The sequence below is a fragment of the Gardnerella lacydonensis genome, from assembly GCF_048545055.1.
In the GTDB taxonomy this organism is placed as follows: domain Bacteria; phylum Actinomycetota; class Actinomycetes; order Actinomycetales; family Bifidobacteriaceae; genus Bifidobacterium; species Bifidobacterium vaginale_C.
In genome coordinates this window covers 115,344-173,014 of record NZ_JBKQXT010000002.1, presented here as the reverse complement: position 1 = coordinate 173,014, position 57,671 = coordinate 115,344, and the positions used below count along the sequence as shown (strand labels likewise).

General features: G+C 39.6%; 44 protein-coding genes (2 of these 44 cut by a window edge). 9 read left to right on the top strand and 35 right to left on the bottom strand.

The genetic code is table 11. From position 1 onward, the window contains the following. The 8 genes from purK to lepA form a co-directional block, all read right to left on the bottom strand. Positions 1–760: the 5' portion of a 5-(carboxyamino)imidazole ribonucleotide synthase gene (gene purK, locus ACJV45_RS02735; RefSeq protein WP_004120730.1), read on the bottom strand. It extends 413 nt beyond the left edge of the window; only the first 760 of its 1,173 coding nucleotides appear in the window; the start codon lies at positions 758–760; the stop codon falls past the left edge of the window. After that, complete coding sequence (purE, locus tag ACJV45_RS02730) at positions 744–1,208, bottom strand: 5-(carboxyamino)imidazole ribonucleotide mutase (RefSeq protein ID WP_217430555.1); 465 nt, start codon at positions 1,206–1,208, stop codon at positions 744–746. Before purE ends, purK begins: the two co-directional genes overlap by 17 nt. 150 nt (positions 1,209–1,358) lie before the next feature. Further along, positions 1,359–1,997: an ABC transporter ATP-binding protein gene (locus ACJV45_RS02725; protein WP_004120734.1), complete on the bottom strand. Its 639-nt coding sequence runs from the start codon at positions 1,995–1,997 to the stop codon at positions 1,359–1,361. 158 nt (positions 1,998–2,155) lie between these two features. Next, positions 2,156–3,496 carry an ABC transporter permease gene (locus tag ACJV45_RS02720; protein ID WP_419397596.1) on the bottom strand — a complete coding sequence of 447 codons (1,341 nt, stop codon included), beginning with the start codon at positions 3,494–3,496 and terminating at the stop codon, positions 2,156–2,158. A 24-nt stretch (positions 3,497–3,520) separates the two neighbouring features. Next, entirely contained in the window at positions 3,521–4,891 is a 1,371-nt protein-coding gene (locus tag ACJV45_RS02715) for an ABC transporter permease (RefSeq protein WP_004126031.1), read from the bottom strand. A 461-nt stretch (positions 4,892–5,352) separates the two neighbouring features. Beyond that, positions 5,353–5,808 carry a tripartite tricarboxylate transporter TctB family protein gene (locus ACJV45_RS02710; protein WP_004120751.1) on the bottom strand — a complete coding sequence of 152 codons (456 nt, stop codon included), beginning with the start codon at positions 5,806–5,808 and terminating at the stop codon, positions 5,353–5,355. 45 nt (positions 5,809–5,853) lie between these two features. Continuing rightward, positions 5,854–7,119: a radical SAM family heme chaperone HemW gene (hemW, locus tag ACJV45_RS02705; RefSeq protein WP_419397688.1), complete on the bottom strand. Its 1,266-nt coding sequence runs from the start codon at positions 7,117–7,119 to the stop codon at positions 5,854–5,856. Positions 7,120–7,172: 53 nt separating this feature from the next. Further along, positions 7,173–9,053: a translation elongation factor 4 gene (gene lepA, locus ACJV45_RS02700; protein WP_004120758.1), complete on the bottom strand. Its 1,881-nt coding sequence runs from the start codon at positions 9,051–9,053 to the stop codon at positions 7,173–7,175. 250 nt (positions 9,054–9,303) lie between these two features. On the opposite strand from lepA, the gene rpsT reads away from it, so the two are divergent. Further along, complete coding sequence (gene rpsT, locus ACJV45_RS02695; RefSeq protein WP_004113577.1) at positions 9,304–9,564, top strand: 30S ribosomal protein S20; 261 nt, start codon at positions 9,304–9,306, stop codon at positions 9,562–9,564. Between the two features lie 144 nt (positions 9,565–9,708). On the opposite strand, the gene ACJV45_RS02690 is transcribed toward rpsT, so the two are convergent. From ACJV45_RS02690 to ACJV45_RS02680, 3 genes are all read right to left on the bottom strand, one after another. Then, positions 9,709–10,437, bottom strand: a complete 729-nt coding sequence (locus tag ACJV45_RS02690; protein ID WP_353582812.1) for a GntR family transcriptional regulator — start codon at positions 10,435–10,437, stop codon at positions 9,709–9,711. Positions 10,438–10,738: 301 nt separating this feature from the next. Beyond that, positions 10,739–12,124, bottom strand: coding sequence for a PTS ascorbate transporter subunit IIC (locus ACJV45_RS02685; RefSeq protein WP_004120773.1), 1,386 nt, complete (start codon positions 12,122–12,124; stop codon positions 10,739–10,741). Between the two features lie 391 nt (positions 12,125–12,515). Then, positions 12,516–13,709, bottom strand: coding sequence for an SLC13 family permease (locus ACJV45_RS02680; RefSeq protein WP_004120774.1), 1,194 nt, complete (start codon positions 13,707–13,709; stop codon positions 12,516–12,518). Positions 13,710–13,986: 277 nt separating this feature from the next. Here ACJV45_RS02680 and ACJV45_RS02675 point away from each other — a divergent pair, with 277 nt between their 5' ends. Beyond that, positions 13,987–15,702 (top strand): acetolactate synthase large subunit, encoded by a 1,716-nt coding sequence (locus ACJV45_RS02675; protein ID WP_419397595.1) that lies wholly within the window; start codon positions 13,987–13,989, stop codon positions 15,700–15,702. A 161-nt stretch (positions 15,703–15,863) separates the two neighbouring features. Here the strand turns inward: ACJV45_RS02675 and ACJV45_RS02670 are convergent, their stop codons facing one another. Further along, a complete protein-coding gene (locus tag ACJV45_RS02670; protein WP_419397594.1) occupies positions 15,864–16,820 on the bottom strand; it encodes an ROK family protein in 957 nt (318 codons plus the stop codon). A 277-nt stretch (positions 16,821–17,097) separates the two neighbouring features. On the opposite strand from ACJV45_RS02670, the gene ACJV45_RS02665 reads away from it, so the two are divergent. Together ACJV45_RS02665 and ACJV45_RS02660 are read left to right on the top strand one after the other, a co-directional pair. Continuing rightward, a complete protein-coding gene (locus ACJV45_RS02665; protein WP_016813891.1) occupies positions 17,098–18,237 on the top strand; it encodes an ROK family protein in 1,140 nt (379 codons plus the stop codon). 66 nt (positions 18,238–18,303) lie between these two features. Further along, positions 18,304–20,262, top strand: a complete 1,959-nt coding sequence (locus ACJV45_RS02660) for a beta-N-acetylhexosaminidase (RefSeq protein ID WP_419397593.1) — start codon at positions 18,304–18,306, stop codon at positions 20,260–20,262. Positions 20,263–20,350: 88 nt separating this feature from the next. Here the strand turns inward: ACJV45_RS02660 and ACJV45_RS02655 are convergent, their stop codons facing one another. The 6 genes from ACJV45_RS02655 to ACJV45_RS02630 form a co-directional block, all read right to left on the bottom strand. Further along, on the bottom strand, positions 20,351–21,448 hold the full coding sequence (locus ACJV45_RS02655; protein ID WP_004126066.1) for a LacI family DNA-binding transcriptional regulator: 1,098 nt from the start codon (positions 21,446–21,448) through the stop codon (positions 20,351–20,353). A gap of 172 nt (positions 21,449–21,620) precedes the next feature. Then, positions 21,621–22,910, bottom strand: coding sequence for a glycoside hydrolase 5 family protein (locus ACJV45_RS02650; RefSeq protein ID WP_004120785.1), 1,290 nt, complete (start codon positions 22,908–22,910; stop codon positions 21,621–21,623). A 90-nt stretch (positions 22,911–23,000) separates the two neighbouring features. Then, positions 23,001–23,843 (bottom strand): carbohydrate ABC transporter permease, encoded by an 843-nt coding sequence (locus tag ACJV45_RS02645; protein ID WP_004120788.1) that lies wholly within the window; start codon positions 23,841–23,843, stop codon positions 23,001–23,003. Further along, positions 23,843–24,859, bottom strand: a complete 1,017-nt coding sequence (locus ACJV45_RS02640; protein ID WP_004120791.1) for a carbohydrate ABC transporter permease — start codon at positions 24,857–24,859, stop codon at positions 23,843–23,845. The genes ACJV45_RS02645 and ACJV45_RS02640 overlap by 1 nt, the downstream gene beginning before the upstream one ends. Next, positions 24,856–26,139, bottom strand: a complete 1,284-nt coding sequence (locus tag ACJV45_RS02635; RefSeq protein ID WP_004120793.1) for an ABC transporter substrate-binding protein — start codon at positions 26,137–26,139, stop codon at positions 24,856–24,858. The genes ACJV45_RS02640 and ACJV45_RS02635 overlap by 4 nt, the downstream gene beginning before the upstream one ends. A gap of 355 nt (positions 26,140–26,494) precedes the next feature. Next, positions 26,495–29,620 carry an alpha-mannosidase gene (locus tag ACJV45_RS02630; RefSeq protein ID WP_419397592.1) on the bottom strand — a complete coding sequence of 1,042 codons (3,126 nt, stop codon included), beginning with the start codon at positions 29,618–29,620 and terminating at the stop codon, positions 26,495–26,497. A gap of 323 nt (positions 29,621–29,943) precedes the next feature. On the opposite strand from ACJV45_RS02630, the gene ACJV45_RS02625 reads away from it, so the two are divergent. Together ACJV45_RS02625 and ACJV45_RS02620 are read left to right on the top strand one after the other, a co-directional pair. Further along, a complete protein-coding gene (locus tag ACJV45_RS02625; RefSeq protein ID WP_419397591.1) occupies positions 29,944–31,263 on the top strand; it encodes a glycoside hydrolase family 125 protein in 1,320 nt (439 codons plus the stop codon). An 85-nt stretch (positions 31,264–31,348) separates the two neighbouring features. Continuing rightward, on the top strand, positions 31,349–32,599 hold the full coding sequence (locus tag ACJV45_RS02620) for an AGE family epimerase/isomerase (RefSeq protein ID WP_419397590.1): 1,251 nt from the start codon (positions 31,349–31,351) through the stop codon (positions 32,597–32,599). Between the two features lie 178 nt (positions 32,600–32,777). Here ACJV45_RS02620 and dnaG read toward each other — a convergent pair whose 3' ends face one another. The 9 genes from dnaG to ACJV45_RS02575 form a co-directional block, all read right to left on the bottom strand. Beyond that, entirely contained in the window at positions 32,778–34,880 is a 2,103-nt protein-coding gene (gene dnaG / locus ACJV45_RS02615; RefSeq protein ID WP_419397589.1) for a DNA primase, read from the bottom strand. 58 nt (positions 34,881–34,938) lie between these two features. Further along, positions 34,939–36,222 carry a deoxyguanosinetriphosphate triphosphohydrolase gene (locus ACJV45_RS02610; protein WP_004120812.1) on the bottom strand — a complete coding sequence of 428 codons (1,284 nt, stop codon included), beginning with the start codon at positions 36,220–36,222 and terminating at the stop codon, positions 34,939–34,941. Between the two features lie 45 nt (positions 36,223–36,267). Next, positions 36,268–37,623: an alanine racemase gene (alr, locus tag ACJV45_RS02605; protein ID WP_419397588.1), complete on the bottom strand. Its 1,356-nt coding sequence runs from the start codon at positions 37,621–37,623 to the stop codon at positions 36,268–36,270. A gap of 97 nt (positions 37,624–37,720) precedes the next feature. Next, complete coding sequence (locus tag ACJV45_RS02600; protein WP_004120817.1) at positions 37,721–38,266, bottom strand: histone acetyltransferase; 546 nt, start codon at positions 38,264–38,266, stop codon at positions 37,721–37,723. Between the two features lie 76 nt (positions 38,267–38,342). After that, entirely contained in the window at positions 38,343–38,843 is a 501-nt protein-coding gene (locus ACJV45_RS02595) for an S-ribosylhomocysteine lyase (RefSeq protein WP_004126097.1), read from the bottom strand. A gap of 163 nt (positions 38,844–39,006) precedes the next feature. Beyond that, positions 39,007–40,716 carry an ABC transporter ATP-binding protein gene (locus ACJV45_RS02590; RefSeq protein ID WP_419397587.1) on the bottom strand — a complete coding sequence of 570 codons (1,710 nt, stop codon included), beginning with the start codon at positions 40,714–40,716 and terminating at the stop codon, positions 39,007–39,009. Then, entirely contained in the window at positions 40,706–41,551 is an 846-nt protein-coding gene (locus tag ACJV45_RS02585; RefSeq protein WP_004120825.1) for an ABC transporter permease, read from the bottom strand. Before ACJV45_RS02585 ends, ACJV45_RS02590 begins: the two co-directional genes overlap by 11 nt. Positions 41,552–41,587: 36 nt before the next feature. Beyond that, positions 41,588–42,556, bottom strand: coding sequence for an ABC transporter permease (locus tag ACJV45_RS02580; RefSeq protein ID WP_004120828.1), 969 nt, complete (start codon positions 42,554–42,556; stop codon positions 41,588–41,590). A gap of 182 nt (positions 42,557–42,738) precedes the next feature. Beyond that, complete coding sequence (locus ACJV45_RS02575) at positions 42,739–44,421, bottom strand: ABC transporter substrate-binding protein (RefSeq protein WP_004120831.1); 1,683 nt, start codon at positions 44,419–44,421, stop codon at positions 42,739–42,741. Positions 44,422–44,866: 445 nt separating this feature from the next. Here ACJV45_RS02575 and pdxS point away from each other — a divergent pair, with 445 nt between their 5' ends. After that, positions 44,867–45,802, top strand: a complete 936-nt coding sequence (pdxS, locus tag ACJV45_RS02570; RefSeq protein WP_004126122.1) for a pyridoxal 5'-phosphate synthase lyase subunit PdxS — start codon at positions 44,867–44,869, stop codon at positions 45,800–45,802. Positions 45,803–45,811: 9 nt separating this feature from the next. After that, entirely contained in the window at positions 45,812–46,411 is a 600-nt protein-coding gene (pdxT, locus tag ACJV45_RS02565) for a pyridoxal 5'-phosphate synthase glutaminase subunit PdxT (RefSeq protein WP_004126125.1), read from the top strand. A gap of 92 nt (positions 46,412–46,503) precedes the next feature. On the opposite strand, the gene ACJV45_RS02560 is transcribed toward pdxT, so the two are convergent. Next, entirely contained in the window at positions 46,504–48,267 is a 1,764-nt protein-coding gene (locus ACJV45_RS02560) for a glycoside hydrolase family 13 protein (protein WP_419397586.1), read from the bottom strand. A 201-nt stretch (positions 48,268–48,468) separates the two neighbouring features. Between ACJV45_RS02560 and ACJV45_RS02555 the strand changes: the two genes are divergently transcribed. Then, positions 48,469–49,239, top strand: a complete 771-nt coding sequence (locus ACJV45_RS02555; RefSeq protein ID WP_019261249.1) for a type III pantothenate kinase — start codon at positions 48,469–48,471, stop codon at positions 49,237–49,239. Positions 49,240–49,278: 39 nt separating this feature from the next. On the opposite strand, the gene ACJV45_RS02550 is transcribed toward ACJV45_RS02555, so the two are convergent. The 7 genes from ACJV45_RS02550 to ACJV45_RS02520 form a co-directional block, all read right to left on the bottom strand. Next, positions 49,279–50,769, bottom strand: a complete 1,491-nt coding sequence (locus ACJV45_RS02550; protein ID WP_419397585.1) for an ABC transporter substrate-binding protein — start codon at positions 50,767–50,769, stop codon at positions 49,279–49,281. An 11-nt stretch (positions 50,770–50,780) separates the two neighbouring features. Next, complete coding sequence (glmS, locus tag ACJV45_RS02545) at positions 50,781–52,688, bottom strand: glutamine--fructose-6-phosphate transaminase (isomerizing) (protein ID WP_419397584.1); 1,908 nt, start codon at positions 52,686–52,688, stop codon at positions 50,781–50,783. 108 nt (positions 52,689–52,796) lie between these two features. After that, on the bottom strand, positions 52,797–53,618 hold the full coding sequence (locus ACJV45_RS02540) for an amino acid ABC transporter ATP-binding protein (RefSeq protein WP_016816803.1): 822 nt from the start codon (positions 53,616–53,618) through the stop codon (positions 52,797–52,799). A gap of 66 nt (positions 53,619–53,684) precedes the next feature. Then, positions 53,685–54,677 carry an amino acid ABC transporter permease gene (locus tag ACJV45_RS02535; protein WP_419397583.1) on the bottom strand — a complete coding sequence of 331 codons (993 nt, stop codon included), beginning with the start codon at positions 54,675–54,677 and terminating at the stop codon, positions 53,685–53,687. A gap of 160 nt (positions 54,678–54,837) precedes the next feature. Beyond that, positions 54,838–55,764, bottom strand: a complete 927-nt coding sequence (locus ACJV45_RS02530) for an ABC transporter substrate-binding protein (RefSeq protein WP_004120854.1) — start codon at positions 55,762–55,764, stop codon at positions 54,838–54,840. Positions 55,765–56,621: 857 nt separating this feature from the next. After that, on the bottom strand, positions 56,622–57,110 hold the full coding sequence (gene smpB / locus ACJV45_RS02525; RefSeq protein WP_004113499.1) for an SsrA-binding protein SmpB: 489 nt from the start codon (positions 57,108–57,110) through the stop codon (positions 56,622–56,624). Between the two features lie 37 nt (positions 57,111–57,147). After that, a protein-coding gene (locus ACJV45_RS02520; protein WP_004126147.1) for a CHAP domain-containing protein crosses the window boundary here: on the bottom strand, positions 57,148–57,671 show its end. The gene runs 871 nt beyond the window's last position; the window shows 524 of its 1,395 coding nt (coding positions 872–1,395); its start codon lies off the right edge, out of view — the gene reads right to left on this strand; the stop codon is at positions 57,148–57,150.

Below are 57,671 nucleotides of genomic sequence, written 5' to 3'. Positions count from 1 at the left end.
GAAGCGCTAAATCGTGTGCGGTCTCTTCTACTATAGAATCCACCACTGCAGGTGCGAGAGTCATATGAAGAATGCTATTATGATGAACGTTTTTTACAAGAGGATAAGTCACAAAATCATTACCATTGCCAGAAACAAGAATTGAGGCTTCAAAAGCAAAATCTACAAAACCTTCAAGAATTGACGGAGGGAATTTTCCTCCCCTATCGGAACGGTGATGAATATTAGCAACATCTTCTTCAGTGCGAAGAACATCCTGACCATGACCATCATAACCACCACGACGAGTCTTAAGAATAGCAGGCAAACCAATTTCTTCGATTGCTGCATCTAAATCGTCAAGATTATTGACTTCACGCCATTTAGCAGTCTCAATACCATGTTTATTAATAAACTCTTTTTCACAAACACGATCTTGCGTAACACGCAATAAATCTGTGCCCTGAGGAATAGCAGTTAAATGACGAACTTTATCTAACGCATCGGCGTTAACATTTTCAAACTCGTATGTAAGAACATCACAACGTTCAGCAAGCTCGCGCAAACCTTCAGGATCATCATAATTTGCCTCAACCTGCAAATCTGCAACCTGAAATACTGGGCAATCAAGCGTTGGATCTAAAACTCCTATGCGGAATCCCATATGTCTGGCTGCAATAGCCATCATGCGTCCCAATTGACCGCCGCCAATAATTCCAATAGTGGCTCCTGGCATCAAACGCTCTACAGCACCATTAGTGACTTCAGATAAGCTCGGCATTAGATTCCTCAACCTTCTCTTTTAATTCTTGACGGTAATCTTCAAGTTCGTCTGCAAGACGATTATCTGTTGTGCTCAACATGCTTACTGCAAGCAAACCAGCATTTGTAGCACCCGAGTTACCCACAGCTGTTGTAGCAACAGGAATACCACCAGGCATTTGCACTATAGAAAGCAAAGAATCCCAGCCCGAAAGAGCATGGGATTTTACAGGAACACCAACAACTGGAAGAGTTGTTTGAGCAGCAATCATACCTGGTAAGTGTGCCGCTCCACCAGCGCCAGCAATAATTACGCGAAAACCATTTTTTCTAGCACTGTGAGCAAAATCTGCCATAAGTTCTGGAGTGCGATGTGCAGAAATAACTTTTTTCATATACGGCACTCTGAATCTTTCTAGGATTTCGCAGGCATGACGCATGGTTTCCCAATCACTTGAAGACCCCATAACAACCGCCACAATAGGCTTAGAATCTGACACTTCAGCCACAACAACCTCCCCGTGTATGCACTAATACGCAACTTCTGCGCAAAGGTTACGCACAGGTTTTACTTTACGCAGAAGCACGGAAAAATTGTTGATAATTAGTCTTTTATATTATTTTTTTGTTAACTGTTTGTTTTTGAGAACATATTTTATGTCTGCAGCAGCAGCCACATCGCTCGAATGCGTTACAACAATTACACATTTTCCATGTTTATGAGCTGCGTCTTTTAAGATTGATATAACTTCTTGTGTTGTATTTGGATCCAAGCTACCTGTTGGCTCATCGGCAAGAATAACAGGAGCAGAAGATACAAGCGCTCGCGCAATAGCCACTCGCTGCTGCTGTCCGCCAGAAAGCTTTGTTATATTTCTAGTTGACTCGTCTTCGCTAAGTCCCAGTTCTTTAAGAATCTTGGAATCAGCATTTGAATTAACAAGACGCAAGTTTTCTACAGGAGTCAAATAGTCGATTAAATTGAAATTCTGAAAAACTAAAGACACATGATTCTTGCGATGATTAGAATATCCACCATTCTTGGAAATATCTTGTCCATCAAACAATACTGTTCCTTTTGTTGGAGTATCTAATCCTGCTAGAAGAGATAGCATAGTTGATTTTCCAGCTCCAGATTGACCTGTAATACTGTATATTTTTCCAGATTCAAAATCAACATTAACGTTTTTAAGAACAGGAATATTAGTTGCACCATAAGAATAATCAACGTTGTTAAGTTTTAATAAAGTAGTCATAATAAAACTCCAATATTTTCTAAATTTAATATTTAATACTTAATATTTGATACTTGTAAATTTTTAATTTTCTATCAGAATCCGAATCTTATTCTTAATAAAATCCAGTTAAATCCAATCTTCTAATTGATTCATCTTAATTATCTAAGAAAATCACCTCAGCTCATTGAGTTCAATACAAAACGAGGCTTTTTAAACATTATTGGCGCAAGAGCAATGCATAGAGATACAAACGCTATAGCAAATCCTATAAGAATAGCAAAAAATGTTTGTTTATTTGGAATCCAAGAAATGCTTAAGTCAGAAATTGTACTATTTGAGACATTAGCCAATAGCATTGATCCTACACTTGAAGATATTGCAGACCCAATTAGAATTGATGCAACTGAGCAGAAGGCTGTTATTATAAAAACTTCTATAATCATTTGCAAAGCTATTACAGACTTGTTCATACCAATTGACATTAGAACGCCAACTTCGTGAATCCTTCCTCGTACCCAAAATACAAGAACTAAACCAAGCAGTATGATTCCAACTGCTGCAAGACACATTAAAATCATTGTTACTAGTTGCTTAACTGTTTTTACAGATTGAAGAACAGAGGCAAATCTTTGCGCATTATTTTCTACAGAAAGCATGCCATCGCCATCGTTTTTAGCTATTTTATTGGCTTCTTCTAAAGCTTTTTCTAGATTATTTGAATTTTGCATAACACACTTTATAGAACTGCGATTTTTACTTCCAGACAAGTAAAGAGCGGATTCTAAATCAGTTATTACGTGATTTTCGGTAGAGTCCGACGGCAACGCACCCTTTGTTTGCATCTTTCCAGAAAAAATTCCAACAATCTTAAGATTAATGCTTTTGCCACCCTGTTTTAGTTTTAAAACAGATCCGAGTTTAAGATTATTTTGCTTAGCAAAAGACTTGTGAATTATTGCAGATTTTGAACGCTTAAAGTCGCCAGCTGCAGAAGAATCAATATGATTGCCTTCCTCAAGCTTATATAATCCTTCTTGAAAACCTTGTGATAACTGTGATTTAGTTGTTCCCGTTATTGAAACAAGCGAAAACATTCCATCATTGTCTAAACGCGGACCATTTATTGGCGCTACAATCTTAGCGTTAACAGGATTTGCTAAAACATCTTTTTCTTCTGCAATAGTTTTTATTCCACTAATCTTTTTAAATTTTGCAATAAGACTTTCGGAAATTCCTTCGTTTTTTTGCAAATCTTGAGGAATATCTTGCTGTGATTGATTAGCAGAATCACTGGAAGAATCAGACTCTGGCAAAGTCTCTCCCTGCGTTTTTGCATAAACGCTAAAACCTAAGCCAATATTAGAAGCTATTTGATTCTCAAGATTTTTTACAGAAGCAATAACTCCACTCTGGCAAATAAGCGCACTAAGAACAACCGTAATAATCAAAGCTAAAATAGCACTGCGCCTTGGTTTTCTAACTATAGCTAGCCAAGCTCTTTTTATAATTTGAGTCATTTTACCACCTACTTTTGCAGCCAACTACTTTTGCATGCCAAGCAAATCCCTAGGAGACTTTCGCAAAATAGGAAGATAAGACAACGCAACTGCCACAATAATAACCATCAGAACAATTAATGACGATTGAATTAAACATTCTGTGTTAACTTGAACAGCAATCTTATCTAATGTTCTCGTTGCCATGCTCGATTCTAGATTTCCTCCAGCTTGACCCATCGAACTAAGCTGCTGCGCGGCAGAATTTTTTACTGAGCCTAATGCGCAATCACTAATCCAAGGAGATATTGCGCTCGCAAAACCGTAACCTATTGCAATGGCTGGAATAGCAAGTATCACAAGCTCAGAAATCTGCTGCAATACAAGTGACGCCTTTCCAACACCAATTGAAGTTAGAACACCAATTTCTCTTCTACGCTCATTAATCCAAAGAATAAGCACTAATCCTAAAGCAATTACAGCAAACGCGCTTACTGCAATAACTGTTATGTTCATCATGGATTTTACGCCTTTTGCTGCTCCAATCATGCCTTGTACGAATTGATCATCTCGAGTAATCTGATAATTTTGCAAATCAATCGGCAGCTTAGACGCTTCTTCAATCACAGAATCTGCGTCCGATCCTTTTTTAACCTTAAAACTTGCGTCCTGGTATATTTCTTTTCCAGGCTTATATTTGTAAAGTTCTCTAGTTGTTTTTAAATCTGTATACACAGTGTTTGCAGTTAATTCCGCGCGCGTTGCAACTGGGCGATTGTTAGCTCCGCCATAAATTCCAACTATGCGTGTTTTTACTTGCTCCGTAGAATGGTTAAGATTATCAGCGTCAAACGGGTTTGCTTTAAGTGTTAATGAATCGCCTAATTTTAAGCCATTTAGTTTTGCTAAATCTTCGTGAATTAAGGAAGCATGCTCATCTGATTCTTGCAAAGCTCTTCCTTTAACCATGTGGATTGATTTTGTTTTAAACGCATTTAAGCCCTTAGAAGAGTTTGTTCCCTCTAGGTTTACAGCGTTGCCGAATTGCTTTTCTCTACGAGCATCGTAATCTTGAACACCTTTGATTCTAGCTGCTTTTGCGTCAACTAAATCAGCAGTAACATTTTGACGCAAAACATAAGAATCAACGTTTTTTAGTGACGCGATTTTTTTAACATCACTTGGCTTAACAGTTCCTGCTCCCCTAGGAGTTCCAGGATTTACTTGCGGATTATTTGCTAAAACAAAACTAGATTCTGCCTGTTCTTCTACCTTTTTGCCTTCTTTTTCTGCAGCAATCGCAACTGCAGAAGATGACAGCAGAAGCGTTGAAATTAATGCTAATATTACAAACACTATTGCTGATTTCACTCTTTTTCTCAAAACGTAGCGTATTGCGCGAGAAATAAATGTCATCGACTACCTTCCTCATTGAACACTTGTCATTATGAAATTGTCTGTTACAAAATAGGTACAATAAGTACAATCTCGTAGCTTATATGATTTACCCTTATAAAAAGCTAAGAAAGAACTGTTGATTTTCTTTAAATATCTTAGAAAATTTTATGAAAATTACTGATTTAATCTAAAAAACATGCGCAATATTGTTATAATCATTTTAAATATTTTTAGTTGTCGAATGATTATAGAAGAAAATTACTCAAACAAACTATAAGTTTTACTAATTAATACTTACTAGTCAAAAAAATTTATTCTGCATGATTTAACTAGAATTTGCATGATCATTTTGCAGGATTTGCATAGATAAAAGCGTGTAAAACAACTAGGCGAGCACATTGTATTAACAAAGTACTCGCCTTGATTATTGAAAACAGTTTTATTTATTTATAAACAAACCTAAATCGACCCAAATCTAACTAAAGCGCTGTGCCGTGCTGATCGAGTCGCGGATTTTGCTTAGAGTTGCTAAAGCTAAAGAACAGACCAAACACGCCCAAAGCAAACAACACTGCAACAGTTATAACAAGCACCATTGGTTGGCTCGGAAGCCACATAATCACCAAGAATGCGAATGCAGAAAGCAAAAGAACAGCCCAAGAGCACACACCAATAACCTTGCGAACAGTATTCCAAGTATCATCTCCAGCCTTAGCTCGCTTAATATTACGAGTTAACTGTTCCTCTTGTTCTGTAACGCTAGAAGATGGCTTCCAACCGTCAACGCCATTTTCTTGAAGTCTTCTTGAATGTTCTTGCAAATTGTATTCGTCAATCATTCCACCGCGACCGCGGCCATTCGTTTGATCGTATTGAGACGGAATTCCCCTACGATTCTGCCTGGCTTTTGCACGACGTTCTTTGCGGTTTGCCATGATTGATTCCTTTCTGCATTGAATTTTCACACAATATGAATCATTTTAACGCATAACTAAGCCATTTTGGCACGCGTCAACAATTCTTTCGACTAATAAATCGTTTAATAAACGCCCTTTTCGAGTGGCAATAATACGATTTTCATGCAACACTGCCAAACCTTCCTTACACACTTCGATTAACACTTTTTGCAAATAAGAATCGTCAAATTCGCGATTGGCTTTACGCATCTTTGTGCACAATTCATCAATACTAAGACCTTCCTTAATGCGCAACCCAAGCATTACTTCTTCAATCAACGCATCTTCACTATTTATGCACTCGTAGTTTTGCCAAGGCACATTTCCTACATTAATCGCCTGCGCCCAACGTTTTGGATGCAAAATATCCCAAGATCTAAGATTATAAAACTTGCTTGAATCCGCCAAAACAGCACAATCATCCATGCTTTGTTTGCTAAGGCCACTCGCCGAATTGTAGTGAGAATGAGCACCTGGGCCAATTCCTGCCCAATCAATGTTCTTCCAATATCCAAGATTATGTTGAGACTCAAAACCAGGGCGCGACCAATTAGAAATCTCATACCATTCTAAGCCAGCAGAACTAAAAAGACTATCTGCCAACTCGTATTTCGCGGCTTCATCATCGTCATCTGGCGCTTGAATTGTGCCAGCAGCAATCTGGCGACCCATTTTTGTACGCGGCTCTACCGTTAGCGCGTATGCAGAAATATGGTTAACTCCTAGGCTTAAAGCCATTTCTACCGACTTTCGCCAATCGTCTAAACTCTCCCATGGAGCTCCATAAATCAAGTCAACACTTGAGCGCAAGCCACAAGCATTCGCCGCATTTACTCCGCGCTCTACGTTTTCTGGAGTATGCGTTCGGTCAAGCGTTTTTAACACATGCGGCACAGCAGATTGCATTCCAAAAGATATTCGTGTAAATCCGCCTTCTGCAAGCGTCTCAATATAAGACTCATCTGCAGTGTCTGGGTTTGCTTCCGTAGTGACTTCCGCCCCAGACATAATGCCCCACAAATTACGTATTTCTTGCAAAATTCGCACTAAATCTTGCGCTTTAAGAACAGTCGGAGTTCCGCCGCCGAAGAAAACAGATTGCGCTTTAGGCTCAAAAATCCCGTGATACTCCTGCCACTTTTTTACAAGACGCATCTCGCGAATCGCAACATCCGCATACCCTTCACGACTCGCGCCTTCGCCCAAATCGCGAGCAGTATAGGTATTAAAATCGCAATAACCGCATCGACGCAAGCAAAATGGCACGTGCACATACACTTCAAAAGGCATGAATGAACGCGAATCTTCACTAGGCTTGTTCGATTCAAAATTCAATATAATCCTCAGCCTTCAGACTTTTGCGCTGCACGAATCTTATCTTTAGTGTCTCTATCATTTGCGCCATCATCCGTAGCCAAAGCCGCAACAAAGGCTTCTTGTGGAACTTCAACATGTCCAAGCATCTTCATGCGCTTCTTACCAGCCTTCTGCTTTTCAAGAAGCTTACGCTTACGCGTAATATCGCCGCCGTAGCATTTAGCAAGCACGTCTTTTCTAAGCGCACTAATAGTTTCGCGCGCAATAATTCTAGAACCGATTGCAGCCTGAATTGGAATCTCAAACTGTTGGCGAGGAATAAGTCCGCGAAGCTTCTTAGTCATCATAACGCCGTAAGAATAAGCCTTATCGCGATGCACGATTGCACTAAAGGCATCAACCTTATCTCCCTGAATAAGAATATCAACCTTCACTAAATCTGCAGCTTGCTCGCCATCTTCGTGGTAGTCAAGAGAAGCATAACCCTTTGTGCGGCTTTTAAGCTGATCGAAGAAGTCAAAAACGATTTCCGCAAGAGGAATCCGGTAATGCATTTCCACGCGGTCTGCACTAATGTATTCCATTGTGCCCATTTCCCCACGATGATCTTGGCACAAGTCCATAATCGCGCCAATAAAATCTTTAGGCGCAATAATGTCGGCAGCAACCATTGGCTCAATAATGCGCTTGATTTTGCCTTCTGGAAACTCGCTAGGATTAGTCACATGATGCTCTGTGCCGTCTTCGCTTGTAACATCGTAAGTTACGTTTGGAGCAGTTGAAATAAGATCCAAGCCAAACTCGCGACTTAAGCGCTCGGAAACAATCTCCATATGCAACAGTCCCAAGAATCCGCAACGGAAACCAAATCCCAATGCAACAGACGTTTCTGGCTCGTAAATAAGAGCAGCATCGTTAAGTTTTAACTTGTCGAGAGCATCTCGAAGCTCTGGGAATTGCGCGTTATCAATTGGGAATAAGCCTGCGTAAACCATAGGCTTAGGGTCTCTGTAGCCCTCCAAAGGCTCGGATGCAGGATTTACGGCGCTAGTAATAGTGTCGCCAACTTTAGATTGGCTAACATCTTTTGCACCCGTAATTACATAACCAACTTCTCCAGCTCCAAGCGCCTTAGTTGGAGTCATATCTGGGCTAATAACGCCGATTTCAATAGGATCGTGCGTCATGCCAATACCCATCATATGCAATTTTTCACGCGACTTAAGCTCGCCATCAACCATACGAATATAGGTTACGATTCCGCGATAAGAATCGTAGACGGAGTCAAAAATAAGCGCGCGAGCGGCACCATTAGGATTTCCACTAGGAGCTGGCACTTCCAACACGATTTGGTCGAGAAGATCTTTTACACCTTCGCCAGTTTTTCCAGAAACACGTAAAACTTCGTTAGGTTTGCAACCAATTAATCCAGCTATTTCTTCAGCATGCTTGTCTGGCTCCGCACTAGGCAAATCGATTTTGTTTAATACAGGAATAATCGTTAAATCGTGTTCGATTGCCATATAAAGATTGGAAAGCGTCTGCGCTTCAATACCTTGAGTGGCGTCCACAAGCAAAACCGCGCCTTCGCACGCTGCGAGCGCACGCGAAACTTCGTAAGTAAAATCGACGTGACCAGGAGTATCAATCATGCCAAGCGAGTACTCTTTGCCGTCAAAAACCCACGGCACGCGAACAGCCTGCGATTTAATAGTAATTCCGCGCTCTTGCTCAATATCCATGCGGTCCAAGAATCGGTCTCGCATCTCGCGTTCTGGCACAATTCCTGAAAGCTGCAAAATGCGATCCGCTACAGTAGACTTGCCGTGATCTATATGCGCAATAATGCAGAAATTGCGTATCAACGATTGATCCGTAAATCCTGGCTGGTTATGCGGTGTAATCAAAGCAAATATCTCCTTTTAAGACACAATGAATATATAATGTGCATCAAGCACTGTAACTCATTAATGGTAGCAACTTGACTACCCTAGTCCAAGAAGATAAGAACAGCAAGTTATGCACTTAATTACATTTAATACATACAGTAAGCATTATGGTGGTTAATATTCGTGAAAATTAGTGGTTTTATCCAAGAATCATGCTATGCTTACCCTTTGTATGTCCTTGATATAGCAAACGTCGTTTGGAGTAATAGTGGCAAACATTAAGTCGCAGAAAAAGCGCGTGCTCACCAATGAGAAGGCACACAAGCGTAACGTGGCAGTGAAGTCTGCTTTGAAGACTGCTATCCGCGCTACTCGTGAAGCCATCGCTGCTGGTGATAAGGCTGCAGCTGAAGCTGCATTCGCAGTGGCTGCTAAGAAGCTTGACAAGGCTGCAGGTCGTGGTGTGATTCATAAGAATCAGGCTGCAAACCGTAAGTCTGGTCTTGCTTTGGCAATCAACGCTCTTTAAAATAATCGCATTAGATTGCGATCTTAATTAGAGTTTGAAAAATCTCCGTTATCATTTGTGTACATTTGGTAACGGAGATTTTCTGTATACTAGAACATTTTTATATAGAAAAACAAGAATAGTTCAAGAATAAATAAAGTAATATCAAACGTTAATATGCATTTTGAATTGAATATCTCCATACTTTGGTGTATAAACAGCAGCACCAAAGGCTATTATTGAACCAAAAGAGTCCTTAACAATGGATTCAACTGCGAGAGCTGGAGTTTGATCTTCAACCTGTAAAACTTTTGCCATGGTTCCACATAGTTGCTCAACATGAACAGACAAATCATTTTCACAAAGCTTTACAGCGTAATCGCTTTCTAGAAACTCTGCTAAAGATTTCTTCGTAAAATCATGAGTCAAAACTTTTGGAAATCTTGAAGCTTCAAGATAAACTACACTGTAATTAGACAAAACGTCATCAACATACTTTAATCGTTTAACACAAATCAGATCAATTGACTCATCTAGACCAAGCTTATAAGCAGCAGATTCATCTTTAACTACATCGTTTTGGATAACTTTGATTCGTATATGTTCTTTGCTTTCAGAATAATTCTGGTAAAAGCCTTGAACCTGGTCTGATATAACTTCACGGTTAACACTGTGAATAACATCTCTTGCTCTAAAAGTTCCTTTGCCTTGTATTCTTATAAGCAGACCTTCCAAGATCAGATTGTCAACTGCATGTCTAAGAGTAATTCGACTAACGTTGTATTGCTTACACAATTCTACTTCTGGAGGAAGCTGTTCGTCTGGCTCCATTAAGTCAATGCGTTTCCTAAGATTGTCTCGCACGGCAATATATTTAGGTACACCTTCGGTCACAATCCACTCTCCAAATAGTAAATTTCCTTTAAAAGCTATTAAAAAAAAAATCTTAAAAAAAATGAAGCTTTTAAGAAAATTTTTACAAATCTGCTTTCAAATACACAACAATTACATAGTATCAGTATATTATGCCAATATACGTTTAGGGCGTGCCTATACTGAAAAAGGCTACAATCTTAAATTATTGATTAAAGTTGCTATTTAATCGCAAATTCAAGATTATAACCTTTTAGACTTATCGTTTCTATTTTTAATTGTGATTTAAGTTTAATTTCTACGATAACTCTTCACAATTGTATTAGTTTTCAATTGCATATTTGACTTTACTATTTTCTCTGCGAGTCAACAATATTGAAGACGCGTAGAAAAGAACATAAGATATTACAACTGCAATAATACTTACGATTTTGCCTCCTGCAATATTCGTGTAACCAAGAAAAACTCCAGTTACACCAAAATCAGCGTCTGAATAAGTGGAGTTTGCAGAACCAAGATTACCCAAAACAGGCAAAAGAAGTAACGGCAAGAATGTAATAACAATACCATTAACAAAACCGCCTATAACGCAGCCTCTTCTACCAGCCTGACCGTTACTAAACACGCCAGTAACACCGCCAGCCATAAAGTGCGCCACAATTCCTGGAATAACAACTGTTGTTCCAGCCAAAGCCATAATAACCATTCCAACGATTCCGCCCGTAAAGCTTGCCAAGAATCCAATAAGAACAGCATTTGGAGCAAATCCAAAAGTCATAGGAGCATCTAATGCAGGCTTAGCATTTTTAACAAGTTTTTCAGATATTCCTTTAAATGCTGGAACAATCTCATCCAAAACAACCTGTACGCCTGCAAGAATAATGAAAACGCCTGCAGAGAACATTGCAGCCTTAAGAATAACAAACACAATAAAGTTTTGCCCATTAGATAAATGCGATTCAATATATTGCGGACCAGCAAAAAGTGCTACAACAGCGTAGATAATTGCCATTGAAAGTGCAATGAGAACAGTCGTATCTTTTAAGAATCCAAGAGCAGCTGGGAACTTAATATCTTCCGTAGACTTAGACGGATGCTTTTTAGAAACTGTAAGTTTTGCAATCAAAGTTCCAATAAGAACTCCACTACTCGTAGGGTGTCCAAGTGCAACATCATCTTTGCCGGAAGCAGTGCGCATAAATGACTGAACCAATGCTGGAGAAATCGTAATAAGTAAGCCTTGAGCGAATGATCCGAGAATAATAACGGTTAGAGTATTAAAACCTGCGACATTGAAGATTACTGCAAGCATACTTGCCATATAGAATGCAACGTGACCAGTTAAGTAAATGAACTTAAATCTAGATGTTATTGATAAAACAATGTTAACAATCATTCCAAAGAAGAAGATTAATGCTGCTTCTGACCCATACTTCATAAGAACTGTACCGATTATAGCTTCATTATTTGGTACTACGCCTTGAACATGGAACGCATATTGGAACATGCTCCCAAAAGGATTTAGTGCTTCAGTGACCACTCCAGATCCGGCTGCCAATACTAAGAAACCAATCATTGTACGAATAGAGCCTTGTACTATGTCGGAAATCTTTTTGCCTTGTACTGCAAGACCAATTAGAGAAATCATTGCAACTATTACAGATGGTTGTCTAAAAACATCTAGCAGTATAGACAGAACACCGTTCATAGTTCTCTCCTTATATGTTATTTATTAATATGTGAGCTGATTTTGGCATGCATAATTTACAAAATTACAAGAGAGAAAATGTAATTAATGCCAAAAGTCTTTTGCCCAAACTTAACTTAGTGCAAGAAGACATAATAATGGATAAGCCAAGACATAAATTTGTTATAATGTTATATTCAATTTTTGATGATTTTCGTATATATTTTAAATAAAATGAAAATTATTAAGCATAATTGCAATTTAATAGAAAATAATACAACAAAATCGCAAACAATCCGAAATTTACTAGCATTTCATTGCAGAATAACATAAAAATATGTGAAAATAATCACAATAATTGCAATAAAAGACACGCCCACAATGCAAAAACCACGCAAAAACCAGAAAGACGCTACTCAATAATCCAAGCTAAACCAATCAAAACAGCCAAGAAAAGAAGATTCACAATTGTGTACATAAGCAGATAACGACCCTTATGGTGAGGGTACTTATGCGTAATACTCTTGTATGAAATCAAAGATGCCATAGACGCAATAAGCGTTCCCATACCGCCAAGATTAGTACCAATAATAAGCATCTTCCACTGATCACAGAAGCCTGAAAGTAAGATAGTAGTTGGAACGTTGCTAATCACCTGACTAGATACAACAGAAACTTCCATAGGATGAGAACCAACCCACATTTGCGCGATCTCAGTAAATCCTGGAACCCTACGCATGTTCCCGATAAAAATAAAGAACATTATAAACGTAAGAGGCAAAGCCCAATCTAGAGCGCGAAATACGTGAGAATCACAAATAATAAAGGCAATAACAACTGCCAAAACCATAATCCAGTCTGGAATCCAGCCAGCTACTCCACACAAGCACAAAACGAATAAAAGACTATAAACAATAACTCGCCATTGAGTAAAGCCAACACCATAACCCATAACGCGAATCTCATCTGGCTTAGGTGATTTAGAGTGCGGAGCCAAAACACTTTGTTCAATGTCATCACCATGCAAGCCTTCAAATTGATCGACTTTTCTAGAGCTAAAGAACACAAACGCAAACGCAATCATAAGAATCGCAGCAGTAAGCGTGTACGGAGCCATAATGGAAAGAAAATCGCCCGTAGACATTTTAGTAAGCGCTTTAAGATACAAATTGTGCGCGTTGCCAATAGGAGTTAGCATACTTCCAACGTTTGCACCAATCGTCATTAAAGTCACAACAAGAATTGCATGCTTTTCTGCATTTGCCATCATCAAAACAGAAATCGCAAAAGGAACAAAAGTTACAAGAGCAACATCATTAGTTATAAGCATCGCCGAGAAAAACGTTAAAGACATAAGAACCAGAACTAATCCGCGCTCAGTCCTAACTCTTCTAAGAAGATTCGCGCCAATACTTCTAAAAACGCCTATTCGCTGGAATCCGCAAACAACCATCATTAAGCAAACAAGCTGAGAAATAGTGTTTACATGAATGTAGCCAAAATATTGTGCGTCTGGTGGAACAAAAAAGCAAGAAATAACAGCTAAAACGGCAGCCACAATAAGGATGGTTTCACACTTGACCAAATTCAGAAGCCAACGCCTCATCGTTCCTCCGTGACAAAAATACACAACTTGTTCAATTGTATAAGAAACCCAATCCAAAGGGGCAAAAATTTCCGACAAAATCGTTGAAATAACAAGGCATATTGTCTTAAAAGAGCTTTAGTTTTGCCACAAAGCGAATAGGCAAAAATCCGCCCATTTTTATGACACGCGCAAAATGGTCGCATGTCGTAGAAGACTATACTATAAATGGAAAAGAAGTCTTGAAGTTTAAGCTTAAAGGCTGAAACAACTTAAAGCAAAAGCGAGAAGCGCAATTATGGCAAACGAAGAATTGCAGAAAACAAAACAAAACAATCATAAAAGAAACACAGCAGATTTGATTGTAGAATGCCTTGTAAATGAAGGCGTTGAAGTTGTTTTTGGAATCCCAGGCGAAGAAAATATTCCGCTTTTAGAAGCAATTGAACGAAATGGAAACATACGCTTTGTGCTTACTCGCCACGAGCAAGGTGCAGGTTTTATGGCCGCAACTTATGCTCATATTACGGGAAAGCCAGGCGTGTGCTTAGCAACGCTTGGACCTGGAGCATTAAATCTTACTCTTCCAGTGGCTCAGGCAAACGCAAGCACAACCCCGCTTGTTGCAATATGCGCTCAAGGAAACGTATCTCGTCTTTATAAAGAATCTCACCAAATCATTGATTTGGTGTCATTATTCCAACCGATCACTCAGTGGTCTTCGATGATGTTAGCTCCAAGCACTGCTCCAGAAATGGTTCGTAAAGCTTTCTCAATCGCTCAAAGAAAGCGTCCAGGAGCCACCTGCCTTGTAATTCCAGAAGACATTAGCGAAATGAGCGTTCCAGAAGACGCAAAGCCACTTCCACTTCCAAGACCTCTGCACATCCTTCCCGCTCCAGATACTATTGACGAAGCTGCTAAAATCATTAGCCAGTCAAAAACGCCGATTATTCTTGCAGGAAACGGTGTTGCACGAAGCCATGCTCAAGACCAGCTACGCGCTTTTGCAGAACAGCTTAATGTTCCAGTTGCAACAACATTTGAAGGCAAAGGCGTATTCCCAGACAATCACCCTAATGCTCTTGGCGTGGTCGGATTCATGCATAGGGATTATGAGAATTTTGCTTTCGATACAGCAGATTTGATTATTGCTGTTGGATTCTCTATACAACAGTTTGACCCTAAGAAGATTAATCCAAATATTGACAAGACGATTATTCACATAAACACATTTGTTGAAGATACAGACGCTCACTACCCTACTGCACTAAACATTATGGCAGATATTGGTCAGACTCTTAAAACTCTTACAAATGTTCTTAAAGATAGAAATATTACTTTTGATGTAACTCACCCAAAGATTCGTCAAATGATTACAGACGAGCTGCATTCGTTTGAAAACGATAACAGCATTCCTATGAAGCCACAGCGTGTTGTATACGACACTAGGCGCGCTGTTCCAGAAGGAACCAAGGTTCTTGTAGACACAGGCGCTTTAAAAATGTGGATGGCAAGGCTTTACCCTACAATGCACCCAAATACTTGCATTATAGACAACAGCCTTTCTACAATGGCTTGGACTTTGCCTGGAGCTGTTGGAGCATCGTTTATTAAAGATAGTAGTGGAAAAATCAACACAAAGCCTGTTCTTGCTGTTATGGGCGACGGCAGTTTTATGATGAATGTTCAAGAGATTGAAACTGCTGTTCGCGTGGGTTCTAGAATGGTTGTTCTCGTTTGGGAAGACAACGCTTATGGATTGATTAAGTGGAAGATGGACTTACATGCTGGAGAACACGAATACGTTGATTTTACTAATCCAAATGTTCCAAAATTGGCAGAAAGCTTTGGCGCTAGAGGACATGTTGTACAAAAGCCAGAAGACTTGTACAACATGCTTAAAGAAGCTTTGGAACAAGAAAGCGGCGTTGATGTTATAACCTGCCCAGTGGATTATAGCGAAAACATGAAGCTTATTGAAAAGCTTGGCGACATTGATTTTGGCAACTAGGTTGATTTTGGCAACTAGAGTGCTAATCGCATAAGAAGAATCTCCGCACTTGCATTAATTCAGTTATTATCTGCCAATTTAAAGATAGTTAAAGGTAGTTTTCTGAAGCATGAATGCAATGCGGAGATTTTTATAATACTTTTACGCCACGGTTTAAATATTTAATTTTCCTCCTTTGCTTTATCGTCGTAGCGCCTGCCAATAAGAGCTGCTCCTAACGCACCAAAGAACACTTCTTGATCTGCAATCACTACACGATCGGATATTTTTAGTGAGGACAAAAATGACGATTTTTGTTCAAGTCTACAAATATATTCTTTTACGCTTTTTAATAAAATTGCTCCTGTTTTACTCACTCCTCCGCCAATAACAATAATCTCTGGATCAAAAGTAACTGTAATAATCTGTAGTGCACTAACTAAGGTGGAAATGAACTTATTCCATACTTTTTCAGCTTCGTTATTTTTAGTAGAAACATTGCGCAGCAAAGACGCAATAGGATACTCATTCTTTGCTGGCCAAAGTTTGGATAAACCAGTGCCAGAGATTATTGTTTCTACACATCCACGCTGTCCACATGGGCAATCCCTGCCCTGTGTATCAGCTACTATATGACCTATTTCTCCAGCCACACCAGTGGAGCCATGGAAAATAGAGCCATTAATGATAATTCCCGCAGAAACTCCAGTACCTAAATTCAAAAACACTAAACTACTAGAATCAGAACCATAATAATGATATGCACCGAATGCTGCGGCATTAACATCATTATCTATTACAGAATTCAATCCAAAACGTTTACGTATTTCAGTCTTAAAATCTATACTATGAGATCCCAAATTTACTGATTCAGATACTTGCCCAGTATTTTGATTAACTAAACCAGGCACACCAATTCCTATAGCGAATTTAGTATCATTGCCATATTTTAGGATAATTTGATTAATCACTTCAGCAATAAGTTTGCACACTTCATCGACGATCTCTACTTCACCTTGCTTGGTAGAAACTTGAGAATGCGCAATCAGTTCATTATTAGCATTGAAAGCTGCACATAATACTTTTGTTCCACCTACATCTACCCCTATGCTTATACGCGACGGTGTGCTGGGCGTCATAATAAACTCCTTAGAAAAATACTTCTGCTTTGAAGTTGAACCCTATTAAACCAATTAAGTACAATTATTGCACTAAAAGATAAAAATGCAAGACTATCTAATATATTTAATAAAAACATTGAAAAATAAAGGAATCTATAGCTCTAATATTTCATACATAAAAAATAAAATTAGAAAATATTTTACAAAAACATGTTTTAGTATATATTCCAAACTATATATTTATCTGATAGAATACCATGTATAAAACAATGGGAATTAAAAGCGGAATGATGACATGAGCATAAAAACAATATCGAAACCAATGATTAATCAATTAATGACAGTGTCTCAAAAAACCATACCTGCCGACGCAAGAATAAATAACAGAATGCTAATATTCAACTATTTATTCCCAAAACAAATACTTTCTAGAGCTATGCTCGTAAGAAAAACAAAATTATCAAAAGCATCTATTTCAACCGTTGTGTACGAAATGCTTGAAGACCACATATTAGTAGAAAGTGGTCAAGAGTCAAAAATAGAAAGAGGTAAAAAAGGTACACTACTCGAAGTAGACGCAAACTATTGGAACATTATAACTATAGATCTTTCACAGCCTTGTCTCATACAAGGAGCTGTTGTTAATCTGTGCGGAGATATATTAAAAAGATCGGAAATATCGTTATATAAAAGCACAGATGCGAACTGTGAAAAAATTATAGAAGTTTGCAAAACTCTAATAAATAATTCAAATAATCACATACTCGGAATAGGAATTGCTGTACCTGGAATCGTAGATAATGAAGGAAAAGTAGTTCGCTCATCGAATCTTCAGTGGGAAAATATAAACATTAAAGAAGAGTTGATTAAGCATTTTAATTGTCCAATTATCGTTGATCATGACACGAATAGCGCATTACTAGCCGAAAGATTCTTCGGCAACGGCGTACCAAATACAATATTTATACAGTTATCGTTAGGTGTTGGCGCATCAATATTAATAAACGATGCTATTATCACTGGAATAAATAATTCTGCAGGAGAAATTGGTCATATTACAGTAGATCCACAAGGACCAGATTGTTCATGCGGCAAAAAAGGTTGTTTAGAAACATATATTTCCGCGGAAACACTGCATAGAAAAATGTTTACATCAAACAGAAAACCAGAAGATATATTAGCGGAGGCAGGTAATTATTTAGGAAAAGCTCTCACAACAACAATTAATCTTTTAGACCTAACAGACGTGGTAATTTATGGACCATCCGACATTGTAAATAAGGTATTTATAAGCTCTACAGAAAAAGCAATACAAGAATATGGTCCATACAGTCCAAAACATCCTTGCACAGTAAGAAGATGCACTTGCAACAATGACATAACTCTTATAGGAGAATGTATATCAGTAATTCAAAATAGAATCATGCATCTCTAAAATATAAAAAGCAAAGAAGCAATAAACAAAAAATTAATGTAAAAACTAGTAGCAAAGAAGCACAAAATGAAAATCGACAATTCAAATATCGAAATAATACCTTCACCACAAAATATATCAATATACGCAAAAGATACTATTACGCTTCCACAATCAAGTCATATTAGTTTCATAAATATTAAACCAGACTTAAGAATAACTACAGCAGCAAAACAGCTATGTGAAGATTTGAAAAACAATCACAATTGCAACTGGAGCATTAGCTACGGAGAAGGATATAAAAGCGCCATATCGGCAGCTATTAACAAAAATCTACGCATTCAAGAATATAAAATTTCATCTAAAATCTCGACCAATCAAACACTTGTAAATATAGAAGCTGGGAGCATAGCGAGTATATGCTTTGCAATACAAACTATAAGACAACTAATTATGCAATATGGTCTAATACTGCCATCATTACAAATTCAAGACTTTCCAGAAATACCTGTAAGAGCATATTCTTATGATGTTTCAAGAGGAAGAGTGCCAAAACTTTCATGGTTAAAAACTTTAGTAGACCAGTTAAGCCTATACAAATATAATCAACTTCAACTATACGTAGAACATGTTATCGATTTAGATGACACAATTGAATCCTGGATTGGACATTCACCATTAACTTGTAATGAGATTATCGATCTAGATGAATACTGCTATGCAAGAGGAATAGAACTAGTTCCAACACTTGCAACTTTTGGACACATGTATGAAATACTAAGAAGCAATTCGTATAAACACCTTGGCGAATTCCCAGAACAAGCAGAAAGACCCTTCAGTTTTGTTGAAAGAATGATGCATCATACTCTAAATCCTACTAATCCTAACACTATACCGTTTATATCTAAAAGGATTAAAGATTATGCATCACTATTTAAATCTAATAAGTTTAATATTGGCGCCGATGAGACCTTTGACCTTGGGTGCGGTGAAAGTAAAAATGTTGCTGAAAAAATAGGAGTGGCAAATCTTTATTCATCCTATATTAAAAAGCTATGTGAAAAATTACACGAATTGGGTTTGCAGCCAATAATGTATGCTGATATTGCAATAAAACACCCAGAGTTATTAGCTGATATTCCAAAAAATGTTATTTTTGCAAATTGGGATTACTCAGCAAACGTGAACGAATACAATACAAAACTAATAAACAGTCAGAATCGCGATCAATACGTATGCCCTGGCACACAATCTTGGAATAGGCTTATACCAGATTTTGACTCTGCTATAAGTAACATATCCAAAACATGTGAATATGGGCACAAAAATCATGTATTAGGATTTTTGCTAACTGATTGGGGAGATTATGGACATATAAACGATCCCATACTCTCACTTCCGTATGTAATAATATCATCGGAATATGCTTGGAAATCTAATAATATTACAAAAAAAGATTTAATAAACAAGGTAAGTAATGTATTTACTAACGGAACAAACTCAAACTTACTTAACATTATTAAACAAGCATCTCATGCACAAGCATTCAGCTGGTCTGACGCTGTGCAATTCAAAGAACTTGAATACAACAACGAAAATATAGCAAACGAAGATGTACTATTTTCATTAGGATATCCAAAAAACACTTCCCTAGAACAAGCAAGAAGACGATTCTTAAATGAAAGAGAAGCACAAATATTAAATGCTAAAGAACATAATCGCACTCTATCAGAATGCTCAAAGAGCATCTACGATATAAATGCTTGCAGCGAAAATATAAAATGTGAAAATACAAACTGTGAAAATATAAACAAAAATTTTATACGCACTAGCATTTTAAACATTCAAGGTCAACAACTGCTCAACCAATTAGGGTTGTACATACTAAACCAGAGATTTACTATAGCTGAAGCAAAATCTTTTAAAACAAATTTGAACGAATGGTTCATACAATATCAAAATCGTTGGGAATCAATAGGTAAAACGGCGGACTTGTACAGGATACGAGAAGTATTGGATTGGTATATAAAAAGACTAGGACTGTGAGAAAAAGTATATTTAGAAAGAATATTGAGACAATAGTTACTTTACTCTGTAGATTACGCAATTGTTCCAAAATCAACGTGTTGTAGAATTACCTTTTATACAACAACGTACTATCTCGCAAAACTAAACGTGGCGTGAGAATCTTTCTATCACCTTTAACATTTTCACCATCTATAACTTTTAACAACAAATTTGCCACTTTTGAACCATATTCACTAGCATCTCGCTGAACAGAAGTTATAGAAGGATATGAAGATTCGCATATAAAACTATCTTCAAAGCTTACTATAGCGGGCAATTTATATGGATAATATCTATGAGTGTTCTCTTCATAATCTCGCTTTATTAAATACTCTGTCATAGCTTTCAAACTTGCTATAGCTAAAATCTCGGTCTCATAAATAAATGCAGTAGGAGGATCTTCTTGAGTCAATAAATCCATAGTTATCCTAGCCGCATTTTCTGGCTTAAACCCAGTATATTCAACGCATATCTTATCAAGATTTTTTTCTGCAGCAAACATTTGGAACGACTTCTGCCTATATTTACTGTACATAAGTGAGGAGTCTCCAGATATATAAGCTATACGTTTATGCCCTGACTCTAATAAATTATCGAGGATACACCCCATAACTTGCGAATCATCAATCGAAAGCGACAACAACCAATCACTGTCTACTGGACCTCCAGCAAGCACTGCAAAAAGACCAAGTTCTTTCAATCTAGCTGGACGAGGATCATTATCTTGCAGATTTACAAGAATAACACCATCCACACGTTTTCTAGACGCCCAATCCTCATATGTTGCCAATTCTTCCTTCATAGAAGAGCATGGCTGATACAATAATCCATACCGTCTTTTACTTAATGAGGCTTGTGCACCTGCCATAAAATGAAGCATAAAAGATTCATCTTTTAACTCATCATAAGATCTAGTCGGGGCAAATCCAATAGTCATTGTGCGAGAAGAACCCAAAGCTTGAGCAGCATAAACTGGTCTCCAACCCAACTTCATTGCAGCTTCATTAACTTTCTTTTTAGTCTCAGCAGACACACCAGGCTTGTCATTAATCGCAAAAGACACAGCCGTCTGCGAAATGCCAAGCTCAGAAGCAATATCTTTCAAACTAATGCGAAGCTGTTTCTGCTTTGAATGCTCACAACAACAGTTGGAATCAGAGTCCATAACTTATCTCCAATTATTTAACTACAATGATGCAGTAATACATAAATCACATGCACGCAAAGTATACAAAAATAAGCAGAACCGAAATTTTATGGGCTCTAGCCTTATTCTATAGTATTTACACTAAAGGACAGTAATATACTAGTCAAAATGCAGCTGAAATAAATAAAGCTTACAAATTTTCTTCAATAGATGAATCTGATACAGCAGTATAGAATCTACAAGAATATGTTTTATCCTCTTTAAGTAACGTATCTATACCTAAAGCAGACAGCTTATCTTTATCCTCAGAAATCTTTGACGTAATAATCGTTGGTCTTAAACCTTGCATCTGATATTTCATCCACAAATCGCAGATTGAACCTCCTGGACCACAAGAACTACGATTCGTTGGATTACCATCGCAATCAACTGGAACAACAATGGCAACATTCTTACTCTTAACATTGTCAATACAAGAATAATTCTTATATTCAGCAGCAAATTCCGAAATTATATTTCCAGCTGGTTTTATCTTCCCGCTTTCATCAAATAGACCGAGAGAATGTTCAAACTCAGGAAAATCAGACATACTCTTAGGAACATCATGCGAACACCACCATGTTATTCCCCACATACTTCGGCAATCTAAAGCATATTCTATACTCTTTCTGCAAAAATCAGGTACAGAATCATGGTCTAACACGTTTTCTGGAGCTCCTATTTCTTGCAACCAAACCCTTCTATTCTCGTTCATCGCAAAAGCTTGAGCAAGCTCCGACAAATACAGACTATAAGATGCACATTCTTCGCTAGTAGATCCATAACCCTGCGCCATTCCATTAAAAATCCATGAATGAACAACAGTCATATCTCCCTTATTAGCTAACTGCATAGGAGTAAATGGATGATTATTAATAAACCAAGTACCATCATTAACACTGCATAATGATATTCTTCCATTTTGCTTAGCAGAAAAAAGCAATGTATCAAGCCAAGTATCAATCTGAGCAGAAGTTGCATTCATTTTTGTAGGATGAGGATCATCAGATAACTGATTAACTTCATTACCAAGCGTCAAACCTTTAAACGCACTCTCCTCTGCAAGCTCATCATTTACTGCGCGAATAAGGTTACATTCAGCATTTACCGCATCGGGATCTACAAACATATTCCCAGAATGCCAAGTAACTATCCAAGAAGGCAAAAAATCAAAGCTAGATAAATGACCTTGCAAAATATCAACATAAACATCTAAACCATTATCGCCAGCTATATGCACCATTTTGCGTAAATCGTCAAGAGCTTTACGATTAATCCACGTTCGATTAGGCTGCATATATGGCCATATTGGAAAAATTCTCACATGATCTAAGCCGAGAGAACTAATTTGCTTAAAATCACTACTAATAGATTCCCAATTCGGATTAAGCCAAGCATGAAACCAATCATGTGAAGGCGTGTAATTTACTCCAAATCTCATTGCCAATTATCCTTTTTTACAAACAACAACATTGTTGTAAGTCATTACTAACTTAAACTGATGTTATAAATTGATTCAATAACGAACAAATTATCCTTTAATTCCACCCTGTTCAAGACCACGGAAGAAGTACTTCTGGAAGCAGCAGAACATTATTATTATTGGAATAAGTGAAACTAATGCACCAGCTGCAATAAGTCGTGGATCTTGAATAAACATACCTTTTAATCTGTTCATTCCCAGAGTAAGTGTGTACTGCTTCTCATCCGAAATCACTATTAACGGCCACAAGAAGTCATTCCAAGATCCAACGAATGCAAAAATACCAATAACTGTCATAGTTCCTTTAACTTGAGGAACACAAATATATAAGAATCTCTGCCACAAATTAGCACCATCTACCATAGCTGATTCTTCTAATTCTTTAGGAATTGATTTAAATGCATTAGTCATCAACAAAATATTTATTGCACCACACAACCCTGGTAGAGCAACAGCAAGCAACGTATTCTGCAAATTCATATTACGTATAATGATGAACTGCGAAATCATAACACCTTCAAGAGGTATAACCATAGTTCCAATAAATATGGAATATACCAGACTACGCCCTTTCCACTTAAGACGTCCAAGTGCATATCCTGCCATTGTGGAAAAAATTACGTTACCTGCGATAGATATAACAGCAACAATCAAGGTATTAATAATATACCTAAAAACTGGTACTTGCTTAAACACAGACCGATAATTATCCAATGTTGGCGTCTTTGGTATTAAATACGGAGGAACAGCATAAACGTTATCTCCCCTTCCTTTAAAAGAAAGAGATAATTCCCAAACAAATGGACCAACAAGAAGCAAGAACATCAAAATCAATACAAGGTATTGAAACGTTTTAACAATAGTTACCCTTGTAGAATGTCTTTGTTTCATTAACGTTCGCCTCGCTTTTCAACAAACCTTTGAATAATTAGGAAGGTACTAACAATTACAAGAACAACTAGAGATATAGCGCTTGCATAACCAGTACGAGCATATATTCCAGTACCTTCGCGCTTAATTAACATGGACATTGTTATATCCATTCCACCAGGACCAGCTGTTCCATTGGTCAACACATAGACTTCATTGAACACGCGAAATGCGGAAATCGTTGAAAGCATAGTAATTAACCACATCGTTCCACGTACTCCTGGCATAGTAACTGAAATAAATTTACGTATTGCTCCAGCACCATCAAGATCTGCAGCTTCATACAAAGATTTATTAATATTTGCCAGCGCGGTCAAATAAATTACCATGTAATAGCCTAAACCTAACCATATAGTAACAAACATTGAGCTAAATAAAATTCCCCAACGATCAGTCAAAAATGGTATTGAGCTATCTATTATATGTGCTGCTTTCAAAACAGAGTTCACTAATCCACTAGAATCTAAGAGATTCGTCCAAATCATACCAACTACTACAGCAGACATTACAACTGGCATGTAGAATGATGTTCTGAAAAATCCCATAATACGTGAATTTCCTTTTACCAGATTCGCAAGAATCAAAGGAAGAATAACCATAAAAGGAACCACGCATACTACATATAACGATGAGTTAATTAATGCAGTCACGAAATATTCGTCCTTAAATAATCTGACGAAATTATCTAAACCCACAAAATGCCCATCGCTTAATAAAGTAGCGTTAGTAAAAGCAAGCTTAAAAGTATGCAACGCCGCAATTATTATGAACACAAAAACAATACAAAATGCTGGAAGAACAAACAAATATGGAGCTAAAATCTTAAAAATACTTCTCTTTCTACCAGCATTGCTAGTTTTATTTATTTTATGACATTGCTTTTTTACTAATTCGCCTAATTTCTGCAATGTCCTAGGTGAGTCAGAGTTGAAATTCGACTCTGACTCACCATTGGCGAAGAGTTTCTTATTACTCAACGCTGTAGCCTTTCGGTAGCGAACTTAGCAGCCTTGTCAAGCGCTTCTTTTGCGGTTTGCTTGCCTTGCATAGCTAAAGCTGCCTGAGCTTGAAGGTTGCCGTAACCATTAGCATCTGTAAATTCTGCTGGTCGAGAAGAATATCCTCTTCTAACCTGATCAAGAGTAATCTTAAGAGCTTTACCTTCAAGAGTGTGGTCATCTAAGCTGCTGAAGTATGGATCATCAAGTCCGCCCTTTGCAGATGGGAACACAGCAGCCTTCTTATCGAAATCAACCTGATTCTTAACGTTGGTAACGAAACGAGCAAAATCAATAGCCTCATCTGGATACTTAGACTTTGAACTAATTCCAAGGAGCTCGAAAGAAAGCGAAGCAGAAATACCATCGTTAGTGATACGAGGACCAACGTCCAACTTAGGATACAAGTCAGGAGCATTCTTCTTAAATCCATCAGCAGAGTATGCAGAACCACCCATAGTAACTAAGTTACCTCTCTGGAAGAAATCAGCTTGCTGACTCCAAGAAGAGTTCAAAGCCTCAGGTGGGATAGCACCTTCTTTGTACAAATCAACAAAGTTCTGCAATTGCTTCACGCCAGCTTTACTGTTGAAAATATACTTGGTGTGATCTTTATTCAAAATTTGTGCACCAGCAGTGACATAATCTTCAGTATTGCTGCCCATTGTTGTACCAAGATAAACACCTTTGCAAGTGGCTGCAACTTTCTTTCCTGCAGCAAAGTATTCATCCCAAGTAGTAGGAATCTTCTTAGAATCTAGACCACATTTTTGCATTAACTCAGTATTCCAATATGTTGGACCATCGTTAACGTACCATGGGACTCCGTAAGAACCTTCTTCAATACCATTTCCTTTAAGTACTGAGGATTTCCATGCACCTTCATAATACTTTTTCTTCAATTCAGGTGCTTTCTTGGAAAGATTAATTAAAGCACCTGCTTTTGCTAAGCCATAAAGAATAGAGCTTGGACCGTCAACAATGTCTGGAAGTTCTCCTGCTGCAGCCTGAGTTGAAAGTTTATCCTCATAACCATCAGATGGCTGATCAGCCCACTTAATCTTTACATTAGGATGAGATTTCTCATACTCGGAAATAAGAGAGGTAAAGTATGGAGTATACTTTTCGTTTTTAAGATTCCAAGTTTGGAAAGTAATCTCTTTTACTCCATTGGCATTATTCGCGCTTCCACATGCTGTTGCAGCAAGCGCCATTGAGACACAGCCTACAATGGCAGCGATTTTCTTCATTGAAAACATACATTTTTCCTTTCTATGAATAAACTCAATCTTCAAGTAAAAGACACTAAGATACGCCTTAAAAAGGGATATCCACACCTCAGCTTCGAGATTTTAATTAGAAGCACTTTATTCAAGACTTAGCGTAAACCAAATTATCACCAGCTTAACTAAAGCGCTTTAGTTGTTAGAATAACACACCTCCTTTAACAATTCAATATTTTTATAAAAGATTTATATATTAATTAGAGTCATATGATTGTGTGACAAACAGAATCCACCATTTGCCACACAATCATAATCACAAAATAATTACATAGACATGTAATTATCCACCTATACCACCAATCTCAATAAATACGAACTACTATAAGTACTAATCACGATGAATACGAATAGTACACAGCTGGAACGGCTTAAGTGACACATGCCATGAATTGTTCTCAAAATACAAACCATGATTCATACCATGCATTTTAGGCTCTTCCATAAGGTCAACCTCCTGCAACTGACAGTTAGAAATATCTTTCGAGAGACTTATATCACCATATGCATATCCACCAGATGCTTCATAAAGCCGAACAATAATATCTCCAGAACAATCATCAGCCAGTTTAATCCAATCGATTACAATAGAGCCACTGACATTCAACAACGAAATAATAGATGAAATATCAGGCAACTCATGTATAACAGGCGAATTAAGTCTAGAAGATTGCTCAAGAACACTATCAATATCAGCATCTGCAACCACAGACCAAGCGAATTCATGTGAACCCTGATCAGTATGCGGATCTGGATACAAAGGAGACGAGAGCAGAGATAAACGAACCATAGTTCCATTGGATGATAGCATATCATCTTTGCAGATTGGACTCACATCAGAACCATAAGTTGACGCATTCACAACAGCCAAAGAATAGGACGAGTCAGAAACACGTACGAAACGGTGAGTGCAACTTTCAAATTTCGCATCATCACTACGAGTATTTTTTGCTATTGGTCGTTCAACCAAGCCATACTGGCACTCATACTGGGCTTTCATACTACACACAGATAATGGAACATCAACTTTCAGGAACTGCTCAGACGTACACCATTCAACATTTGCCTTAAAATCAACATTCTTCGAATCTGGTTGCAAAGTAATAACAGTATGAATCACAACAGAACCATGACGAGCAACCGTTTGCACAATAGCTCCACCAGTTTCCAGATGACTTACAGATTCAATTGACGAGTCATCAATAGGAGAACTAGTCAAAAATGCATCACGCTGAATATCCCACGCATCCCAATGGAACGGTTGATCCTTCAAAAGCTCATAACGTCCCATTCTAGAGCCGCTAGGAATAAGTTCGCGGTTTAACGCAATATCCTTAATAGAAGTTATAGTCCCATCAGGCTGAACAGTAATATGCAATCTGTTATTAACTAATTCTACAATCCCATCATCACCCTGATGAATTTCCGTCTCTTTCGCTTTTAATTGTTCATGCGATTCAGCACTAGAAAGTGACCATGAACCTTTTCTAGAACTATCATACGTAAGTATTTTCGCATTTCGAAGCAACTTTATCGTAGGATTAACATCATGTATTGCATTGACTAAACCATCTATAAGCTCATGTAACCTAGCAATATCTCTCTGATATTCCTCTCTAGCTTGACGACAAACCCATGCAATAGCAGAACCCGGAAGAATATCATGGAACTGGTTCAATAATAAAGTCTTCCAAATTCTAGTAAGCTCATCGTTATTGAAACGATATTCTGGCGCATACACTCGAGCTAAAACAACAAGATATTCAGCCACGCGCAACAATGATTCCTCCATGCGGCAATAACGCTTCATATCTTGCTGAGAAGTAAGAGTTTTCCTGTGCAACTCTAAATACAGCTCACCCTTGAATACTGGTGTATCACCATTTGAATCATCAACAATATCTTCGCGTATTTTTTCAAACAACTCATCAGGAGTGCCGAAATCAACTCTAGGAGCACCCTCTAAATTGCGATCACGCCTAATGCGAGCAGTCATTTCACGAGTAGGTCCGCCACCGCCGTCACCAAAACCGTACAACAATATTGCATGATCAGATAAATCTTTATCCAAGAAATTGCGCTGAGAATAAATCAACTCATGCATGCTCACAGGAGAACAATATGTATCAGATGGCGGGAAATGAGTTAAAATCCTAGACCCGTCCACTCCCTCCCAAAGGAAGGAATGATGAGGGAATTTAGTGGTATCATTCCAGGAAATCTTTTGAGTTAAAAACCAATCAAAACCGGCGCGACGAGCGAGTTGAGGCCATGCACCAGTATAACCAAAACTGTCTGGAAGCCAAATGCCATGCGGCTCAACACCAAGATGTTCCTTAAAATAGCGCTTACCAAAAGTCATTTGGCGAATTAAAGATTCGCCGCACGGCATCATACCATCAGATTCAACCCACATACCTCCAACAGGTATAAAACGTCCTTCCTTAATCCTATTTTTCATACGCTCAAACAAATCAGGATGTTCGTTTTCCAGCCACTCATATTGTTGGGCAGAACTCATAGCATAAGTAAAATCAGGATCCTCATCCATAAGAGCTAAAACGTTAGATACTGTGCGTGCAACCTTTCTATGAGTCTCACGCACAGGCCACAACCATGCTGAGTCAATATGAGCATGCCCAACAGCAATATGCCTTAGAGAACTTGCCGCCGCAGGCTGACTTAATACATTAGACAACATATTACGAGCATTTTGAATAGTAGAAGAATCATGTTCATCATATGCATTTAAGGAGCGCTGTAAAGCTTTAGCTAGTTTCCAGTAACGCGGATTATCGTCATTCAATTCTCGCATCAAAGAACTTACAGTCTCAAGATCCATATAATAATCAAAAATATTACGATTAAAAACGGTAACGTCAACATATTTCAACATATATTGGCATTCTGTATTTCCAGTCGCACACTCACCTAAATCCGTAGGAGAAAATGGAGTAGGTCCTTCAACATATGGATTTGATGCAGCTTCCATGTATAGAATAAAATTACCATCGTTATCCAGATCGATATTACTAGTACCATCTGAATCAATTAATGGAATCCAAGAATTACGAGGATTAGCTGTCTTTATAGCAGTACCGTCTGCACGATACACCAATCCTTCTGATTGAAAACCAGGACCACGCGAAGAAAGCCATCCAAGATCAACATTTAGCTCAACTTTACGACCCTTTACCTTTGAAAGATCAATCGACCCTGATATCTCAAACCACGTTGTGCTCCAAGTTGTTCCCCAAACACCAGGAACGTTAAATGGAGTAAAGTCAATCAATCCAGACTTCACTTGTTTAATAAAAGAGTCAGCAGGGATAGGCTCTCCCGGAATATCATAAGAACGCAAATTACAATGCGATACAACAGAATGAATGTATGGCTTCACTCGCTGCTGCATTACACGATTACAACGATCCAGCTGCTGCTTTGGCAATAAGAACATTGGCAACCTCTCCTTCGAAGTTTATAATAATTAGTGCGTTTATTGATTATTAGGTTTTATTTAGAAATCATAATCATCTAAAGCGCTTTAGTTTGTTCACATTGCATCATTGTACACCTTTGGACTTATCGGCGTGTCTTCAAACATGCCAATGAATTTTAGAAATTAACTACTATTTTCTTTTCTATTTTCCAACAATGAACTAAACTGGTTTAGTACACCAATGAAGGTAGACATAATTGAAGAGATAACACAAAGAAAATAAGCATATGTAATTACAAAAATACGGGTTACATCTCGATCTTTAAATTGAAGGGCTGAACATGGAACTTATTCAAAACAACTGCACACCTAATAACACGCTTCCCATATCAATAAAAGGATTGATAGGCAAAATATACGAATGCTGTGGGATTAAAAATAAAAAATGGGCGGAAACATTTGAATGTGCAATAACTAATACATGGATTCGCACATTGAACACTCACGAAAACAACACCACATTTGTTATAACAGGAGATATACCAGCAATGTGGCTACGCGATTCAAGCGCACAAATACGCCCCTACCTTCTTTTAGCGAAAAACGACCCCAACATTGCAAACACAATAGCAGGCGTTTTAAGACAACAATTCATTTATATAAACATAGACCCGTATGCCAATGCTTTCAACGAAGAACCAAACGGAGCACATTGGGACGCTAGTGACAAATCCGACTTTTCATCAGCATGGGTTTGGGAAAGAAAATTTGAGTTGGACTCTTTATGCTACCCAATACAATTAGCATGGCTTTTTTATCTTAATACAAACCGTACAGATCATTTTGATTCATCATTCATTCAAGCAGCAAAAACGATCTTAAATACACTTCAAGCTGAACAAGACCATGCAAATTCGCCATATTTCTTTACACGAAACTGCGACATACCTACAGAATCATTAATCAACAATGGGCGCGGAACAGCAATAAAAAATACTGGAATGGTGTGGTCTGGATTCCGTCCAAGCGATGATGCATGCACATACCACTATCTAGTACCAGCAAACATGTTTGCAACAGTAATACTCGACTATTTACAAAAGATTTTTACCTATGTAATACCTAATAAAGATCTCAAGCAGAAGGCAGAAAAATTATGTAACGATATTCGAAAAGGATTAATAGAATACGGAAAATGCACCAATACAGAAGGAAAAGAAATCTGGGCCTACGAAGTAGACGGACTAGGAAATAAATTAATAATGGATGATAGCAACGTTCCTAGTTTATTATCGGCGCCATATCTTGGATATTGTGCTATTGACGATCCAACCTATTTGGCTACTCGAGAAACAATTCTAAGCGAAGAAAATCCATACTACTACCGAGGATCTTTAGCACAAGGCATAGGATCCAACCATACACCTAAAAACTACATATGGCCAATCGCATTATGTATACAGGGATTAACAACAAACAATAAACAAGAAAAAGAACAAATCCTCAATACGCTTGTAAACATAGATGCTGGCACGCATATGATGCATGAGGGAATAAATGTGGACGATTCTACACAATTCACAAGACCATGGTTCTCTTGGGCAAATATGATGTTCTGCGAACTTCTGCTTAATTATTACGGATTCAACATAAAAATCTAAAAATTTTAAACTCTCGTCAACAGATTTAAATAACACATGACTCTGTTGATTCAATTTTAAAATTACAATCTACGAAAGGACAATAATGCAAGATTTTGAAACAACTAAATATGCGTTTGGCACACAAGCCAACAGAATATTCATGGCAGAACAAACAAAACAATTACTTGATTTCGCAAAAAACTTCCCAGCACCAATAGGAGGGTCGGGATGGCTCAACACAGACGGATCACTAGATAAAACACGCGGAGTACAAACATGGATTACAGCACGAATGACTCACGTTTACTCAATAGGAGAAATGTTAGGATACACAAAAGCGAATCAACTTGTTGAACGCGGACTCGACGGACTATTAGGTCCTTTACACGACAACGAACACGGAGGATGGTATCCACAAGTAAGTTGGAACAAAGAACCTGAAAAAGACAAAATTTGTTACACTCACGCATTCGTTATACTAGCCGCATCAAGCGCACTACTAGCAGGACATGAACGCGCAAAACAATTATTAGAAGATGCATTAAAAGTATTCGATAAATACTTCTGGAATAATGAAATAGGTTTAACAGTAGATACATGGGATACAAGCTTCAATAAGCTTGATTCTTATCGCGGGCTTAATGCAAACATGCATACAACAGAAGCATTTCTTGCAGTAGCTGATAGCACAGGAGATGAAAAATATAGAGAACGAGCAAAGCGAATAATCAACCACGTAATCAATTGGGCATCTAACAATAATTGGCGAATACCAGAACATTTCAACGATCAATGGCAAGCAGACTTAGAATATAATAAAGACAAAAAAGATGACCAATTTAAACCATACGGCGCAACACCAGGTCATGGAATCGAATGGTCAAGATTAATACTCCAATGGGCATACAGTTACTATAAGGAAGATTGCAAACAGCGAAGAGAAGCATTAAACGCTGCAGAAAATTTGTTTAACCAAGCATTAAAAGATGGATGGAATGCTGACGGACAACCAGGTATCGTATACACAACAGACTGGAATGGAAAGCCTATAGTCCACGACCGTATGCATTGGACACTAGCAGAAGCCATTAATACATCATCAACACTTTACAGAATCACTAAAAATAAGCAATATGCTACTTGGTATAAAGAATTCTGCAAATATCTAGACCACTCAGTCATTGATCATGCTAACGGTTCGTGGTTCCATCAACTCGATGATAAAAACAATGTTTTAAATACTGTATGGCCAGGAAAATCAGACGCTTATCATGCTTTCCAATCCACTCTGATTCCATTTATAGATCCAACGTGTTCTATAGCAAGCGCTATATACAGAGAGCAACTTGATTAATAATAAAATATTGTTAATTTATTAATTTAATAATCCACATTGCAGTTAAATCTGCAGTGTGGATTATTTCATCACATACACTCCAAGCATTCCACAAATACATACCAAAATATAAAAATAAGAAACGTTAAAAAGCAAAGTAAACAGCATTAAGATGTAAATACAATACTGATACATCTTATAGAATTTGCGACTGAAGGTTTTTTCGAGCGCTTTCCATTTTAGTGATTTGACCTAAAAGATTAAGCTTTTCTTGACCATCAGGAAGCTTACTCATACGAACTTTAAAAGCTCCGATTTTTCGCATAAAACCAACGTCTAGAAGTTTAATAAGCAACTCGTTTGCATATTTTTGCTCTTCTTCACTAGGAACGCGCAAAAGATCAGATGGTCCGCCTTTAGTGCCTTCGCCACCATAGTCGTAAGCAGCCGACGAGTTAAGCGAAGAAGCCCCACTTAAGCCCTTATTAAAAGACAATGGAAGAGGCATTACAGAAAGCTCGTTAATAACGCCTTCTAGCATTGGACCAGCAGCTTTAGTTATAATATGAAGCCACAATCCTTGACTTGCATTTGAAGTAGGCAATCCCCCAGCTGCCACAAAAGCCTGAAAAAGCGTTCTAAAAACTGGCGTAATAAAATTATTCAAAGTAAGCTGCGCAAAAAGCTGACTGTTAAACGCTAAAGGAGATTGCATAAGAACAGCCATAAATTGCTGCTCACACATAAACACAGAATCGTCAACCTTATAATAGCTTTGATTTTTGTACGCACTCCTAGACATAGCGGTTTTTATAGCAGCTTCATTCATACTCTGCGAACGCTGATCAAACACGCGAGAATCCGAAGAAACGCCAAAAGAATAACCTTTAGAATAAGCATCATCGTCTACAACGTGCAATCGCCTTCTAGCAGACTCCACTTCCCTACGCATAACGTCTAGATCAACACCAATATTTCTAACGGCTTTCCTAGTATACAAGTCCAACAAAGACCTGTCTCGAATTTGCGCAACAAGAGGAGCAACCGCCTTAACAGCCCCCATCTGACCTGTTGCAAAAGTCGTGTCAAACTTACGAATAACAGTGTCAATTACAAAATCGTAAAGAGGATTAGCGCGCGAAATCAAAGAACGAACAGCCTCGTCTCCCCTTTGAATACGCAAATCGCAAGGGTCTAAATTGTTATCTGCAACAGCAACAAAAGTCTGTGTCAAAAACGCTGAATCTAAGCCAAAAGCATGCAACGCAGCTTTCTGGCCAGCCGCATCCCCATCAAAAGTAAAAACAATACGAGAACTAACTTGCTGACCCTCTACTTTTACAGGTCCTACAAGCTGAATCGCTCCCAAAGAATCGTCTGCAATAAGACGGCGAATAATCTTCGCATGCTCCGCGCCAAAAGCCGTTCCACAAGTTGCAACAGCAGTATCTACACCAGCTAAATGGCAAGCCATAACATCCGTATAGCCTTCCACAATCACAACTTGACGCTTTTTAACAATATTCGACTTAGCAATGTCAATTCCATAAAGAACTTGCGTTTTTCTATACAACACAGTGTCTGGAGTGTTAATGTATTTTGCGCTAATAGAATCGTCATCGTAAAGCTTTCTAGCACCAAAACCCAAAGTTCTGCCTGTAGAATCGCGAATAGGCCACGTTAATCTGCCGCGAAAATAATCGTAAATTCCGCGCTGACCTTGGCGCGCTAAACCTGCATCCAATAATTCTTGACGAGTAAAGCCTTTATTAGACAAATATCTAACTAGAGTATCCCAACTATTCGGCGCATATCCGCAACCAAAACGTTCACATTGAGCTTGAGTAAAATTACGTCCAGCAAGCAAACTACGAGCTGGAGCTGCTTCTTTAGAGTTGATTTGGGACACGAAAAAACGCTGAGCTTCCTCATTTGCTTCTATAAGACGAGCACGCTTTGAACCTGCGTGAGCACTATCTTTACCAGCTTGCGACTGGTCATAATGAACTTCAACATGGTATCGATCTGCCAACAGTTCTACTGCCTCGCGAAAATCAATGTTTTCTTTTTGCTCAACATACTTAAAAACATCTCCGCCAGCACCACAACCAAAGCAATGCCAGACACCTAAGCTTGGACGAACGCTAAAACTAGGCGTTTTTTCATCGTGAAACGGGCAAAGCCCTACAAAAGTACCCGTTCCAGAAGGCTTAAGCGTAACAGTTGCAGACACAATATCGTACAAATCTGCAGCAGCGCGCACACGCTCAACGTCTTCTTTTACAATCATTCCAGCCATAGTCTCTAGCTTATCGCAAGCCGGAGGCTATAGACACTCTATACTAGAAAGAGTTGATTTAACACAAAGCGGCATGAAGAGCTGTAGCAGATCCATCTGTAAGACTTGCAACTTGATCAATCGCAACTCTTAAACGCTCGTCATCGCTAGAGCAAGCATTCCAATCGCTTATAAACACAGATTCCATAGCATCGTGTGCTCGCGGAGACTTGCTCATAAACACCTCTACCAAATCCGTTAGAATCTTTTGCTCACGCCTATAAAACTCGCGCTCTCTAGGTTGGATTATAAAATGCACAGCCAAGCTTTTAAGAACGATTATCTCGTAAGATGTTTCTGGCGGAATCACAACGTTTGCGCGGTAGCGAATTAAAGCGCCGTTCCCATATTTTTCTCGAGTTGCTCGCTCAACAGAACTTGCAAACCTTCCGATTAAAGCACTCGTAATATTCTTTAAATGAGCGAGCGACCTTCTAGAGCCGTCAAAAGAATCAGGGAACATGTTAAGAGCACGCAAACGCTTAAAAGCTGCCAAAAGACTATCCGCATCCCACTGGCTACCGTACCAATTATGAGCTTCTTGAACAATTTGATCTGCAACGCTTGAATCCCAAACAAGCTCCGTGTTAAAAGCGCCAGTCACAATCGCATCTTCAATATCGTGAACACTGTATGCAATATCGTCGGAAAGATCCATAATTTGGCACTCCATAGGCTTCGATTCGCGTGGAGAGCCACTTTTTAGCCAATCAAAAACTTCTCTATCGTCTGGGTAAACGCAGAATTTTAGATCACGCTCGCCTTTATCGTGCGCTTTTGCTTCATCAAAACCCCAAGGATATTTAACAGCAGCATCCAAGCTTGCTCGCGTAAGATTTACGCCTGCGCTAGCTCCATTTTCTCTAAAAACTTTAGGCTCTAAACGCGTTAAAAGTCTAAGAGTTTGAGCATTTCCTTCAAAACCACCAATATTGCTTGCGATTTGAGCAAGCGCACGCTCGCCATTGTGACCAAAAGGAGGATGACCTAAGTCGTGAGCTAAGCAAGCGCAATCTACAACGTCTGGATCCGCGCCAAGCATCGCAGCAATCTGGCGACCAATTTGCGCAACTTCCAACGTATGTGTTAAACGCGTGCGAGCAAAATCGTCGGAGCCTGCTACAAGTACTTGACTTTTAGCACCAAGCCTTCTAAGCGCTGAAGAGTGGATTATTCTTGCTCTGTCTCGCTCAAACGGTGTGCGAGCGCGCGTGTGATGAGGCTCGCTAGCCCATCTCTCAGTATCGTGCAAACTGTATTCGCCAACAACTTCGTTATCGGAAGCAATCACCTCATCACACATTAAAAACCTCTTCTTCTAAATCACAAGTAGCAAATCGCAAGATCGCTAAATCAAGCTTTTTTCATCCAACATTTTTATGTCTTTTTCAGGCAAAACTTCGTAAGCATTCTTATACAATCGAGGAACTCTAGGACCTATGCCAGTCATAATCTCGTAGCTTATTGTTCCTGCAGCTGCTGCCCAATCGTCTGCCGTCGGTTCCGCATATTCAAGACCCCTGCCTGGACCAAAAAGCCTGACTGTATCTCCTTCTTTAACCCCAAGCTCTTTAGCGCTGCCTTTTAAGTCAACAATAAATTGATCCATGCAAACGCGCCCCGAAACGTGCAAAATCCTAGCACCGTTATTAGTTTCCACGCGCACGGGTCCTCCAGGCTTATCAACATGCCGAGATCCTTGCATATCAAATCCGCTAGCGGCGCGCAAAATGCCATCCGCATAGCCAAGTGGAACGATTGCTGTGCTTGTATTATCTGGCGTTAAATACGTGCGGCCGTACGAAATGCCGTGACCTGCTTCTACAGATTTAACTGTTCCTAATTGCGCTTGTAAAGTCATAGCTGGGCGCAAGTCGTAAGTTTGAGGCGCTCCCATAACAGGGTCTGGCTCGTATCCATATAATCCAATTCCTGGGCGAACAAGCTCAAATCGTATCTCTGGCCTGTTAAGAGTTGCAGCTGTATTAGCTAAATGTCGGATTTTAGACTCCAACCCAGCTTCGCGCATTCTTCGAGTAAAATCGTGGAATTGCTCAATCTGCCTATCTGTAGACGCCACAAACTCTGGAACGTCTGGGCAATCAGCAACAGCCAAGTGACTCCATTGACCAATAACTTCGATTAATCCCTGGCTAGAATATTCACTAAGTTTTTCTAAAGCAGCATTAAAACCTGCAGGCGTAAAACCGTTTCTGCCGAATCCCGTATCTACCTTAACGTGCACGCGTGCAGCGGCACCAACCGATTTAGCAGCGAGCGCAACAGCGTCAATGGAATCAAGAGATCCAACAGAAATATCAATATCTGCGTTTATTAAATCAGCAAAAAGAGACGTTGGAGCACTAGTAAGCCATGTAAGAATACGGCATCTGCTTGAGTCAATTCCACATGTGCGAAGTCGCAAAGCCTCATAAGGCTGAGCTGTGCCAAGCCAAGTTGCTCCTCCTGCTAAAGCTGCAAGCGCACTAGGAATAAGCCCGTGACCATAAGCGTCTGCTTTAACAACTCCCATAACTGCTGGCGACTTTTGCCCAGGCTGCAAATCTTTAGAAACACGCTCAACAAGCGTTCTCATATTATCTCTTAGCGCTTTTAAATCAACGATTACCTGCCCTGGGTATGTACTCAAGGCGCGAGCATAGTTTTCTTGCAAAATCGTTTGTATACTCGAATTTTTACACATATCTCACGCCTTTACTTTTAGTTTTTACTTTATTTTTTTATATCTACTATATATGCAACTAATTTTGACTTACGTTTTGATACAGCTAATACCGTATTTAATACCGTATTACATGATTATGCGAGCGCAACCATTGATACGCGATTCTAGTTGCGCTATGTGCGCGATCTGGAATTACAACAAGACCACACTTGCTAAAGCCTTCTCGCAAAATAACTTTTTGCATAATCAAGTTGTCGGGATGAGTGTCGATTCTAACATTAGAGTAGTTGAGTTTAGCCCATTTTAAACACTCGCTTGCCATTTTTGGTCTAACTCCCGAAGATGCAAGTCGATGGATTGTAACGTATGGCAAAACGTCATCTAGCCACGCTCCGTCGATCTTTGCATAGACTTCATCAAGCCCCTCGCACAGTGCAAATTGCGCCAAAATGCGCTCATCGCCAAAGTCTGGATCCGTGTCTACAAGAAGATTAAAACGATTCAAACGAATATCTTCTATAACACTAGACGTCAGAGGAAAACGATCTCCCCATTGATGAGGATTACCATTATTTGCCATAAATACTCTTGCTCTCTCATAAATATTTTCAATATCTTTTAGATCGCTAAGAGTTGCTTTCCTCAATCTTATATCACACATACACCCCCCTATGCTTAGAATATAGCGATTTTACAGTCTTACACAAGCAAAGTCTTACACAATCGAACGAAACGAATCACACAATCTTGCGTTCAAAAGGATCGGAACTAATGCCCTTATCTAAAATATCTTTACACCATTGACGCGCTCCGAACAAGCTATGATCTCGGTAGTTTCCGCAAGACTCAATAGTTGTAGCTGGAACATCATCCCAAGTAGCTTTATACGCAATAAATTCAAGCGATTCCTTCAACGCGCGCGCAACATCTTCCGTGCTATGAGTGCCCCAAGTTAAAAGATGGAATCCTGTGCGGCAACCAAATGGAGAGCAGTCAATGTAGCCTTCAATACGCTGACGCAAAAGAACAGCAATAGTGTGCTCAATCGTATGCAAAGCGCCCGTAGGAATAGCCTCTTGGTTAGGCTGAGTTAAGCGAATATCGTAGTTAGAAATAACATCTCCATTCGGGCCTTTTTGAGTGTCAATATAGCGAACATATGGAGCCTTAACTTTAGTGTGGTCAAGCTCAAAGCTTTCTGGACGAGGAGTCGGCTGATTGTTTTGATTTTCGCTCATTTTATCTTTCCTAACTTATATTCATGCGCAAAATATATGCGTAAATAACGATTACTAAATAATATTAGACGCTATTCTTGCCAAACACACATAAATGCGAATTTAAAAATATTTTTTATTGACTTATTAACTTATAAGACTTACATATACAGAATATACAGACTTACAAAGTAGCAGCATCAATAAGTTCACGCGTGTAACTATGTTTTGGATTAGTCAAAATTTGATTTACACGCCCCGATTCAACAACAACGCCATCTTTTAGAACAACAACACTAGACGCTAAATGCTGAATCATACCAAGATCATGGCTAACGAATACGCATGCCATATTAGGGCGATTTGCGCGAATCACATTAAAAGCATCTAAGATTCTTGTACGTTCAGCAACATCGATTGCGCTCATTGGCTCATCCGCAACCAAAACTTTAGGATTATTGATTAGCGCTCTAGCAATCGCAACGCATTGAGCTTGTCCGCCCGAAAGCTCGCAAGGGTATCTTTTGCCAAAAACATTAGGATTTAATCCAACTAAATTCAAAACATCATCTACTTTAGAGTCAATAGCATGTGAATCAACATCACGTGAATCAACAATATTTGAGTCAGAACTCATGTTTTTACGCCATATTTCAAGCGGTTCAGCAACGCTTTTTCTAACTGTCCAACGCGGATCTAAAGCCGCAAAAGGATGCTGAAATACAAGCGAACATTGTCTTCTCATATTTGCGTAAGCAGAGTCTTTTACACTTGATTTTTTAGCGTTTTTAGCAGTTTCGACAACTTTGCCGCAATACTCTATTCTTCCTTCGCTTATTTCTTGCAATCCAAGCAAAGAGCGAATCAAAGTTGTTTTACCACTTCCCGATCCGCCAATTAAAGCTAAAGATTCGCCAACTTTAAGATTAAAGTCCACGCCTTTTAATGCTTCAACGCGGGTCTTTGAGCTTCCTAAAACAACGTGAACGTTTTTAGCTTTAAAAATGCAATCATCTTTAGAAGAATTATTTTTATTTAAATCATTCTTATTTAAATCGCTTTTACTATCAAAACTTGAATTATTCTTATCAAAATTCAAATCATTTTTACTAAGACTTAAATCATTTTTACTAAGACTTAAAGCGCGCGCCGCAAGAACAAGCTGTTTAGTAGAGCGAACCTTAGGATTTTCTAGCAATTCACCAACACGCGCGCTATCGACTAATCGCCCAGAATCCAAAACATAGCAACGAGTAGCAGTGCGAGAAAGAACCGAAAAATCGTGAGTAACAAAAAGCATTGAAGCGCCCATATTATCAACTAAAGAAGTGAGCATATTCACAACATCTTTTTGTGTAACAGAATCAAGAGCAGTAGTCGGCTCATCCGCAAGAATCAACTTAGGGCAAGTTATAAGAGCTGTAGCAATCCCAACTCGTTGCATTTGACCGCCCGAAAGCTCAAAAGTGCGCTTATTTAAAATATTTGCGTTTAAACCAACTTTTTCAAGCATAACTTTAACGCGATTTTGAATATCGTCTTCGTCTAAATTGTAATGAAGCCTAAGAGGTAACGCGATTTGCTCGCTAACATTCATAATAGGGTTAAGAGCACGATCCGCTTGCTGAAAAACAACGCCAACATACTTGCCACGAATGCGCGCAAGCGCAGAATCGTTAGCGCCAACAGTTTGGGCATTGCCAACATGGCAAGAGCCAGTGATTTTGCAATTAGAAGGAACTAAGCCAATCGCAGCTCTTAAAAGCATTGATTTACCAGAGCCAGAAGATCCAACTAACCCAACGCGCTCGCCATCTTTAACGTTAAGTGAAACATCACTTAAAATGCGCGAAGATCCAATGCTAAGAGATAATCCTTTTACATCAAGACTCATTCTTAGACTCCCTATTTGCTGGATTTGTAACACTTCTTAAAACATCACCCAAAAGATTAAGAGCCAAAACTGTTAAAGTGACAACAAGACCAGGCCATAAAGCCGCAAGCGGATAAACATGAATCAAAGTAACCGAAGTAGAAAGAACACGACCCCAACTCGGCACTCCCGAAGGAACACCAACACCTAAATAAGTCAATCCGCTTTCCGCTAAAATAACAGTTCCTGCCGAAAGCGAAAGCTGAACGGAAGCAATAGGCAAAATATTAGGGAGAACATGCTTTAGTAGAACGTAACTTCTGCTAGCTCCATTAGAAATCGCGCAATCAACATAGTTGGACTTAAGAACAAGAACAGCACTTGGTCGCAAAATACGAGCAAGATTTAAGCCATATCCAAATCCGCATGCAAGCATAATTACAAGAACGGATGCTCCAAGAGGCACAGCAAGCATAAGCGCGATCAAAACTGTAGGAATGGAAATTAAAGCGTCTACTGCCATAATACTTACGGAACGAATTTTTTGAACGCGGCAAATCGTAAAACTCAAAATCACAAACCCAACAACGCTTGCAATCGCAACCGTTGAAATAACAAGCAAAATCTCTACTCTAGAACCAGCCATAAGCCAACTAAGCATATCTGCACCCGTGCCATCTGTGCCAAGCCAATGCTTTAGCGAAGGCTTTTGCCATACCTGGTAGCCGTTTGTTTCTAGAAGAGAATAAGGCGTCCACACAAAAGAAAGAGCAGCTACAAAAATCCACAAGCACAAAATAATGCAAACGAATTTTCCAGTAACTCCGTGCCAAATGCGTCTTAAAAACTTAATCATTGTTTGAAGCACTCCCCACTTGAATCACTGCTCGAATCATTCACTACTCGAATCTTGGCTAAGTCTTGAATCCAGCAAACGATGCAACACGTCAATCGCAAAACCAACAAGCAAGAACAATGCAGAAAGCATAAAAAGATTGCCTTGAACAGATATAAGATCTCGCAAACCAACATCTCTCACAAGACCCATACCCATTCCAGGAAGCGAAAACAGATTTTCAATAACCATTACGCCCATAATCATATGCGCAAAAGTCAAGCCGATTACAGATACAAGCTGCGGCAACGCTAATCGCAAGCCAACTCGCCAAATCATTTGCTTTTTAGTCATTCCACAAGCCATAGCTTGCAAAGCAATGTCACTATTAGAAATCTGCTCTAATGATGCTGCAGTGTAACGCATAAAACCAGATCCAACAATAATGCCAACTGTTAGCGCTGGAAGAATCAAAGACAAAAATGCGCTACCAAAATCTCGCCAGCCGTCTGTTGGAAAACCTTGAGTAGGGAAAAACTCCACCAAACCAATGCCCTTGCCAAAAATCATGATTAAAATCATTCCACCCCAAAGAGCTGGAACAGATCCTGCTGTAATAGCACAAAACCTTGCGACTACTTGCGAAGCCTTACCAGAATGCAAAACTTGCAAGCATCCCAGAGGAATACCAATTGCGAGCGCAATTAAAAGTCCAAGGAAAATAAGTGGAAAAGTTATACTAGCACGCATGGCAATAGTGGATGCAACGGAGCGACCCGTAAGCATTGAAACACCAAAATCGCCTCTAAAAACGCCAAAAATCCACTCTAAATATTGAACAAAAAGGGGCTTGTTTAATCCTAAATCGCGTCTTAATTGCTCAACTTTGCCATCTGGCGCATTTAAGCCAGCCATAACTTGAGCAACGTCTCCAGGTAAAACTCTAAGAGCAAGAAATACGATTGCAGAAATAAATAGCAGCGCTACAAAAAACAACGCGATGCGTCGAAGAATCATGCGCTTCATACAAACCCCTTACTTAATCTAGTGTTTTCCGCATTTGTTCCCTTTTTGGTCGATTGGGGAAACAAACGCGGGAAAGTTTTACTGCTTTTGTTTACCAAATGAGCCAAAACGTAAACAAAAGCAAGAAAAAAGAAACAAACGCGGGCAATTTTTCAGAGCAAATCAGCTAAGTCTAGAGCAAATCACTTAAGTCGCAAGTTGTATAGCGGCAAAAGAACTTGATTAATGTCAAAAGGCATACCTTCAAGATTCTTTACCTTAGCTGTAACAACCTTATAATTAAGCAACCAATCCGCAGGAGCATCCTTGCTAACGATTCTCGCAGCCTTAGCAAGAAGCTTATTAGACTCCTTAGTATTCGCACAAAGCATTGCCTTAGCATACAAATCCTGAACCTGCTTATTGTTGTAACCGTAGTAATATTTAGGATCTGCCCACTGTCCAAAATCATGGCTTTCATTGTGATCTACCATAGACAAATCGTAGTTTTTATTGTTATAAACGTCGTGAAGCCAAGTAGTAAACTCAACAATGTTTACCTTCAGATCAATGCCAATCTGCTTTAGCTGAGACCTCAACTGGTCACCAAGTTGCGTTCCATAAATATTCGGGTACGTAAGTGAAAGATGCAAAGGATTTGATTCACTAAAACCAGCTTCCTTCATCAATGACTTAGCGCGCTTAACATCATGAGTGTAAATATTAGTCAAATCCTCATAACCTGGGTCAAGAGAAGGAATTGGACCACCCAACAAAGCATCCGTGCCTCCGCGTGAAGCAATAATTTGCTTATGGTCAATCGCATATCGAATCGCTTGGCGCACGCGCTTATCTTTAGTTCGTTCACCATTCATGTTCATAGCAAGCACAAATTTATCGGTGCTGTTTCCAGCTTTAACCACATAGCGCTTTGTATCCGCTTTAAAAGTCTTAGCAAGCTGACCGGAAATAGGCGCCAAAGCTTGAACAGCTCCAGAAGAAAGAGCATCTACAGCAGCAACATCATCCACAAAGTAGCGAACAACAACTTTTGATGTTCTAGGCTTATTAATACCCTTGTAGCATGGATTTGCCTTTAACACAACGCGGTCATTCGGTACAAACTTTTCTACCAAATACGGGCCAGATCCAACAGCTTGAGTTTTAGCATCATAATTCGCAAGCTTATCGAAGACTAATCCAGCTCTAGAGCACAATGCCCACAAAAGTTTTGCGTTTGGTTCTTTAAGCTTGATTTCAAACGTGTAATCATCCTTAGCTTTAGCGGATTCAACTTTTCCAACCATGTTTGATCCGCGATACTTCTTTGCAACAAGCTCGTTAAAAGACCACTCAGCATCTTTAGCCGTAAGCTTGTGCTTGTTAGAAAACACGACTCCCTTACGCATGTGGAACGTGTACTTTAAGCCATCTTTGCTAATTTCCCAACTCTTTGCAAGTGATGGAACAACCTTATTTTTAGTATTTCTAGCTACAAGACCTTCATACACGTTTCCAATCAACAACTGTTCTAAGGAAGAGCCAGATTGATTACGAATATCAAGATTTGTAGGAGCAAGTTTTAGTCCAATTGACACAGTTTTATTTGACACTTGTGTAGAGGATGTTTGACTTGCAGGATTTTTTTGCGGACCTGTAAACGTTGCAATAATAGCGCTAACCACTGCAATTACTACGATTGCTACAGAAACAAGCCAGAATTTTCCTAAACCACGCTTATTAGTTTTATATCCCCTTTTAGACGCAGCGTTAAGCGAAGCATCTGTACTAGAACTAAATTGCGATTGTTCTGCGTTTTCTTGCCCATAGAATTTATCGGTCGCGTCGTTATTGTACGCGCCATCTTTGGGTTCTTTGTTATCCATCCAACAAACCTTTCTGGATTGTAATTAGATACATTATTTATATTTAATTTATATTTATTCTGTTTTACAGCTCGTCGCTTTATCTAGCTGCAACTTTCGCAACCATAAAGTCAACGGCAAACACAATCGTATCCGATTCACAAGTCAAACAAAGATGTGGTGAGTCTAAACAACACATTGCATATTTACATTGCATATTTACATGATTTTTCAGATATTTTAAGCCTATTTTATTGCCATATATCCTACGAATGTGGTTAAATGCCAACAGACGTAAACTTGCAAACATGCGCAAAATCCTAAAAAGATTAGAATCACGCTAGCTTGCATATTAACAAAATACATACGTTTAATAGCATGTGTTTAATAGATGCATGAAAATGTGTAGTATAACACTGTACAACATAAAAATGCGTTTAATAGGTTTAGTAAAAAGCGAGGAATAATGGCTGAGAACCTGAATACTACAGTAACCGTGAACGAATCCTCGGATCCGCAGAATAAAGGCAGCGAGGACCGCACTGCTCTAAATCGCCAGCTTGCACAAATGCTTAAAGGCGGCGTAATTATGGACGTTACTACTCCAGAGCAGGCACGAATTGCTGAAGATTCTGGAGCTTGCGCAGTTATGGCTTTGGAGCGTATTCCTGCTGATATTCGCGCAGCTGGCGGAGTTTCTAGAATGAGCGATCCAGCTATGATTCACGGAATTCAAGAAGCTGTGTCTATTCCTGTTATGGCAAAATGCCGTATCGGTCACTTTGTTGAAGCGCAGGTACTTGAGGCTATTGAGATTGATTACATTGACGAAAGCGAAGTGCTTAGCCCAGCTGATGATGTTTACCACATCAATAAGCGCGATTTTGCTGTGCCTTTCGTTTGCGGCGCTAAGGATTTGGGTGAGGCTTTGCGCAGGATTAACGAAGGCGCTTCCATGATTCGTACTAAGGGTGAGCCTGGAACTGGCGACGTTATTCAAGCTGTGCGCCACATGCGCATGATGAATTCCGCAATTCGTAAGCTTACAAGCATGCGCGAGGATGAGCTTTTTGAGGAAGCTAAGACTTTGCGCGTGCCTTTCGATCTCGTAAAGTACGTTGCACAAAACGGCAAGCTTCCTGTTGTTAACTTCGCTGCTGGCGGTGTTGCTACCCCTGCAGATGCTGCTTTAATGATGCAGCTTGGTGCTGAAGGCGTGTTCGTTGGCTCCGGCATCTTTAAGTCTGGAGACCCAGCAAAGCGCGCTGCTGCAATCGTTAAAGCTGTGACTAACTACAAGGACGCTAAAATGATTGCTAAGCTTTCCGAGAATTTAGGCGAAGCAATGGTTGGCATTAACGAGCAGGAAATCAAGCTTTTAATGGCTAATCGCGGCGAGTGATTGAGGCGAATGATTTTGGCAGACTCACCTACTACTACTTCTAGCTGCGCGCACACTGTAGCAGTTTTAGCTGTTCAAGGAGCTTTTCTTGAGCATCGCTTAATGCTAGAAAAACTGGGTGCGCGCGTTATTGAGCTTCGTCAAGCACGCGATTTAGAGCAATCTTTTGACCGCCTTGTTTTGCCTGGCGGCGAAAGCACTGTGCAAACTAAGCTTCTTAAAGAGCAAAATATGCTCGAACCTTTGCGCGAGAGAATTGCAAACGGAATGCCTGTTCTTGGCACTTGTGCAGGCTTGATTTTGCTTGCAAAAAACGTGGAAGGTAACGAAGTTAGCGGATTTGGCACGCTCGATGTAACCGTTAAGCGCAACGCTTACGGCCGCCAGCTTGGAAGCTTCCATTGCGAATCTGAGTTTGGAAATCTTGGAGCCGTTCCAATGACGTTTATTCGCGCGCCTTATATTGCACAAGTTGGGTCGAATGCCGAAACTCTTGCAACAGTAGATGGCAACGTTGTGGCTGCTCGTCAAGGAAATCAAATCGGAACAGCTTTCCACCCAGAGCTTGACGAAGACACTAGAATCCATCAGCTCTTCTTAGATTTGTAAATATCTTAGATTTGTAAATAAATGTGGCACTTAAATCACTTGTTTAAGTGCCACTTTTATGATTAAAACACTATTAAAACGCCATTAAACCGCTATTTTACCTCAAAAATCGCGTATCCAAAGGCTCCAAGAGCATGATTTTGAGCATCATAATTGTAGCTAATAATCGGCTCACAATCAGGCAAAGCACTAAACGAATCATTAGATTCATTGAACGCATTTAAAGCCACAACAACACGCTTAGAATCAGTTGCTCGAGCAAACACAAACTTTCCGCGCTCATCATAGTCAAGAACCCTAAAATTGCCATGAATAAAGCAATCGTTGCTTCTACGTAATTTTATAAGTTCGCGGAACAAATCACGATTATCCTTTACAGGATTTGCCCAAGGCATAGGTGCGCGATAATCACACTCTTCAAAACCAACTACACCAAGCTCATCACCGTAGAACACGCTTGGAGTTCCAACAGATGTAAGCAAACAAAGTTCAGCCAAGCGGAATCGCTTATCCACCGTAGAAAAGTCGCCAGCAACCGAAGGGCTTTGAGTGCACAAGCTCCTAAAGCGACTAACGTCATGGCTATCAAGCAAATTCAACTGACCCTGAACAATCGGGAATGGGTATCTTAAAAGCATATCCACAAATCGACTATTAAACTCGCGCGCATTAATCTTGCCAAAAGCAAAGAAATCGCGGCAAACTTTGCGGAACTCGTAGTTCATAGTGGAGTCAAACATGTCTCCCTGCAGCCAACGCTCAGAATTCTCCCAAATCTCCGCAATTAGCACACTATCTTTTTTAGTCTTTTTAGCAACGGCGCGGAAGGCACGCCAAAAGTCTTTATCAACCTCATTAGCAACATCCAAACGCCAACCGTCAACATCAAAATCTTCAAGCCAATAGCGGCAAACGTCCATAAAATAGTCGCGAACTTCGGGATTAGAAGTATTGAGCTTTGGCATTTTACGCTCATACGCAAAACACGTATAGTTTGGGCGCTGACCATCTTGAGGGCGCACAACAGGGAACTTTAATCCATAGAACCAATCCTTGTATCGCGAATTTTCACCATTTTTAACAACATCGTCAAACGCGAAGAAATACCAACTAGAATGATTAAAAACGCCGTCAATAATTATGTGCATGCCGCGATTATGAACCTCGCTAACAAGCTCCCTAAAATCGTCGTCCGTTCCTAAATTAGGGCAAACGTGGTAATAGTCAAGAAGATCGTAACGATGGTATTCTGCAGCTTTAAAAATAGGATTCAAATACAGGCAATTAAAGCCCAAATCCTCAATATAATCAAGATTTTCGATTATTCCTCTAATTGTTCCACCCAAACGAGTGTGTAAAGTTTGGCCAGTTTTCTCATCAAAATAATCTTTTGCCTCGCAACTTATGCCACGTTTAGAATCTGCAAAACTATCTGGGAAAATGTTATAAACAACAGCCTCTTTAAGCCAATTAGGAACGTCGCTAATCTCCTCGCGGCGAATAAATGGGAACTGGTAGACTTCTGTACGATCTTCTGGAAAATCAGTCGCAATAGTATCGGCGTACAAATACAAGCGCTCATCCACATCTTGCATCTCAAAGTAATAACAAACTCTATCTAAATCGCTGTTTATGTTTGCTTCATAGTAGTCAAAGTAATCGTCGCTTGCAATCTTTTCCATTTTCAACGTGCGGAACTTATCTAACGGAGTCAAATCAACGCGATTTCCGTAATGCAAAACGCATGAACAAAGATTATTCTTTGCTGCACGCAAGCGAATTGTTAAACAATATTCTGCCGTAGAATACGCATATTGTGAAAGTGGTCGGTGCAATATTGCTTGACGATTTATCATTTACATTTCCTTTCTAGCCTCGCTGCCATTGTTTTCGACTTTATCACCTACTCTTCTACACCGCTACACTTTGATTGTGATTTCCTAAAACAGCAAGCACAAACAATCAAATTGCCCGCAACGGACTTAGCATTAATGTAGTATTGCTCTAAAGATGCGCATACTTAAGTTTGGCAACACACAAACACAACGGAGGCGAATATGCTTTTAGCAGTCGATATTGGAAACACGAATATTGTGCTTGGATTCTTGGAGAACGGCAAGATTGTTGGCACGTATAGAATGACTACAAAAGCAAATCACACTTCCGACGAATACGGCATTATGATTACGCAATTCTTAAATCTTAGCGGTTTTAGCGTAAACGATGTTGAAGATGTTATCGTTGCTTCGGTTGTCCCAAAAGTTATGCACTCGTTCCGCGCAAGCATTGTTAAGTTTTTGCAAATCGACCCTATGATTGTAGGCCCTGGCGTAAAAACTGGCGTAAATATTCGCATCGACGAGCCACGCTCTTTGGGAGCAGACTGCTTAGCGGATTGTGTTGGTGCGTTTTACGAATACGGCGGCCCCGTATTAGTTATAGATTTTGGCACAGCTACCACTTATAACTATGTTGATAAAAGCGGCGCAATTACTTGTGGACTTATTTGCACGGGAATTAGTGCGGCTGCGGCAGCTCTATGGGACAATACCGCTCAGCTTCCAGAAGTTGAGATTTCTCGCCCTAAATCCGTTCTTGCAAAATCAACTCGTCCTGCTATGCAAGCTGGATTGTATTACAGCTTCTTGGGTGGAATTGAGCGCACAATTGAGCAGTTCAAAATAGAGATAAATGAGCCTTTTAAGGTTGTTGCTACAGGAGGCTTGGGGCGACTTTTTGAAAAAGACGTTGACTCTATTGATTATTACGATTCAAATTTGATTTTTAAGGGAATGTACGAGATTTATAGACGAACGATCGGTTGCTAGCGACTTTTCCTTTGGATTACAGATCTAAAGTTCATAAGTCTAGCGCACAACAAAACCCTGATTATACCCGTATTCTTTCAAATCTTTTTTCCAAAGAGCAATTCCGTCTTTAAGACGAATTTTGGGACCAGGGTCGTCTGGAAGTTGAAGGTCTTTGCCATCGTCTTGTTTAATACCTGCATCAATCATCGACTGCACTGTTAAACGTGCTCTTGATTTTCTGTTCCAATCATAAGCTAAACCGACTGTGAAACGAAAATCGCTACGAGAATATACTTCAAACGGCAAATATTTGTAACCTGTATCTACATGATTTGCTGCATCTGCAAAAATACGGTTGAATTGTTGTCCTCCGAAATATGGCACATCGATTCCGCGAGAATCACGAACCATTGTTTTGTTTAGAAATGATTTGTCTCGAAGAGTCACAACGTCTGCTGGGAATGCTCCAGATAAAACTCTTTCTTTAATACCAGTCTGATCATGGCATACAAAATTCACAAAACGCATTGCGGCTTCAGGCTTTCGACTAGATTGAAGTACGCTTAGAGCAGATCCTCCCATTTGCGCATTATCATTGTTTCCATTCATAGTTGGAACTCTCGCCACGCGCCACAATCCTGCTCCGCCTGGAATATCATGCATAAGAAGCGATGTCATCCATGCTCCGGCAAAAACAGATGCAACACTGCCAGAACCGACTGCACTTTTCCAAGCTGGAGTCCAAGTTGTTAGTCTTGTATCAACCAAATCTTCGTCAATCATTGACTGCCAGAATTTGGTAAAGTCTTTTGTTCCTTTGTCTTTACTTAGGCGAACTGTAACGGTTTTACCATCGTGAGAAGTTATAAAAGGTCTTCCTCCTGCAAGCCAAATCATAGCGTTATAAAAACTAGCATCTCCAGAATCTGCAGCAATATAAACGCCAATATTTTTTAATTTTCTTGCAGCATGTAGATAATCCTTCCAGGTGTGAATTTGCGTAGCATCCACACCTGCTTGGTTGAATACGTCTTGATTATAAAACCATGCTAAAGGCCCTGAATCCATTGGCAATCCATAAACTCGTCCTCCTAATTGAACAGAAGACCATGTGCCTGGAGTATAAAATGTTTGAGTTCCTTGAACACGATTTGTAATATCCAAAAGTTGTCCGCTAACCGCGTATTGTGGCAAAGCGTGGTATTCAAGCTGAGCAACATCTGGCATACCGTAACCATCTTGTATGGCACTGTTAAGATTGTTGTATCCGCTTGTATCTTTAACGCTAACTCGAATATCAGGATTTTGTTTCTCAAAATCTGCCGCAATCCGCTTCATGCTTGGTTCCCAAGACCATACTGTGATTTTTGTTCTAGAATCAACAGATCCGCATGACGCACAAAAAGCAACAATAAAAACGCATATAATCGCACAAATTAAGCGTTTTATTGTATGAGTTAAAACGCGATTTATATTACGATTTATATTACGCCTAACAAAACAACCAAAGTTCTGCTTGCGACTTTTCTGCGGGCTTCTTGCACACATAATATTCACTGCTATTCTACAGTTACAGATTTTGCAAGATTCCTAGGCTTGTCAACATCGTAGCCTTTAAGCTTTGCCATATTCATAGCAAAAAGTTGTAATGCTACAACATCTACTAAAGGACTTAACAATGTTGGGCATTTAGGGCGCCAGAACACAATATCTGCGTAACGCTCAGCGTCTGGATCGCCATCTTCTGCAACCGCTATTGTAAACGCTCCGCGAGCCTTAACTTCTTCGATTCCCGAGATCACTTTAGCGTGCAAAACATCTCTGCCTCTAGAAGATGGCACTATAACAACAACTGGCTCACCTTTATCTACTAGAGCTATCGGGCCGTGTTTTAGCTCTCCTGCCGCAAAGCCTTCTGTAAACGTGTATGCAATCTCTTTTAGTTTTAGCGCACCTTCTAATGCAACTGGGTAACCAACGTGTCTTCCAAGGAACAAGAAGGATTTTGCATCTATTGTTTGCTTTGCGGCTTGCATAATCGGATCAGCTTGCGTATCTAAAACGTTTTGGATTTTATCTGGCATTTCTTTAAGCTGAGACACAATCTGCTGGATTTCATCCCTGTACATTGTTCCCTTGACTTGAGCCAAATAAAGCCCAAGCATGTATGCTGCTACGATTTGCGCAACAAAGGCTTTTGTAGAAGCAACTGCGATTTCTGGACCTGCGTGTGTGTAAAGTACAGCATCAGATTCGCGCGGAATACTAGAACCTTGAGTATTGCATATTGCCAGCACGCGACTACCCTGCTCACGCGCGTGCCTCAATGCCATTAGCGTGTCCATTGTTTCGCCAGATTGGGAAATTGCGACAACAAGCGTTCTATGCGTTAAAATCGGGTCCCTGTACCTAAATTCGTGAGCCAACTCCACTTCTACTGGCACGCGCACCCAATGTTCAATCGCATATTTTGCAACTAATCCAGCGTAGCTTGCTGTTCCACAAGCCACAACTATTATCTTGTCGATTGATCGCAAAATATCTTGACTAATCCTAACTTCGTCAAGAATAATGTTCCCTTTTGCGTCAAATCGTCCTCGTAAAGTATCAGCTACAGCATGCGGATCTTCGTGGATTTCCTTATCCATAAAGGAATCCCATCCGCCTTTTTCTACCGCAGAAGCGTCCCAGTCTACTGTAAAACAACTAGGGTTTTTAATCTCGTTGCCGTCAAAATCTGTAAGAAGAAGCTCTGCTTTTTTGTTTCCTTCTATATCTCCGATTAAAACAGCTTGATCTTGACCAACTTCAAGCACTTTATCCGTGTATTCTACAAAAGCTGCAACATCAGATCCCAAGAAATACTCATTATCTGAAACACCTACTACAAGTGGCGAATCGTGACGAACAGCGGCAACAATACCAGGCTGTCTAACATCCACTGCAAGTAGCGTAAAAGCTCCTCTAAGAATTTTTGCAACTCGTCTTATTGCTTCAAAAAGATCTGGTTTATCAGTTTCTTCAATTATTTGATTCGCGATTTTTCCAAGCGCTTTTGCTGCAACTTCCGTATCTGTTTGAGACGAAAACTCTATGCCTTCTTTTTGCATTTGTTCTTTAAGACTAATAGCGTTTTCAATAATACCGTTGTGGATAAGGGCGATTTTTCCGTCAGCACTAGTATGCGGATGCGCGTTTAAATCACAAGGAGCACCATTCGTAGCCCATCGAGTGTGTCCGATTGCCACGCTCGCTTCTGGCATTGGATTAGCTTCTATATCTTTTCTTAAAACAGCTAAGCGACCAGCTTTTTTGCGTACGCATATAGAATCCATTCCTGGAGCAGCAAGCGCTACTCCAGATGAATCATATCCGCGATATTCTAAGCGTTCTAACCCATTTAAGCAAACTTCTAGAGGCTTTGAGCAAACTGTGCCAAAACCTGCATATCCTACAATGCCACACATAATTTTCTATTGTACGTTATAAAGTGTGCGTGTTTCTACACATGTCGAAAATATGCAAAAATCTTATTAAAATACGCGAAAAACACTTGCAAAAGACTTGCAAAACACTTATAAAACGTGATGTAGAAAATCTTTAAATCTTTCTGTTTGTGGGCAATCTATGATTCCTGAAGTACCACATTCAACAACTTTTCCGCCATCCATGAACACAACTTGATCTGCAACTTCTCGTGCAAAGCCAATCTCGTGAGTTACAACAATCATTGTCATTCCGTCATTAGCTAAATCGCGCATAACGTTAAGCACTTCACCAACTAGTTCTGGGTCTAATGCAGACGTAGGCTCGTCAAAAAGCATTATTTCTGGTTTCATCGCAAGCGCGCGCGCAATGGCAACTCGCTGCTGCTGACCACCCGAAAGCTGGGAAGGATAATGGTCTACGCGGTCTGCCATTCCAACACGTTCAAGTTCTTTAATTGCTAAATCGCGTGCAGCGGTTTTGTCCATGTGTAAAACATGAACTGGCGCTTCCATAACGTTTTCAATAGCCGTCATATGCGGGAACAAATTAAAACGTTGGAACACCATTCCAAGCTTTGCGCGTTGCTCTGCAATTTCTTTGTCGTTTAACGCTTGCAATGCTTCTTTACCTTTATGTATAACGGTTTTTACGCCAATGCGCTCGCCATAAATTGTGATTTTACCAGACGTAATTTTTTCTAGCTGATTTATCAATCGCAATAGGGTTGATTTTCCACTTCCAGAAGGACCGAGTATGACTGTTACACTTCCTGGATTAACAGTCATGTCAACTCCCTTAAGGACTTGAAGATTACCGAAGGACTTGTGTAAATCCTTTATGACTACTGCTGGAGTATCACTTTTAGTAACATTTTGGTTTTGTGTATCAACCGTTAAAATATCAGTCATTTTTCCTCAAATCTAATTACGATTATATAAAATTTGTAATTTTGACGCGGTTTATGCGTTATATGTTTATGCGTTAAAACCTAACATTGTTGCATTATTGCGACCCTTTACAGCGTCACTATTCGCTTTAATAGCATTATCTCCACGTTTTGCAGCATTAGAGTTAATTTGAGCATTGTTTACAATGTCTTTTGCTTCAAATCCTTTACCAAAATGCTTTTCTAACATAACTTGAAAAACCATCAAAATAGACGTAATAATTAAATACCAAATGCTAGCAACTATAAGCAACGGAATCGGCTTATAAATACGATTTGCTACAGCATTTGTGGCAAACTGAAGCTCTAAGGTAAAAGGCACAGCTAAAACCAAAGACGTAGTTTTAAGCATACCAATAGTCTCATTGCCCAAAGGTGGAACGATAATACGCATAGCCTGAGGCAAAACAACCCTGCGCATAGTCAAAGACCTGCCCATGCCAAGAGCTTGAGCCGCCTCAGCCTGACCAGCATCCACAGCTTCTAAACCAGCACGAACAATCTCCGACAAATATGCAGCCTCATTAAGAGACAATCCAATAACTGCAGCGTTTAAAGAAGTCATAACAACGTTGGAATCAATGGAGAAAAACTCAACGGATGTAAACGGAATGCCCATACTCAACTTAGGAACAAGTACAGCAAACATTCCCCAAAATACTAGCTGCGTATAAACTGGAGTACCCCTAAAGAACCAAATAAAGAACCAGCTTACGGCTCGAAGAACAGGGTTTACAGACTTACGCATCATTGCTAATCCTATAGCAAGAACGATTGCAATAATCATAGACAAGAATGTGAGTATTAGCGTCCAAGCAATGCCTGTAAGAACATTGTCGCTTATTAGATATATGCCTACAACATTCCACTCAAATCGCGGATTTGTGATAATTGAATAAATTAAAGAGCAGGCGATTATTGCTACTATTACGCCAGCTACAATCGGTCCAGGGTTCTTTACTGGTAGAATCCGATCACCATCAGAGTTTTGCGAAAGCTTCTTACTCGCATTGTTAAACATATTTTCTCCATTAACATTTTAAATTGTCACATATGTGAATAATAACTAGCGGATTATTAACTAGTAATTAACGCACTTGCGATGCACAAATATATTAAATACAAATAAGGCGTGCGATTTTCACTATACTAATAGCTACAAACGCACGCCAAATTTAAGATCAAACTTCTGGATTTACTTGCGCTTCCTTAATGGCAACGTTTTCAACACCCCACTTCTTTAGAATGTCATTATAAACGCCATTCTTCATAAGCTTATCGATTGCAGCCTTAATGAGCTTTAACATCTTAGCGTCGCCCTTTTTAACCGCCGCTCCCATTGGCTCGGAATCATTGCTGCTTTCAAGAATCTCTAGCTTTCCATCGTTCTTTATTGCAGCATAACCAGCTACAGGAGTGTCAGCATACATAACGTCTGCGCGACCAGAGAGTAATGCTGTAGTAGCATCTGTCTGCTCTTTAAAGCTCATGATTTCTAGTGGCTTATCGTTATTTGCCTTGCACTGCTTTTTGGCTTCTTCCATAATTGGCTCGCCAACAGTGCCTGTTTCTAATGTAACTTTTTTGCCGCAAAGATTCTTTGGATCTACCTTAGTTGGGTTTCCTTTGCGAACTTCAAAAGATAAGCCAGCGTTTGCGTACGTCACGAAGTCAACGGACTTCATACGTTCAGCGTTTACAGTAAAACCAGAGATTCCAACGTTATACTTGCTTCCGATTGCTGGAATAATGGAATCAAACTGAGCATGCATAATCTTCGCTTTTAAGCCCATCAATTTTGCTAAAGCTTTAGAAAAATCGATTTCGTAGCCGACTGGGGTTTTTCCATCTGCAGCGAAGAACTCTGCTGGAGCATAGCTAACGTTTACACCGACTGTTAATTCGCCAGTTTTTGCAACGCTTTCTGGAACGAGCTTTGCAATCTCTTCATCTTTTTGAACTTTGCTTACATCGTAGCTGCGTGCCACATCTGGATCTGCTGCTTTAGAATCAGCTGGACCGCACGCGCAAGTGCATCCAATTAATGCAAGAGTTGCGATTGCTGCAATAGGCTTAATTGACTTAAAAATCTTATCCGACTTAAGCATTTCCTTCTCCTATTCAATATTTAAAGAATAAATAACTTATAATTTACAGTGATATGCATAACTATACACGATAACGCTACTAAATTGCGATTATCAAAATGCAAAAACTGAATATTCATAAATTGCCATACATGAATATGCTAAAAATCAGCAAAAAATAACGAATTACAAAATCAAAAACCGTATATTATTCGTAAAAATGAATAATATACGGCGTGTCGCTTATAGACCTACTACAAAGTTGTACGATTACACTAAGCGATGTAGAGATTCGAGATTTTTCGCCCTGAATGAGATGTATCGCTCGCGCGTTACAGCGCGCTCACGTCTTCGCTTGCGTTGAAAGCACACTGTGCTTTCAACTTTGAGCAAGCTCAGCGAATCGAAGTGCATTCGCGCGCTACGCTTTAAGCGCTCATGCAAGTCGATTCGCAGTCCTCCGATGGTGATTCATCGAATGAAGAAGAAAAATCGAGAATCTCAGGCGACTAGCGATACGCAATTGTTCAAGCATGCAAGAGGGCTGGGTGATTCTTGGTCGAACAATATAAGAGCGGCAGCCGATACCAAATAATCCAAATGATCAACCACTACAAACAAACCTCAACACAAAAAACAAAATCAAAGCCAAAACGGAACAACCGCAACAACAACCAACACGCAAGAGGCAGAGCGTTGTGCGAATCGACGACTTCGAGCTGCATAATGCGCGAGAAGTCACCTCGATTCGCTGAGCCGCTTAAATGTAAAGTCCAGTGGACTTTACATGCGGCGAAGGCGTGAGCGCGGCTAATCCGCGCGAGCGTAGAAACACCCAGCCCTCGCTCAACAGCAAACAAGAAATAAAAAACAGTAAATCACCTAGATTGCATATTCTTGTATCGCATAGCGCGCAATGCCTCACGCTTATCTTGTTCCTCTCGCAATGCCTGCCGCTTATCGTACTCTTTTTTGCCTCGTGCCAAAGCAATCTCAACTTTAGCGTAGCTGCCTTTAAAGTAAATCCTCAAAGGCACAATAGTGTAACCTTTAGCTTCAATTTGCCTAGAAAGTTTAGCAATTTGAATCGCATGAAGAAGCAACTTGCGCTTGCGTTTAGGAGCATGATTATTCCACGTGCCATTTAAATATTCAGGAATATTTGCGCCTTCTAGCCAAATCTCACCACGCCTATCAATATTTACAAACGCCTCAGCTAAAGAAGCGCGGCCTTCACGCAATGACTTAACCTCTGTGCCAGTAAGAGCAATGCCTGCTTCATAGCAATCTTCAATCGCATAGTCGTGATTTGCTTTTTTATTTCTTGCAACAGTTAAAGTACCATCTGAACCAGGTTTTTTATCCAAATTACACCAGCCTAAATCGAATCATAAAAATTAAAATTTAGTAGTGAACATACTCATAATTGCCAGCATTACGAATAGTCCTATAAGACGGGAATGTTGCGAAACCAACGCCACCTTCGGAAATCAGTACCGAACCGTCCGAATTAACGCGTTCAACAACAGCAACATGTCCATATGTAGGATCTGATCCAGCAGCTCCTCTAGCAAATACCATAACAGCGCCAACGTGTGGAGTGCGGTTAACCAAATACCCAAGTCTACGCCCAGAATTCGCCCAATCAGCACCATTACCCATAAAGGATCCTACTGGAAGACCAAGCTGAGATCTGCGCAAATACGCCCAAAGTGTGCATTGACGAGCTGGATAGGCAGAACCTCCAGCTGTGTTACCAGTATTATGCCCGTAGCAATTGCCAGAACCAGCAGGACAATTCCCAGGAACCGCGTAATTCATACCATTTGCGGCACCATTAGAAAGCGGTAGTGCAGGCAAAGAAGGAGTATTCCATCTGCCACCGCCTCTAAGCTGTTGACGATTACCATTATTAGGATTCATGCGAG

Coding starts and splice junctions, on each gene's coding strand:
- ACJV45_RS02720 (WP_419397596.1), bottom strand. CDS start 3,496: ATGACTCAAATTATAAAAAGAGCTTGGCTAGCTATAGTTAGAAAACCA.
- purE (WP_217430555.1), bottom strand. CDS start 1,208: ATGGGGTCTTCAAGTGATTGGGAAACCATGCGTCATGCCTGCGAAATC.
- ACJV45_RS02665 (WP_016813891.1), top strand. CDS start 17,098: ATGAGCATAAAAACAATATCGAAACCAATGATTAATCAATTAATGACA.
- ACJV45_RS02540 (WP_016816803.1), bottom strand. CDS start 53,618: ATGACTGATATTTTAACGGTTGATACACAAAACCAAAATGTTACTAAA.
- ACJV45_RS02645 (WP_004120788.1), bottom strand. CDS start 23,843: ATGAAACAAAGACATTCTACAAGGGTAACTATTGTTAAAACGTTTCAA.
- ACJV45_RS02590 (WP_419397587.1), bottom strand. CDS start 40,716: ATGAGTCTTGATGTAAAAGGATTATCTCTTAGCATTGGATCTTCGCGC.
- ACJV45_RS02670 (WP_419397594.1), bottom strand. CDS start 16,820: ATGACGCCCAGCACACCGTCGCGTATAAGCATAGGGGTAGATGTAGGT.
- ACJV45_RS02715 (WP_004126031.1), bottom strand. CDS start 4,891: ATGACATTTATTTCTCGCGCAATACGCTACGTTTTGAGAAAAAGAGTG.
- ACJV45_RS02535 (WP_419397583.1), bottom strand. CDS start 54,677: ATGTTTAACAATGCGAGTAAGAAGCTTTCGCAAAACTCTGATGGTGAT.
- ACJV45_RS02560 (WP_419397586.1), bottom strand. CDS start 48,267: ATGATAAATCGTCAAGCAATATTGCACCGACCACTTTCACAATATGCG.
- pdxT (WP_004126125.1), top strand. CDS start 45,812: ATGATTTTGGCAGACTCACCTACTACTACTTCTAGCTGCGCGCACACT.
- pdxS (WP_004126122.1), top strand. CDS start 44,867: ATGGCTGAGAACCTGAATACTACAGTAACCGTGAACGAATCCTCGGAT.
- ACJV45_RS02710 (WP_004120751.1), bottom strand. CDS start 5,808: ATGGCAAACCGCAAAGAACGTCGTGCAAAAGCCAGGCAGAATCGTAGG.
- ACJV45_RS02635 (WP_004120793.1), bottom strand. CDS start 26,139: ATGTTTTCAATGAAGAAAATCGCTGCCATTGTAGGCTGTGTCTCAATG.
- ACJV45_RS02650 (WP_004120785.1), bottom strand. CDS start 22,910: ATGAGATTTGGAGTAAATTACACGCCTTCACATGATTGGTTTCATGCT.
- ACJV45_RS02685 (WP_004120773.1), bottom strand. CDS start 12,124: ATGAACGGTGTTCTGTCTATACTGCTAGATGTTTTTAGACAACCATCT.
- ACJV45_RS02595 (WP_004126097.1), bottom strand. CDS start 38,843: ATGAGCGAAAATCAAAACAATCAGCCGACTCCTCGTCCAGAAAGCTTT.
- ACJV45_RS02630 (WP_419397592.1), bottom strand. CDS start 29,620: ATGTTCTTATTGCCAAAGCAGCAGCTGGATCGTTGTAATCGTGTAATG.
- ACJV45_RS02550 (WP_419397585.1), bottom strand. CDS start 50,769: ATGTGTGCAAGAAGCCCGCAGAAAAGTCGCAAGCAGAACTTTGGTTGT.
- ACJV45_RS02575 (WP_004120831.1), bottom strand. CDS start 44,421: ATGGATAACAAAGAACCCAAAGATGGCGCGTACAATAACGACGCGACC.
- ACJV45_RS02660 (WP_419397593.1), top strand. CDS start 18,304: ATGAAAATCGACAATTCAAATATCGAAATAATACCTTCACCACAAAAT.
- ACJV45_RS02725 (WP_004120734.1), bottom strand. CDS start 1,997: ATGACTACTTTATTAAAACTTAACAACGTTGATTATTCTTATGGTGCA.
- ACJV45_RS02680 (WP_004120774.1), bottom strand. CDS start 13,709: ATGAGGCGTTGGCTTCTGAATTTGGTCAAGTGTGAAACCATCCTTATT.
- ACJV45_RS02530 (WP_004120854.1), bottom strand. CDS start 55,764: ATGCTTAAGTCGGATAAGATTTTTAAGTCAATTAAGCCTATTGCAGCA.
- ACJV45_RS02675 (WP_419397595.1), top strand. CDS start 13,987: ATGGCAAACGAAGAATTGCAGAAAACAAAACAAAACAATCATAAAAGA.
- ACJV45_RS02610 (WP_004120812.1), bottom strand. CDS start 36,222: ATGTGTGATGAGGTGATTGCTTCCGATAACGAAGTTGTTGGCGAATAC.
- ACJV45_RS02625 (WP_419397591.1), top strand. CDS start 29,944: ATGGAACTTATTCAAAACAACTGCACACCTAATAACACGCTTCCCATA.
- ACJV45_RS02620 (WP_419397590.1), top strand. CDS start 31,349: ATGCAAGATTTTGAAACAACTAAATATGCGTTTGGCACACAAGCCAAC.
- ACJV45_RS02555 (WP_019261249.1), top strand. CDS start 48,469: ATGCTTTTAGCAGTCGATATTGGAAACACGAATATTGTGCTTGGATTC.
- ACJV45_RS02580 (WP_004120828.1), bottom strand. CDS start 42,556: ATGAAGCGCATGATTCTTCGACGCATCGCGTTGTTTTTTGTAGCGCTG.
- ACJV45_RS02600 (WP_004120817.1), bottom strand. CDS start 38,266: ATGTGTGATATAAGATTGAGGAAAGCAACTCTTAGCGATCTAAAAGAT.
- hemW (WP_419397688.1), bottom strand. CDS start 7,119: ATGCCTTTTGAAGTGTATGTGCACGTGCCATTTTGCTTGCGTCGATGC.
- dnaG (WP_419397589.1), bottom strand. CDS start 34,880: ATGGCTGGAATGATTGTAAAAGAAGACGTTGAGCGTGTGCGCGCTGCT.
- alr (WP_419397588.1), bottom strand. CDS start 37,623: ATGTGTAAAAATTCGAGTATACAAACGATTTTGCAAGAAAACTATGCT.
- ACJV45_RS02585 (WP_004120825.1), bottom strand. CDS start 41,551: ATGATTAAGTTTTTAAGACGCATTTGGCACGGAGTTACTGGAAAATTC.
- ACJV45_RS02655 (WP_004126066.1), bottom strand. CDS start 21,448: ATGGACTCTGATTCCAACTGTTGTTGTGAGCATTCAAAGCAGAAACAG.
- glmS (WP_419397584.1), bottom strand. CDS start 52,688: ATGTGTGGCATTGTAGGATATGCAGGTTTTGGCACAGTTTGCTCAAAG.